This is a genomic window from Sphingomonas sp. R-74633 (genome assembly GCF_013416555.1).
Lineage (GTDB): Bacteria > Pseudomonadota > Alphaproteobacteria > Sphingomonadales > Sphingomonadaceae > Sphingomonas.
The window spans coordinates 166,385-218,921 of the sequence record NZ_JACCFG010000003.1 but is presented as its reverse complement, the minus strand read 5'-3'; the positions used below and the strand labels follow the sequence as shown (position 1 = coordinate 218,921).

General features: G+C 67.1%; 61 protein-coding genes and 1 pseudogene (2 of these 62 cut by a window edge). 25 read left to right on the top strand and 37 right to left on the bottom strand.

Going from position 1 to position 52,537, the window contains the following annotated elements; genetic code table 11:
• The 4 genes in view from smc to HZY97_RS11160 are tightly spaced (at most 23 nt apart) and all read right to left on the bottom strand, a layout consistent with a single transcriptional unit that may run on beyond the window.
• Window positions 1-491, bottom strand: partial view of a chromosome segregation protein SMC gene (smc, locus tag HZY97_RS11175; protein ID WP_180143570.1) — the 5' portion only. The gene continues 2,917 nt to the left of window position 1, outside the view; the window shows 491 of its 3,408 coding nt (coding positions 1-491); it begins with the start codon at window positions 489-491; the stop codon falls past the left edge of the window.
• Window positions 492-514: 23 nt separating this feature from the next.
• Window positions 515-1,267, bottom strand: coding sequence for a thioredoxin domain-containing protein (locus HZY97_RS11170; RefSeq protein ID WP_180143568.1), 753 nt, complete (start codon window positions 1,265-1,267; stop codon window positions 515-517).
• Between the two features lie 17 nt (window positions 1,268-1,284).
• Window positions 1,285-1,998 (bottom strand): thioredoxin domain-containing protein, encoded by a 714-nt coding sequence (locus tag HZY97_RS11165; protein ID WP_180143566.1) that lies wholly within the window; start codon window positions 1,996-1,998, stop codon window positions 1,285-1,287.
• Window positions 1,998-2,531, bottom strand: coding sequence for a DUF721 domain-containing protein (locus tag HZY97_RS11160; RefSeq protein WP_180143564.1), 534 nt, complete (start codon window positions 2,529-2,531; stop codon window positions 1,998-2,000). Before HZY97_RS11160 ends, HZY97_RS11165 begins: the two co-directional genes overlap by 1 nt.
• Before the next feature lie 27 nt (window positions 2,532-2,558).
• On the opposite strand from HZY97_RS11160, the gene HZY97_RS11155 reads away from it, so the two are divergent.
• Genes HZY97_RS11155 through nudC form a run of 3 tightly spaced genes read left to right on the top strand, consistent with a single transcriptional unit; the run spans window position 2,559 to window position 5,751 of the window.
• On the top strand, window positions 2,559-3,614 hold the full coding sequence (locus HZY97_RS11155) for an A/G-specific adenine glycosylase (RefSeq protein ID WP_180143562.1): 1,056 nt from the start codon (window positions 2,559-2,561) through the stop codon (window positions 3,612-3,614).
• Window positions 3,602-4,885 (top strand): serine hydrolase, encoded by a 1,284-nt coding sequence (locus tag HZY97_RS11150; RefSeq protein ID WP_180143561.1) that lies wholly within the window; start codon window positions 3,602-3,604, stop codon window positions 4,883-4,885. Before HZY97_RS11155 ends, HZY97_RS11150 begins: the two co-directional genes overlap by 13 nt.
• On the top strand, window positions 4,882-5,751 hold the full coding sequence (gene nudC, locus HZY97_RS11145) for an NAD(+) diphosphatase (protein ID WP_180143559.1): 870 nt from the start codon (window positions 4,882-4,884) through the stop codon (window positions 5,749-5,751). The genes HZY97_RS11150 and nudC overlap by 4 nt, the downstream gene beginning before the upstream one ends.
• Here nudC and HZY97_RS11140 read toward each other — a convergent pair.
• From HZY97_RS11140 to HZY97_RS11130, 3 genes are all read right to left on the bottom strand, one after another.
• Window positions 5,748-6,254 carry a hypothetical protein gene (locus tag HZY97_RS11140; protein WP_180143557.1) on the bottom strand — a complete coding sequence of 169 codons (507 nt, stop codon included), beginning with the start codon at window positions 6,252-6,254 and terminating at the stop codon, window positions 5,748-5,750. The two genes, nudC and HZY97_RS11140, sit on opposite strands and share 4 nt — an antisense overlap.
• A 14-nt stretch (window positions 6,255-6,268) precedes the next feature.
• Window positions 6,269-6,511 carry a helix-turn-helix transcriptional regulator gene (locus tag HZY97_RS11135; protein WP_180143555.1) on the bottom strand — a complete coding sequence of 81 codons (243 nt, stop codon included), beginning with the start codon at window positions 6,509-6,511 and terminating at the stop codon, window positions 6,269-6,271.
• A 119-nt stretch (window positions 6,512-6,630) separates the two neighbouring features.
• Window positions 6,631-7,518 (bottom strand): prephenate dehydratase, encoded by an 888-nt coding sequence (locus HZY97_RS11130; RefSeq protein ID WP_180143553.1) that lies wholly within the window; start codon window positions 7,516-7,518, stop codon window positions 6,631-6,633.
• Window positions 7,519-7,620: 102 nt separating this feature from the next.
• Here HZY97_RS11130 and HZY97_RS11125 point away from each other — a divergent pair, with 102 nt between their 5' ends.
• The 4 genes from HZY97_RS11125 to HZY97_RS11110 all read left to right on the top strand — a co-directional run bounded on the left by HZY97_RS11125 (window position 7,621) and on the right by HZY97_RS11110 (window position 10,911).
• Window positions 7,621-8,292 carry a cytochrome c family protein gene (locus HZY97_RS11125; protein WP_180143551.1) on the top strand — a complete coding sequence of 224 codons (672 nt, stop codon included), beginning with the start codon at window positions 7,621-7,623 and terminating at the stop codon, window positions 8,290-8,292.
• Between the two features lie 91 nt (window positions 8,293-8,383).
• A complete protein-coding gene (locus tag HZY97_RS11120; RefSeq protein WP_180143549.1) occupies window positions 8,384-9,328 on the top strand; it encodes an Lrp/AsnC family transcriptional regulator in 945 nt (314 codons plus the stop codon).
• 68 nt (window positions 9,329-9,396) lie between these two features.
• Complete coding sequence (locus tag HZY97_RS11115) at window positions 9,397-10,509, top strand: HD-GYP domain-containing protein (RefSeq protein WP_180143548.1); 1,113 nt, start codon at window positions 9,397-9,399, stop codon at window positions 10,507-10,509.
• Between the two features lie 12 nt (window positions 10,510-10,521).
• Window positions 10,522-10,911: a DUF4440 domain-containing protein gene (locus HZY97_RS11110; RefSeq protein ID WP_180143546.1), complete on the top strand. Its 390-nt coding sequence runs from the start codon at window positions 10,522-10,524 to the stop codon at window positions 10,909-10,911.
• A 16-nt stretch (window positions 10,912-10,927) separates the two neighbouring features.
• Here HZY97_RS11110 and HZY97_RS11105 read toward each other — a convergent pair whose 3' ends face one another.
• Entirely contained in the window at window positions 10,928-11,836 is a 909-nt protein-coding gene (locus HZY97_RS11105) for an LOG family protein (protein ID WP_180143544.1), read from the bottom strand.
• 36 nt (window positions 11,837-11,872) lie between these two features.
• Window positions 11,873-12,556, bottom strand: coding sequence for an extensin family protein (locus tag HZY97_RS11100; RefSeq protein ID WP_257215010.1), 684 nt, complete (start codon window positions 12,554-12,556; stop codon window positions 11,873-11,875).
• Window positions 12,557-12,707: 151 nt separating this feature from the next.
• On the opposite strand from HZY97_RS11100, the gene HZY97_RS11095 reads away from it, so the two are divergent.
• The 4 genes from HZY97_RS11095 (at window position 12,708) to HZY97_RS11080 (ending at window position 17,186) form a co-directional block, all read left to right on the top strand.
• Entirely contained in the window at window positions 12,708-13,868 is a 1,161-nt protein-coding gene (locus HZY97_RS11095; protein WP_180143540.1) for a phosphoserine transaminase, read from the top strand.
• A 147-nt stretch (window positions 13,869-14,015) separates the two neighbouring features.
• A complete protein-coding gene (serA, locus tag HZY97_RS11090; RefSeq protein WP_180143538.1) occupies window positions 14,016-15,593 on the top strand; it encodes a phosphoglycerate dehydrogenase in 1,578 nt (525 codons plus the stop codon).
• A 73-nt stretch (window positions 15,594-15,666) separates the two neighbouring features.
• The gene (locus tag HZY97_RS11085) at window positions 15,667-16,089 is read left to right on the top strand and encodes an endonuclease domain-containing protein (RefSeq protein WP_257215009.1); all 423 of its coding nucleotides are present in this window, start codon (window positions 15,667-15,669) and stop codon (window positions 16,087-16,089) included.
• Window positions 16,086-17,186, top strand: coding sequence for an ATP phosphoribosyltransferase regulatory subunit (locus HZY97_RS11080; protein ID WP_180143536.1), 1,101 nt, complete (start codon window positions 16,086-16,088; stop codon window positions 17,184-17,186). The genes HZY97_RS11085 and HZY97_RS11080 overlap by 4 nt, the downstream gene beginning before the upstream one ends.
• Window positions 17,187-17,421: 235 nt before the next feature.
• On the opposite strand, the gene HZY97_RS11075 is transcribed toward HZY97_RS11080, so the two are convergent.
• Genes HZY97_RS11075 through HZY97_RS11065 form a run of 3 tightly spaced genes read right to left on the bottom strand, consistent with a single transcriptional unit; the run spans window position 17,422 to window position 22,385 of the window.
• Window positions 17,422-18,855 carry a mannitol dehydrogenase family protein gene (locus tag HZY97_RS11075; protein WP_180143534.1) on the bottom strand — a complete coding sequence of 478 codons (1,434 nt, stop codon included), beginning with the start codon at window positions 18,853-18,855 and terminating at the stop codon, window positions 17,422-17,424.
• A gap of 32 nt (window positions 18,856-18,887) precedes the next feature.
• A complete protein-coding gene (locus HZY97_RS11070) occupies window positions 18,888-19,916 on the bottom strand; it encodes an aspartyl protease family protein (protein ID WP_257215008.1) in 1,029 nt (342 codons plus the stop codon).
• Window positions 19,917-19,967: 51 nt separating this feature from the next.
• Entirely contained in the window at window positions 19,968-22,385 is a 2,418-nt protein-coding gene (locus HZY97_RS11065; RefSeq protein WP_180144506.1) for a ligase-associated DNA damage response DEXH box helicase, read from the bottom strand.
• Between the two features lie 18 nt (window positions 22,386-22,403).
• On the opposite strand from HZY97_RS11065, the gene HZY97_RS11060 reads away from it, so the two are divergent.
• On the top strand, window positions 22,404-23,402 hold the full coding sequence (locus tag HZY97_RS11060; RefSeq protein WP_180144504.1) for a ligase-associated DNA damage response exonuclease: 999 nt from the start codon (window positions 22,404-22,406) through the stop codon (window positions 23,400-23,402).
• Window positions 23,403-23,462: 60 nt separating this feature from the next.
• Window positions 23,463-23,906, top strand: coding sequence for a hypothetical protein (locus tag HZY97_RS11055; protein WP_180143533.1), 444 nt, complete (start codon window positions 23,463-23,465; stop codon window positions 23,904-23,906).
• Window positions 23,907-23,959: 53 nt separating this feature from the next.
• On the opposite strand, the gene HZY97_RS11050 is transcribed toward HZY97_RS11055, so the two are convergent.
• From HZY97_RS11050 to HZY97_RS11015, 8 genes are all read right to left on the bottom strand, one after another.
• Window positions 23,960-24,346, bottom strand: coding sequence for a hypothetical protein (locus HZY97_RS11050; protein WP_180143531.1), 387 nt, complete (start codon window positions 24,344-24,346; stop codon window positions 23,960-23,962).
• Window positions 24,347-24,395: 49 nt separating this feature from the next.
• The gene (locus HZY97_RS11045) at window positions 24,396-24,641 is read right to left on the bottom strand and encodes a hypothetical protein (RefSeq protein ID WP_180143529.1); all 246 of its coding nucleotides are present in this window, start codon (window positions 24,639-24,641) and stop codon (window positions 24,396-24,398) included.
• 12 nt (window positions 24,642-24,653) lie between these two features.
• Entirely contained in the window at window positions 24,654-26,189 is a 1,536-nt protein-coding gene (gene rpoN, locus HZY97_RS11040; RefSeq protein ID WP_180143527.1) for an RNA polymerase factor sigma-54, read from the bottom strand.
• 6 nt (window positions 26,190-26,195) lie between these two features.
• On the bottom strand, window positions 26,196-26,972 hold the full coding sequence (lptB, locus tag HZY97_RS11035; protein WP_180143526.1) for an LPS export ABC transporter ATP-binding protein: 777 nt from the start codon (window positions 26,970-26,972) through the stop codon (window positions 26,196-26,198).
• Window positions 26,973-27,097: 125 nt separating this feature from the next.
• Window positions 27,098-27,688, bottom strand: a complete 591-nt coding sequence (locus HZY97_RS11030) for an LptA/OstA family protein (protein WP_180143523.1) — start codon at window positions 27,686-27,688, stop codon at window positions 27,098-27,100.
• A gap of 5 nt (window positions 27,689-27,693) precedes the next feature.
• On the bottom strand, window positions 27,694-28,338 hold the full coding sequence (gene lptC / locus HZY97_RS11025; protein WP_180143521.1) for an LPS export ABC transporter periplasmic protein LptC: 645 nt from the start codon (window positions 28,336-28,338) through the stop codon (window positions 27,694-27,696).
• Entirely contained in the window at window positions 28,338-28,958 is a 621-nt protein-coding gene (locus tag HZY97_RS11020; protein WP_180143519.1) for a ribonuclease D, read from the bottom strand. The genes lptC and HZY97_RS11020 overlap by 1 nt, the downstream gene beginning before the upstream one ends.
• Window positions 28,959-28,989: 31 nt before the next feature.
• Window positions 28,990-29,808, bottom strand: coding sequence for a TerC family protein (locus HZY97_RS11015; protein WP_180143517.1), 819 nt, complete (start codon window positions 29,806-29,808; stop codon window positions 28,990-28,992).
• 211 nt (window positions 29,809-30,019) lie between these two features.
• Between HZY97_RS11015 and HZY97_RS21080 the strand changes: the two genes are divergently transcribed.
• Both HZY97_RS21080 and HZY97_RS11005 read left to right on the top strand, forming a co-directional pair.
• Window positions 30,020-30,856 (top strand): cold-shock protein, encoded by an 837-nt coding sequence (locus HZY97_RS21080; protein ID WP_180143515.1) that lies wholly within the window; start codon window positions 30,020-30,022, stop codon window positions 30,854-30,856.
• Between the two features lie 65 nt (window positions 30,857-30,921).
• Window positions 30,922-31,299, top strand: a complete 378-nt coding sequence (locus HZY97_RS11005) for a hypothetical protein (protein WP_180143513.1) — start codon at window positions 30,922-30,924, stop codon at window positions 31,297-31,299.
• Here the strand turns inward: HZY97_RS11005 and HZY97_RS11000 are convergent.
• Complete coding sequence (locus HZY97_RS11000; RefSeq protein ID WP_180143511.1) at window positions 31,296-31,769, bottom strand: Lrp/AsnC family transcriptional regulator; 474 nt, start codon at window positions 31,767-31,769, stop codon at window positions 31,296-31,298. The two genes, HZY97_RS11005 and HZY97_RS11000, sit on opposite strands and share 4 nt — an antisense overlap.
• Window positions 31,770-31,878: 109 nt before the next feature.
• On the opposite strand from HZY97_RS11000, the gene HZY97_RS10995 reads away from it, so the two are divergent.
• Window positions 31,879-33,210 (top strand): S41 family peptidase, encoded by a 1,332-nt coding sequence (locus tag HZY97_RS10995; RefSeq protein WP_180143509.1) that lies wholly within the window; start codon window positions 31,879-31,881, stop codon window positions 33,208-33,210.
• Here the strand turns inward: HZY97_RS10995 and HZY97_RS10990 are convergent.
• The 4 genes from HZY97_RS10990 to HZY97_RS10975 are packed head-to-tail and all read right to left on the bottom strand — an operon-like array spanning window position 33,207 to window position 37,462.
• The gene (locus HZY97_RS10990; protein ID WP_373684338.1) at window positions 33,207-34,040 is read right to left on the bottom strand and encodes an EamA family transporter; all 834 of its coding nucleotides are present in this window, start codon (window positions 34,038-34,040) and stop codon (window positions 33,207-33,209) included. The two genes, HZY97_RS10995 and HZY97_RS10990, sit on opposite strands and share 4 nt — an antisense overlap.
• Complete coding sequence (locus tag HZY97_RS10985) at window positions 34,037-34,477, bottom strand: hypothetical protein (RefSeq protein ID WP_180143508.1); 441 nt, start codon at window positions 34,475-34,477, stop codon at window positions 34,037-34,039. Before HZY97_RS10985 ends, HZY97_RS10990 begins: the two co-directional genes overlap by 4 nt.
• A 54-nt stretch (window positions 34,478-34,531) precedes the next feature.
• The gene (locus tag HZY97_RS10980) at window positions 34,532-35,827 is read right to left on the bottom strand and encodes an amidohydrolase family protein (RefSeq protein WP_180143506.1); all 1,296 of its coding nucleotides are present in this window, start codon (window positions 35,825-35,827) and stop codon (window positions 34,532-34,534) included.
• Window positions 35,828-35,884: 57 nt separating this feature from the next.
• Window positions 35,885-37,462 (bottom strand): cisplatin damage response ATP-dependent DNA ligase, encoded by a 1,578-nt coding sequence (locus HZY97_RS10975; protein WP_180144497.1) that lies wholly within the window; start codon window positions 37,460-37,462, stop codon window positions 35,885-35,887.
• A gap of 51 nt (window positions 37,463-37,513) precedes the next feature.
• Between HZY97_RS10975 and HZY97_RS10970 the strand changes: the two genes are divergently transcribed.
• Both HZY97_RS10970 and HZY97_RS10965 read left to right on the top strand, forming a co-directional pair.
• Entirely contained in the window at window positions 37,514-38,359 is an 846-nt protein-coding gene (locus tag HZY97_RS10970) for a metallophosphoesterase (RefSeq protein WP_180143504.1), read from the top strand.
• A gap of 35 nt (window positions 38,360-38,394) precedes the next feature.
• Complete coding sequence (locus HZY97_RS10965) at window positions 38,395-38,730, top strand: hypothetical protein (protein WP_180143502.1); 336 nt, start codon at window positions 38,395-38,397, stop codon at window positions 38,728-38,730.
• A gap of 60 nt (window positions 38,731-38,790) precedes the next feature.
• Here the strand turns inward: HZY97_RS10965 and HZY97_RS10960 are convergent, their stop codons facing one another.
• Window positions 38,791-39,288, bottom strand: a complete 498-nt coding sequence (locus HZY97_RS10960; protein ID WP_180143500.1) for a Dps family protein — start codon at window positions 39,286-39,288, stop codon at window positions 38,791-38,793.
• Between the two features lie 94 nt (window positions 39,289-39,382).
• On the bottom strand, window positions 39,383-39,946 hold the full coding sequence (locus HZY97_RS10955) for a TMEM165/GDT1 family protein (RefSeq protein WP_180143498.1): 564 nt from the start codon (window positions 39,944-39,946) through the stop codon (window positions 39,383-39,385).
• Window positions 39,947-40,122: 176 nt separating this feature from the next.
• Here HZY97_RS10955 and rpmG point away from each other — a divergent pair, with 176 nt between their 5' ends.
• Complete coding sequence (gene rpmG, locus HZY97_RS10950) at window positions 40,123-40,290, top strand: 50S ribosomal protein L33 (protein ID WP_025560997.1); 168 nt, start codon at window positions 40,123-40,125, stop codon at window positions 40,288-40,290.
• 150 nt (window positions 40,291-40,440) lie between these two features.
• On the opposite strand, the pseudogene HZY97_RS10945 reads toward rpmG, so the two are convergent.
• Window positions 40,441-40,800, bottom strand: a pseudogene (locus tag HZY97_RS10945) (response regulator); the annotation flags it as partial.
• A 37-nt stretch (window positions 40,801-40,837) separates the two neighbouring features.
• Here HZY97_RS10945 and HZY97_RS10940 point away from each other — a divergent pair.
• From HZY97_RS10940 to HZY97_RS10925, 4 genes are all read left to right on the top strand, one after another.
• The gene (locus HZY97_RS10940; RefSeq protein WP_180143494.1) at window positions 40,838-41,104 is read left to right on the top strand and encodes a DUF3572 domain-containing protein; all 267 of its coding nucleotides are present in this window, start codon (window positions 40,838-40,840) and stop codon (window positions 41,102-41,104) included.
• The gene (locus HZY97_RS10935; RefSeq protein ID WP_180143492.1) at window positions 41,101-41,736 is read left to right on the top strand and encodes an HAD family hydrolase; all 636 of its coding nucleotides are present in this window, start codon (window positions 41,101-41,103) and stop codon (window positions 41,734-41,736) included. The genes HZY97_RS10940 and HZY97_RS10935 overlap by 4 nt, the downstream gene beginning before the upstream one ends.
• Before the next feature lie 8 nt (window positions 41,737-41,744).
• Entirely contained in the window at window positions 41,745-42,209 is a 465-nt protein-coding gene (locus HZY97_RS10930; RefSeq protein WP_180143490.1) for a RidA family protein, read from the top strand.
• 253 nt (window positions 42,210-42,462) lie between these two features.
• Window positions 42,463-43,248, top strand: coding sequence for a TorF family putative porin (locus HZY97_RS10925; RefSeq protein WP_180143488.1), 786 nt, complete (start codon window positions 42,463-42,465; stop codon window positions 43,246-43,248).
• A 103-nt stretch (window positions 43,249-43,351) separates the two neighbouring features.
• Here HZY97_RS10925 and HZY97_RS10920 read toward each other — a convergent pair whose 3' ends face one another.
• From HZY97_RS10920 to HZY97_RS10910, 3 genes are read right to left on the bottom strand one after another with little or no spacing between them, the layout of a single operon-like run.
• A complete protein-coding gene (locus tag HZY97_RS10920; RefSeq protein ID WP_180143486.1) occupies window positions 43,352-43,765 on the bottom strand; it encodes a DUF3035 domain-containing protein in 414 nt (137 codons plus the stop codon).
• Window positions 43,758-44,327 carry a signal peptidase II gene (gene lspA, locus HZY97_RS10915; protein ID WP_180143484.1) on the bottom strand — a complete coding sequence of 190 codons (570 nt, stop codon included), beginning with the start codon at window positions 44,325-44,327 and terminating at the stop codon, window positions 43,758-43,760. The genes HZY97_RS10920 and lspA overlap by 8 nt, the downstream gene beginning before the upstream one ends.
• Window positions 44,324-47,227, bottom strand: a complete 2,904-nt coding sequence (locus tag HZY97_RS10910) for an isoleucine--tRNA ligase (RefSeq protein ID WP_180143482.1) — start codon at window positions 47,225-47,227, stop codon at window positions 44,324-44,326. Before HZY97_RS10910 ends, lspA begins: the two co-directional genes overlap by 4 nt.
• Before the next feature lie 109 nt (window positions 47,228-47,336).
• Between HZY97_RS10910 and HZY97_RS10905 the strand changes: the two genes are divergently transcribed.
• On the top strand, window positions 47,337-47,549 hold the full coding sequence (locus HZY97_RS10905) for a hypothetical protein (protein ID WP_180143480.1): 213 nt from the start codon (window positions 47,337-47,339) through the stop codon (window positions 47,547-47,549).
• Here HZY97_RS10905 and HZY97_RS10900 read toward each other — a convergent pair.
• The 5 genes from HZY97_RS10900 to HZY97_RS10880 are packed head-to-tail and all read right to left on the bottom strand — an operon-like array spanning window position 47,546 to window position 51,801.
• On the bottom strand, window positions 47,546-48,466 hold the full coding sequence (locus tag HZY97_RS10900; protein WP_180143478.1) for a bifunctional riboflavin kinase/FAD synthetase: 921 nt from the start codon (window positions 48,464-48,466) through the stop codon (window positions 47,546-47,548). The genes HZY97_RS10905 and HZY97_RS10900 overlap by 4 nt on opposite strands.
• Window positions 48,467-48,486: 20 nt before the next feature.
• Window positions 48,487-49,659, bottom strand: coding sequence for a dipeptidase (locus tag HZY97_RS10895; protein WP_180143476.1), 1,173 nt, complete (start codon window positions 49,657-49,659; stop codon window positions 48,487-48,489).
• Window positions 49,656-50,132: a dihydrofolate reductase gene (locus tag HZY97_RS10890; protein ID WP_180143474.1), complete on the bottom strand. Its 477-nt coding sequence runs from the start codon at window positions 50,130-50,132 to the stop codon at window positions 49,656-49,658. The genes HZY97_RS10895 and HZY97_RS10890 overlap by 4 nt, the downstream gene beginning before the upstream one ends.
• Window positions 50,129-51,010, bottom strand: a complete 882-nt coding sequence (locus HZY97_RS10885; RefSeq protein ID WP_180143472.1) for a hypothetical protein — start codon at window positions 51,008-51,010, stop codon at window positions 50,129-50,131. The genes HZY97_RS10890 and HZY97_RS10885 overlap by 4 nt, the downstream gene beginning before the upstream one ends.
• Window positions 51,007-51,801 carry a thymidylate synthase gene (locus HZY97_RS10880; RefSeq protein WP_180143471.1) on the bottom strand — a complete coding sequence of 265 codons (795 nt, stop codon included), beginning with the start codon at window positions 51,799-51,801 and terminating at the stop codon, window positions 51,007-51,009. Before HZY97_RS10880 ends, HZY97_RS10885 begins: the two co-directional genes overlap by 4 nt.
• Window positions 51,802-51,932: 131 nt before the next feature.
• On the opposite strand from HZY97_RS10880, the gene HZY97_RS10875 reads away from it, so the two are divergent.
• Window positions 51,933-52,328, top strand: coding sequence for a JAB domain-containing protein (locus tag HZY97_RS10875; protein WP_180143470.1), 396 nt, complete (start codon window positions 51,933-51,935; stop codon window positions 52,326-52,328).
• Here the strand turns inward: HZY97_RS10875 and HZY97_RS10870 are convergent.
• A protein-coding gene (locus tag HZY97_RS10870; protein ID WP_180143469.1) for a class I SAM-dependent methyltransferase crosses the window boundary here: on the bottom strand, window positions 52,314-52,537 show its 3' portion. It continues 544 nt past the right edge of the window; 224 of the gene's 768 nt are visible here — the last part of the coding sequence; the start codon falls outside the window, past its right edge; it ends in the stop codon at window positions 52,314-52,316. The two genes, HZY97_RS10875 and HZY97_RS10870, sit on opposite strands and share 15 nt — an antisense overlap.

The window sequence follows — 52,537 nt, the reverse complement described above, 5'->3', positions numbered from 1 at the left end:
CCGGCGATGCCTGCGGCTTCCTCGAGCATCGCGCGGCGCTCGCCTGGCTTGGCCTGGATGATCGCGCCGATCCGCCCCTGGCTGACGAGAGCCGGCGAGTGCGCGCCCGTCGCCGAATCGGCGAAGAGCAAGGCGACGTCCTTGGCGCGCACGTCGCGCCCGTTGATCCGATAGGCCGAGCCCGCGCCGCGCTCGATGCGGCGGACGACTTCCATCTCGTCATCCTCGCCGACCTGGTCGGCCTGAATCGAGACTTCGGCGAAGTCGCGCGCCGGCCGCGTCGCGGTGCCGGCGAAGATCACGTCTTCCATGCCCGCGCCGCGCATCGACTTGGCGCTGGTCTCGCCCATCACCCAGCGCAGCGCTTCAAGCAGGTTCGATTTGCCGCAGCCATTGGGGCCGACGATGCCCGTCAGCCCCGGCTCGATGCGCAGATCAGCCGGATCGACGAAGCTCTTGAAGCCCGTCAGTCGCAGCCGCTTGATCTGCACGGCGGGTTCCTAGCTCCGCCCGATCAGCGCGCGCCGGCCTGCTTGAGCAGCGGCTCGAGCTGCTCCCAGCTGCCGGCTTCCACCTTCTTGCCGTTGATGAAGAAGCTCGGGGTCGAGTTCACGCCATAGACGGTCGCGCCATCGGCGTTGACCTTGGCGATCTCGTCGATCTTGGTCTTGTCGGCCAGGCACTGGCGCGACTTGGCTTCGGGCACGCCCATCTGCTTCATGAAATCGATCATGCCGAGCTGCTCGGCAAAGGCGACCGCGGCCTGGGGCGGCGGCAGCTGCTGGAGCTGCTGGATCAGCGGCTGGTTGGTCTTGTAGAGCTGCTCGGTGCGGGTCAGGAACGCGTCCTGGTTCTCGTAGAACTTGTCGAGCACCGGGAAGAAGTTCTCGTCGGGCACGCACTGGTTGAGCAAAGCCGCCGCGAGATCGGGCGCGCCGTGGATCAGGAAGTCGCGGAATTCCCAGCTGACCTTGCCGGTCGAGATATATTTGGCGCGCAGCGGCTCGGGCGCGGTGCGGCCGAACATCCCGCAATAGGGGCAGTTGCGCGAGCCATATTCGACCAGCTTGATCGGCGCGGCCGGGTTGCCCTGGAGATAGCCGCCATCCTTGGTCTTGGCGATCGTGTCGACCCAGGCCTTGCCGGCCGGCGCGGTGACCGAAGCGACCGGCGTGGCGGACGTGACCGCGCTGTTGCCGTCACTGCCGCCGCCGCACGCCGCGAGCGCAAGGAGCGGGGCCAGGGCCAGAGCGAACAATTTACGCATGCGATATCTTCTCCAGACTAATCCGAGGCGCCGTTTGCCCAGAGCTCGGGCAGCAGCCGTTCCCAGCTATTGGCACTTACCTTGCGGGCATTGACGATGAAAGTGGGCGTGCCCTCGACCCCATAGACCTTCGCGCCATCGGCATAGGTCTTCGAGATGCGGGCGATCAGCTTGGGATCGGCCAGGCACTTGCGCGCCGCGGCTTCGGGCAGCCCCTGCGTCTTCATGAACGCGATCAGGCCAAGCCCCTCGGCGAAGCGCGTCGCCATCTGCGGCACCGGCAGCTTCTGCCAGGCCTTGAGCTGCTCAGGCTGCGCCTTGACCAGCGCCTCGAGCTTGTCCTCGAACTGGCGCTGATGCGCGTAGAGCGCATCGAGCACCGGGAAGAAGCGGTTGGTGGGCACGCACTGGTTGACCAGCGCCATCGCCAGATCGGGCGGGCCGTGGACCAGGAAGTCGCGATATTCGTAGCTGACCTTGCCGGTGGCGATGTAATCCTTGCGCAGCGGATCGACGCCCTCGGCGGCGAAGCGCCCGCAGGTCGGGCAGCCGCGCGAGCCATATTCGACCAGCTTGACCGGCGCATCGGGATTGCCCTGGCGATAGCCGCCCTGCGGAGTCACCGTGACGGTGGCCTCCCAATTCTGCGCGGGCCTGGCGGCCTGTTGCGCCGAGGCGCCGCCGATCAGGGCCAGCGCCGCGGCGCCGGCGATTGCAAACAAAATACGCATCAGTCGATCCGGCCGATCTTGGGTTTCTCGTCGCTCGCCAGCACGCCGGCGGCCAGCGCTTCGAGCACGGCCTTCAATTCGGGGTCGACGATCCCGCGCAGGCTCTCGCCCATCGCTTCGGACAGCGGCTTGAGGCTGGGCGGCGCCGCTGCCTTGGCCGGCGCCTTGATCTGGCCGTGGCGAATGGCGAGCTTGGCGACCGCGGCATAGCCGAAGAAGCGGTTCACCCGCTCGACGATCTCGGGAGCGATATGCTGCATCGTCGGGGCGTGCGCGCCGCTGACGATCAGGTGCAGCACGCCCTGCTCGCGCTTGCCCTGGGGGAAGCGGATCGATTCGGGCGCCGAGACACGGGCATAGCGTTCGCCGACGATTTCGGTCCAGCGGCTGACGATCGAATGCTGGACGAAGCCGAACTTGCGGAAGCTTGCGCGGCCGACATCGGGCAGCAGCTCGGAGACCGAGCGGGCACGCAGCGCGCGCTGCGGCTCGGGCTTGGGCTGGCGGATCGTGGTACGCGGAGGCTTCGTCATTTCGACCAACCCATGCCATAGGGTCCTGTGCCCGACAACGCCCCTCGCGCAATCGCCGCTGCGCTGCTCCCCTGGTATGACCGCAACGCCCGCGACTTGCCGTGGCGCGCGCGGCCCGGCGCCAATGCGCCCGATCCCTATCGCGTCTGGCTCTCCGAAGTGATGCTCCAGCAGACCCAGGTCGCCAGCGTCATTCCCTATTTCGACAAGTTCACGTCGCGCTGGCCTACGGTCGAGGCGCTCGCCGCTTCCGGGGATGCCGACCTGATGGCCGCCTGGGCCGGGCTCGGCTATTATGCCCGCGCCCGCAACCTGCTCGCCTGTGCCCGCGAAGTCGCGCGGCGCGGCGACTTTCCGGACACCGAAGCGGGCTTGCGTGAACTTCCCGGGGTCGGCGGCTATACCGCGGCGGCGATCGCTTCGATCGCGTTCGGGCGGCGCGCCGTGGTGGTCGATGCCAATGTCGAGCGTGTCGTCTCGCGGCTGTTCGCGGTGGAAGAAACGCTGCCCGGCGCAAAGGCGAAAATCTACGCGCTCACCGACACGATCACCCCCGATACGCGCTCGGGCGATTTCGCCCAGGCAATGATGGACCTCGGCAGCGGGATCTGCACCGCGCGCGCGCCAAAGTGTCTGCTGTGTCCGCTTCGCGAAGATTGCGACGGCTATGCGACCGGCGCGCCCGAGCGTTTCCCGATCAAGGCGGCCAAGGCGCCCAAGCCGCAGCGCCACGGCACGATGTTCTGGCTCGAGCGCGACGGGCAGGTGCTGCTTGTTCGCCGCCCGGACAAGGGCCTGCTCGGCGGGATGCGCGCGCTGCCGACCGGCCCCTGGACCGATTCGTCGCCCGGGCTGGCGGATGCGCCGGTGCCGGCAGGCTGGCAGATGCTCGACGAGAGCGTCACTCACGGCTTCACCCATTTCAACCTCGATGTCAGACTTGCGGCTGCAACGATCCCGTCGCATGCAGGCGCCGCCGTCGCGGGCGAATGGTGGCCGATCGCCGAGATTGAATCGGCCGGATTGCCCACGGTCTTCGCCAAGGCGGCAAGGACATTCAGGAGAGTGCTATGCGCGGTCTGATCGGTTTCGGCTTTGGCCTGGCAGTGCTGGCGTCGCCCGCCTTCGCGCAGACCGCCCCTCAGCCCCCCGCCGCGCCCAATGTCGCCGCCGAGACCGCGCTGGCCAAGCGCTATGTCGCCGAGGGCAAGGTGCCCGGCATCGTCATCCTCGCCGGCCGTCCCGACGGCGCCGTCACCGTGGTCAGCGAAGGCCGCGTCGCCGACGAGCCGACCGCGCACCAGGCCGATGTCGACAGCCTGTGGCGCGTCTATTCGATGACCAAGCCGATCACCGGCATCGCCGCAATGATCCTGATCGAGGAAGGCAAGCTCAGCCTCGACCAGCCGATCAGCGACTTCATCCCGGCGTTCAAGAATATGAAGGTGCTGGTCGATCCCGCGAAGGACCTGACCACCCGCCCGGCGACCAGGCCGATCACGGTGCGCAACCTGCTCACCCACACCGCCGGCCTCGGCTACAACATCATCACCAAGGGGCCGTTGCTCGACGAGTATAACAAGCTCGGCATCAACCCGGCGCAGGTGAACGAGCAGCTCGAAGTCCAGATGGCCGCGGCGCGCCCGGACAGTCTCGAGGAGTTCGCCAACCGCACCGCGACGCTGCCGCTGATCGCCGAGCCGGGCGCCAAGTGGAGCTATTCGATCGGTCTCGATATTCTCGGCCGGGTGATCGAAGTCGCCGGCGGCATGCCGTTCGACCAGTTCGTCAACACGCGGATCTTCGCACCGCTCAAGATGACCGAGAGCTACTGGACCGTGCCGGCGGACAAGGCCGGCAATTTCGCCACCGTCTATGCCCCGATCGGCGACAAGCGCGTGGCCGCCGATCCGGCAGCGAGCTCGATCTATCTGAAGAAGCCCGAATTCCCCTATGGCGGCGCGGGCCTCGTCATGTCGGCGCGCGACTATGACCGCTTCCTCCACATGCTGCTCAACGGCGGCGAGCTCGACGGTGCGCGCATCCTCAAGCCCGCGACCGTCGCGACCGCGATGTCGAACCTGCTGCCCGCCGGCGCCGACACCTCGATCCTCAACGAAACCGCCAAGGATACCGGCGCGCAGATGGGCTTTGGCGCGGGCGGTTCGGTCTATCTCAACGACATGCCGAGCGGCCCGGGCAAGGGCACCTATGGCTGGGGCGGGGCGGCCGGCACGATCGCCTGGGTCGATCCGGTCCACAAGGTCCGCGGCGTCGCGATGATCAACCTTTTCGGCGACACTCCGCTCAAGCGCGAAGTCTCGAAGGCGATCTACGCCGATCTCGCTAAATGAGTCTGCCCGGCTTTACCGGCAACACGCTCGACCGCGCCGACCGCGTCCGCCACGAGCCCGAACTGCTCGAAGCGGCGCTGGCGCATGAAGGCGCGCGGCTGCTCGTGCTCGACGGGCTCGATCCGGTGCTCGACGAAGACGGCCGGCTGACCTGGACCGACCTGGCCGACGCCCGCGGCGAGCTGCTCTTCCTCGGCTATGACCAAGGCGTGCCCCGCTTCGCTTCGGCCATCCCGGACGACAAAGCGGTGCCGATGGGCCGTTCGCCGGCGATGTTCGCGCTGCTCGACCGTTTCGCCGCGCCCGATGCCGCCAATTATGCCGCCGCGCGCAGCCTCGTATTCTGGCATGGCCGCCACCGTTTCTGCGCCAATTGCGGATCGCCGACGCGCATCACCCATGCCGGCTGGGGGCGCCACTGCCCCAATTGCGGCGCCGAGCATTTCCCCCGCGTCGAGCCCGTGGTGATCATGCTCGCCGAGCGCGGCGACAAGGTGCTGCTCGGCCGCCAGCCGAGCTGGCCGCCGGGCCGCTATTCGGCGCTGGCCGGTTTCCTCGAAGTCGGCGAGGCGATCGAGGAGGCAGTGCGCCGCGAGACGTTCGAAGAGTCCGGAATCCGCTTGGGCAAGGTCCGCTATGTCGCCAGCCAGCCCTGGCCCTTCCCGTCGTCGCTGATGGTCGCCTGTATCGGCGAGGCGCTCAACGACGACATCGCGATCGACGCGCACGAACTCGAGGACGCCCGCTGGTTCACCCGCGACGAAGTGCGCCAGTCGCTCGCACGCGATCCGGACGCTCCGTTCGGCGGGCCGCCGCCCTACGCCATCGCCTTCACCCTGCTCACCGCCTGGGCGGAAGGGGCCTAGTCGTCCTCCACCGGCCGCGTCGCCCAGCTTGCCTGCAGCGTCGGCACGGCGAGGTAGAGGACGAACAGCATATAGTCGAAATAGGCGATCTGAGTGATCAGCGCCTCGCGGCTCCAATTGTCGATCAGCGCCAGCCCGAGCAGCAGCCAGATACCGCCAAAGGCCGCAAACGTCACCGTGGCGAAGCCGTAGAGGAAGGCGCGCTGGCGTAGCTGGCGGTCATATTCGTCGGCCAGCTTGCCGCCGCCCCAAGGCTTGATCGGCCCGAAGATCGGCAGGAACACCGCAATCGCGAATCCCACCGAGATCGCGGCATAGCCGAGATACGCCCTGTCCGGCCGCGCCAGGCCCCAGGCCCAGCCGCCGATCGCGATCGCCAGCGCGACGATCGGTACCCAGCGCAAGTGCCGGCGCCGTATCTCGTGGCGGGCGAGCGCGGGCATGCCGGTATGCTCGGCTGCGGCATCGAGCCGGGCGAAGAGACGCTGATTGAAACGGGACATGCAAATCTCCGCGTTCACTCGGCCGCGCGGCGCAACGCGCTCGCGACCGATTCGAAGGGGCTGAAGGAAAAGAGCAGCTCGACCGAGACGCCGAACACCGCGGCGATCTTCATGCCCAGCTCCAGGCTGGGGCTGTAGTCGCCGCGCTCGAGATAGCCGATCGTCTGGGGGTTCACCGCCACCGCTTCGGCCAGTTCGCGCCGGCTCATGCCGCGTTCGGCACGAAACAGGGCAATACGGTTGTGGATTTGCGGCATTAAAACGACTCAGATGACGATATGTTGTCTATACACAATAGATCGTCGCATGAGTCAAGCGCATGGTTTCGCGCGCCGAAACCGCGTTCCGGCGTCAACTTCGCTCCTGTCGGTGTTCGCTACGCGCGTTCGCGCGCCTGGGGGTAGGTGCCGAGCACGCGCATCCACTTGGTGTGGAATTTCAGTTCCTCGAGCGCCCGGGCAACCGGTGCCTCGCTGGGGCTGCCGACGATGTCGGCATAGAATTCGGTCGCCGCAAAGCTGCCCCCGCGCTGGTAGCTCTCCAGCTTGGTCATGTTGACCCCGTTGGTCGCAAAGCCGCCCAGCGCCTTGTAGAGCGCGGCGGGTACGTTCTTCACTTCGAAGATCAGCGTGGTCATCGCCGGGCCTTCGTCTGCCACCTGCGCCTCGCGCGCCAGGATCACGAAGCGAGTCATGTTATGCTCGGCATCGGCGATGTCCTCGCCCAGCATCTTGAGGCCATAGAGCGCGGCCGCACCCGGCGGCGCCAGCGCGGCGACGGCAGCGTCACCCTGCTCGGCGACCACTGCGGCGGCACCCGCCGTGTCGGGATAGGCGAGCGGCGAGATGCCCTGCGCCTTCAGCCAGTGGCGGCACTGGCCCAGCGCCTGCGGATGGCTCATCGCCTGGCGCACGCCCTCGATCGGGCCCAGGCCCATCAGCCCGTAGCGGATCGGCAGGAAATGCTCGCCGATGATCGACAGCCCCGATTCGGGCAGCAGGAAATGGATGTCGGCGACGCGGCCGTGCAGCGAATTCTCGATCGGGATCATCGCGCAGCCGGCGCGGCCTTCCTTCACCGCGTCGATCGCGTCCTCGAACGAAAAACAGGGGAGCGGCAGGCCGTCGGGAAAGGCTTCGAGCACCGCGATATGCGAGTTGGCGCCGGGCGCGCCCTGAAAGGCGACCGCGCGAACGGGGGTGTTGGCGGCGGCTTCTGTCATCTCGGCAACGAGCTTGCGCGCCGGGCTTGCGAAATTTTCCATGGCGCGCGGGGGCTAGCCGCCAGGACTTCAGGCCGCAAGCCCCGCTTGCTTTCGTTGCGTTGCCCGCTTTAAAGGAACGCAACTATTCCGCAGGGGCACTTCATGGACAATCGGTTCAATACGATCGCGGGCTGGGCACTTGCGGGCGGCATTGCCGCGCTCGGGCTCTCGATCGTGAGCAGCACGTATTTTCGCGCAGAGCGCCCCGAGCACATGGGTTATGTGATTGAGGGTGTGGAAGAATCGGGCGATGGCGCGGCCGAGGTCGTGGCCCCGATCGCCACCCGCCTCGCCAGCGCGGACGTCGCCAAGGGCGAATCCTCGTTCAAGAAGTGCGCCTCGTGCCACTCGGTCGCCTCGGGCGGCCCCAACGGCGTCGGCCCCAATCTCTACGCCACCCTCGGTGAGCCGATCGGCCAGGGCAAGGGCGGCTTCGCCTTCTCCGACGCGCTGAAGGGCGTCGGCGGCAATTGGGACTTCGACAAGATGGACGCGTGGCTGACCAACCCGCGCAAGTTCGCCTCGGGCACCAAGATGACCTTCGCCGGCCTGCCCGATGCGCAGGAGCGCGCGAACGTGATCGCCTATCTCAACAGCCAGGGCTCGAACCTGCCGCTGCCGGCCGCACCGGCCGCGGCTGCCGCGCCTGCCGAGGGCAATGCGACCGACGACAAGGCTGCCGGCGGCAACCTCTCGAACCAGGCGACGCCGGCCGCGGGCACGCCCTCGACCGACCCCGCCGCCAAGGCGCAGGCGGAGAAGAAGGGCGTCTAAGGACGGTCCCGCCGTGAAGGAATGCAAAGCGCCGCGGGTGATTCCGCGGCGCTTTTGCATCCTCCGGTTCGCAAGGATGCGCTGAACCGCCATGCCCACCTCGCAATCCCGCAAGCTGTCGACGCGGCTCGTCGCGCGCCAGGTGTCGGAACTGCTGCTGGGCCGTAGCCGGCGCGGGCTGGCGCTGGTGCCGCAGGAGCGGCTCGCCGGCTTCGTCTTCGAAGTCGTGCTGGGCGGCAGCATTGCCCATCATCCCTATCGCGATCCCGTCTCCGGGCGCTGGATCGGCGTCGAGGATGCCGAGACGCTCGGGCGGCCGGTCAACGCCACCGCCATCGCCCATTCGATGCGCCTGCCGCACACTACGGTGCGCCGGCGTGCGGCAGAGCTGGTCGAGGCCGGGCTGCTGGTGCGCGGCCCCGCGGGCTTTAGCGTGGCGCCCAGCTTCTTCGAGACCGGCGTCCTCGCGCGCCTTGCGGCTGACGATGCGAAGGATGTCCTGCGCACGCTCGGGATGCTCGCCGATGCCGGCTATGCGCCCGCCACCCGCGCGATCGACGCCGGCACGGCATCGCTGCCGCCCGGGGTGATCGAGCGGCTGATCCTCGCCTTCAGCCTGCGCGCGCTCGAGACGCTCACCGAGCTTTATGGCGACGTCACCGCCGGCACGATCATGGCGGCGATCACCGCTGCCAATATCCGCCGCGTCACGCACGATCCGCAGCTCGCCAAACTCTATTCGAGCGAGGACATGCCGCCACCCGATGCGCTGCGCGTGCCGATCTCGCTGCGCGCGCTTTCCCGCGCGATCGACCTGCCGTTCGAGACGATCCGCCGCCGCGTCCATGCGCTGATCGAACAGGGCATGATCGTGCGGAAAGGCAATGGCGTGATGGTGCCGGTCGCGGTGCTGCTCAGCGACCGGCATATCGACAATAATCGCCGCATTGCGCTGCATTTCGAGCAGATGCTGCAGGCCTTCGCCAATTTGAGCAGCGCCAGGCCTGTGATCGACCCAATTTGGCAGCTTGGGTGATTGATCTTATGTTACAAAATTGCGTAAGAAGTCCCTGAAAAGTAAGGCTGTAACCGACGGGGGGCTACATGGAGCCTTCGCAACCAACGGGGCGAAGCGCTGATCAGGACGGACTGAACGCTGGCGAATGGCGCGACTTTGGCGCCGCCGAGCCGCAGGCCGAAGCTTCGCGCCCCAGCGCGGCTCCCGCACGCCGGCTCTCCGCCACCAAGCTCTACACCAATGCCAAGCCCGCAAGCCTCGCGGTCGAGCGCGACCGTGCCCGCGAGATCGTCGGCCTCGCCAAGGATACCGTTACCGAGACCTTCTCGGAGATCCGCTTCGGCCGGAAGCTCCAGGCGGCCAATCTCGCGCCGGTCGTTTCGGCGATCGCCGCCTCGGTGGCGCGCAGCCCCACGGCGCTGCCCAGCGTCACCCGCTTCAAGCTGCACGACGAATATACCTATCTCCATTCGGTGGCGGTCTGCGGGCTGATGCTCGCGCTCGGCAACGAGCTGCGGCTGCCGCCCGAACTTACCCAGGAGATCGGCCTGGCCGGCCTGCTCCACGATATCGGCAAGGCGCGCATCGATGCCGAGCTGCTCAACAAGCCCGGCCCGCTCGACCTCGACGAATATGCCAGGGTCCAGGCGCACACGCTGCGCGGCTATGAGCTGCTGCGCGATTCGGGGATCGAGTCCGAGATCGCGCTCGACGTCTGCCTGCATCATCACGAGCGGATCGACGGCAAGGGCTATCCGTCGGGCATCTCGCAGGAGACGCTGAGCATCCACGCCCGTATGGCCGCGGTGTGCGACGTGTTCGACGCAGTCACCTCGAACCGGTCGTACAAGCGCAGCTGGTCGCCCGGCGCCGCGCTCGACTGGATGATGAGCACGACCGGCCATTTCGATCCGCGCGTGCTGCGTGCCTTTCGCGCGTTGCTCGGCGTGTTTCCGGTCGGCTCGCTGGTGCTGCTCGAAAGCCAGCGCCTCGCGGTCGTCGTCGACGAGCCCGCTGATGCGCCGACCACGCCCGATGTCGCGGTATTCCTCAGCGCCGATACGCGGCGCGAACTCGAGCCGATGCGCGTCAGCACGCGCACCGACGCGATCGTCGGGCTCGAAGTGGCGGCGAAATGGGGGCTGGTCGATTTCGAGCCGCGCCGTGAAGCGCTGCTGGACGCATTCGGCTCGGCCTAGCTAGTTGGGGACATGCTCCCCACTCCCGAACTCGCCATTCGCCTGCGCCGTGCCGCGTTCAACCGCGCGCTGGCCGACGCCGATCTCGCCGCCATCGGCCCGATCCTTGCATCCGATGTCGTGCTGGTTGCGGGCACCGATTCGGCGCTGATCACCGGCCGCAAGGCGCAGCTGCTTGCGTGGAAGCGCGAATTCGCCGCGGCCGATCGCAGCATCTACGCCCGCACGCCGGAGACGATCGTCGCCTACCCGGTCGAACCGATCGCGTTCGAGCATGGCGCCTGGCAGGGCGTGTCGGCCGCGAGCGGGGCGGTGCAGGCGTCGGGCAGCTACACCGCCAAATGGCGCCTGCTCGCCGGCGAATGGGTGATCGAGGCGGAGCTCTACCTCACCCTCGCCTGAGGCGCATTCGGGCCAATCACTCGGGCTTGTCGATCCCGGGACGCGGGCGTGCGATCACCGTATGGTCGCGGTCCTTCCAGAAGTCCTGGACGATCTGCCAGCCTTCTTCCGCGGTCTCGCAGAAGTGGAACAGGTCGAGGTCCTTGGGCGAGACCACGCCTTCCTCGACCAGCGCCTCGAAATTGACGACGCGGTTCCAGAAGTCGCGGCCATAGAAGATCACCGGGATCGGCTCGATCTTGCCGGTCTGGATCAGCGTGAGCAGCTCGAAGCTCTCGTCGAACGTGCCGAAGCCGCCCGGGAACACCGCCACGGCGCGCGCATGGAGCAGGAAGTGCATCTTCCTGAGCGCGAAATAGTGGAACTGCATCGACAGGCCGGGGGTCACATAGGGGTTCGGCGCCTGCTCGTGCGGGAGCAGGATGTTGAGGCCGATCGTGTCGGCGCCCACGTCGCGCGCGCCGCGGTTCGCCGCTTCCATGATCGACGGGCCGCCGCCCGAGGTCACCACGAAGTGCCGGTTCCCCGCCTCGTCGAGCGGGAAGTTCGAGGCGAGCTGCGCGAGCTCGCGGGCGACGTCGTAATATTTCGATTTCTCGACCAGCCGCTCGGCGATGATCTTTTGCTGCGGCGTCTCGGCCAGTTCGAGCAGCGCGCCGGCCTTTTCGGGCTCGGGGATGCGCGCCGAGCCATAGATGACGAAGGTCGACTTGATATGCGCTTCGTCGAGCAGCAGCTGCGGCTTGAGCAACTCCAGCTGGAAGCGGATCGGCCTGAGGTCGTCGCGCAGCAGGAAGTCCATGTCCTGGAAGGCGAGCCGGTAGGCGGGGTGTTCGGTCTGCGGCGTGCCGCTGTGCGTGTTGGCGTTTTCGACTTCCTGCTGGGCAGGGCGGAAAACGCGGCTCGGAACTTTCGTATCGCTCATTTAGACCGGCTTAGGCCGATCTTCGGCGCCCTGCAATCAGCGGCAAAACGGGCCACGCCCCATGTCGAGGTGGAGGTGGTTATAGTGCGCCGCGTTATAGTCCGGGCTCAGCACCGTGGCGAAGCGCTTGCAGGCCGATCCGTGGATCGTGTCGAGGAACGCGCGGACTTGCTGGTCGCCCGTCCGCCAGTCGCGCTCGATCGTCACGCGCCGCCCGTCGGCCAGGATGAAGCCCGACACATCGACCGCGTTTGCGAGGCCGTGCTCCGACATCCGGTTGGTCGTTTGCGGCCCGCCGCCGATGATCCCGCGGCACGAATAGGTGCCATAGGTCTCGACCTTGACCAGATCGCTGCCGAGGATCTGCCGCGCTGCCGGGGCGACGGCGAAGCGCACCCAGGCGATGAAATTGCGCGCCAGCCCGCACTTCATCGACTTGAGTCCGGTCACCGGCACCCCGATGTCGATCAGCTGCACCGCGCCGGTGACGACGCAGCCCCCGCCGAAATCGCGGTCGGGCAACGGCGAATAGCGCACCTGCTCGCGCGACAAATCCGAGAAGCATTGCTGCACCTCGCGCGGCGTCGGGCCGTTCAAGGTGATCGGCCCCGAGGCGCGCGGGCGAATCGGCGCCGGGGCAGGGCGATCGTCGCCGCCGAACATGCAGCCGGCGAGGAAGAGGAGGGGCAGGAACAGGCCAAAAACGCGCATGGCGGCCATCATAGCATCCTCTCGGTGCCACATGGTTAACGTCATAAAACTGCGCGCAGCCGCGATTCTGCGCAATTGACTTTCACGCGCTCGCCGCTAGGGCCGTCGACGGGCCACGCGGTCCCAACGCCGCGCGCGCTCTCTGTAAGGAGAGACTACATTGACTGATTCGACCGTTACCGACGCCATTCTTGCGCCCGTCGCAAAGCCCGCCACCAAGCCGGCGCGTCCCTATTTCTCCTCTGGTCCCTGCGCCAAGCCTCCGGGCTGGTCGCCCGAGAAGCTCGCCACCGAGTCGCTCGGCCGCTCGCACCGCTCGAAGATCGGCAAGACCCGCCTTCAATATTGCATCGACCTGATGCGCGAGGCGCTGCGCCTCCCCGACACCCACCGCATCGGCATCGTGCCGGGCTCGGACACCGGCGCCTTCGAAATGGCGATGTGGACGATGCTCGGTGCCCGCGGCGTCACCACGCTCGCCTGGGAAAGCTTCGGCGAGGGCTGGGTCACCGACGCGGTCAAGCAGCTCCGCCTCGAGCCCAACGTCGTCCGCGCCGATTACGGCCAGCTCCCAGATCTCGACGTGCTCGACTGGTCGACCGACGTGCTGTTCACCTGGAACGGCACCACGAGCGGCGTTCGGGTTCCGGACGGCGAATGGATCCCCGCCGACCGCGAGGGCCTGACCTTCGCCGACGCCACCAGCGCGGTGTTCGCCTACGACCTGCCCTGGGACAAGATCGACGTCGCCACCTTCTCCTGGCAGAAGGTGCTGGGCGGCGAGGGCGCGCACGGCGTGCTGATCCTCGGCCCGCGCGCGGTCGAGCGCCTCACCGAATATACCCCCGCATGGCCGCTGCCCAAGGTGTTCCGCCTCGTCTCCAAGGGCGCGCTGACCGAAGGCGTGTTCAAGGGCGAGACGATCAACACCCCTTCGATGCTCGCTGTCGAGGACGCGATCTTCGCGCTCGAATGGGCCAAGGGCCTGGGCGGGCTCGACGGGCTGATCGCCCGCTCGAACGCCAATGCCGCCGCGCTCGACAAGATCGTCGCCGCGCGGCCGTGGCTCGGCCACCTCGCCGAGCTGCACGGCATCCGCTCGAAGACCAGCGTGTGCCTCACCGTCGAGGGTGCCGACGAAGCCTTCATCAAGAAGTTCGCCGGCCTGCTCGAGAAGGAAGGCGCGGCCTATGACGTCGCCGGCTATCGCGACGCCCCGCCGGGCCTGCGCATCTGGTGCGGCGCCACCGTCGACACCGCCGATATCGAGGCGCTCGCCCCCTGGCTCGACTGGGCCTACGCCGAAGCCAAAGCCGGCTGATCTCTAAAAGCCCTCTCCCCACCGGGGAGAGGGTTGGGAGAGGGGCAGGACGCGTGCGTCACCTCGCTCCATCACCGTTTCAAGACACATTTCCCCTCTCCCCAGCCCTCTCCCGGAGGGGAGAGGGAGCGAAGCAGGAGCAAATCCATGCCCAAGGTACTGATTTCCGACAAAATGGACCCCAAGGCCGCCGAGATCTTCCGCGCACGCGGCGTCGAGGTCGACGAGATCACCGGCAAGACCCCCGAGGAACTCAAGGCGATCATCGGCCAGTATGACGGCCTCGCCATCCGCAGCTCGACCAAGGCGACCAAGGAAATCCTCGACGCCGCGACCAACCTCAAGGTCATCGGCCGCGCCGGCATCGGCGTCGACAATGTCGACATCCCCGCCGCCTCGGCCGCCGGCATCGTCGTGATGAACACGCCGTTCGGCAACTCGATCACCACCGCCGAGCACGCCATCGCGCTGATGTTCGCGCTCGCCCGCCAGCTGCCCGAGGCCGATGCCTCGACCCAGGCCGGCAAGTGGGAGAAGAACCGCTTCATGGGCGTCGAGCTCACCGGCAAGACGCTCGGCCTGATCGGCGCCGGCAATATCGGCTCGATCGTCGCCGATCGCGCGCTCGGCCTGCGCATGAAGGTCGTCGCCTTCGATCCGTTCCTCACGCCCGAGCGCGCGATCGAGATGGGCGTCGAGAAGGTCAATCTCGACGACCTGCTGCTGCGCGCCGATTTCATCACGCTGCACACGCCGCTGACCGACCAGACCCGCAACATCCTCTCGGCCGAGAACCTCGCCAAGACCAAGCGCGGCGTGCGCATCATCAACTGCGCGCGTGGTGGCCTGATCGACGAGGCAGCGCTTCGCGAAGGCCTCGAATCGGGCCATATCGCCGGTGCCGCGCTCGACGTGTTCGCGGTGGAGCCCGCCAAGGAGCACCCGCTGTTCGGCACGCCGAACTTCGTCTCGACTCCGCATCTCGGCGCCTCGACCACCGAAGCCCAGGTCAATGTCGCGATCCAGGTCGCCGAGCAGATGGCCGATTTCCTCGTCTCGGGCGGCGTCACCAACGCGCTCAACATGCCGAGCCTGTCGGCTGAGGAAGCTCCGCGCCTCAAGCCGTACATGGCGCTCGCCGAGAAGCTCGGCAGCCTTGTCGGCCAGCTCGCCCACGGCGCGCTGACCAACATCGCGATCGAGAGCGAAGGCGCCGCCGCCGAATTGAACCAGAAGCCGATCACCGGCGCGGTGCTCGCCGGCCTGATGCGCGTCCATTCGGACACGGTGAACATGGTCAATGCGCCGTTCCTCGCCAAGGAGCGCGGGCTCGACGTGCGCGAAGTCCGCCACGACCGCGAAGGCGATTACCACACGCTCGTCCGCGTCACTGTCGGCACCGAACAGGGCGCCCGCTCGGTCGCCGGCACGCTGTTCGGCAACCAGGCGCCGCGCCTGGTCGAGCTGTTCGGCATCAAGGTCGAGGCCGATCTTGCCGGTCCGATGCTCTACATCGTCAACGAGGACGCGCCGGGCTTTATCGGCCGTCTTGGTACCACGCTGGGTGAGGCGGGCGTCAACATCGGCACCTTCCACCTCGGCCGCCGCGAAGCCGGTGGCGAAGCGGTGCTGCTGCTCTCGCTCGACGACAAGGTCAGCGAAGACCTGCTCGCCAAGCTCCGCGCACTCCCGGGCGTGAAGACGGCAATGGCGCTGACGTTCTGACTCTTATAGCCCTCTCCCCATCGGGGCGCATCGGGTGAACAGCGCCCCGCGCTGTTCAGGCCATGCCGGGGGCATGGCCGACCCGATGCGGGTTGGGAGAGGGGCAGTGCCGCAGACCGACAAGGAGTTGCTCGCGCGAGCGAAAGCAATGCGTGCCAATCCCACATCTACCGAAGCTGCCATGTGGCGCATCCTTCGTGCCAAGCAGTTCGAAGGCGTGAAATTCGCTCGTCAGGTGGTAATTGCGCCGTATATCGCCGACTTCGCCGCCCGGTCTCGCGGACTGATCGTGGAGATCGACGGCGATACGCATGCGTCGCGCGACGCCAAGGATGCGCGGCGTACGGCGTGGCTGGAAGGGCAGGGATATCAGGTGATCCGGTTCACGAACTACGAAGTGGGGAGCAATCTGGACGGGGTGGCGCATGCCATTGGCGCGGCGCTTGCCGCACTGCCCCTCTCCCAACCCTCTCCCCAAAGGGGAGAGGGCTTTTGAGCGGACTGTTACCCGAAGGCTTCCACGATCGCCTCCCTCCCGCGGCCGATGCCGCGACGCGCCTCGAGTCTCGCGTGCTCGGCGTCGCGCGCGCTTATGGCTATGAGCAGGTCGATCCGCCGCTTGCCGAGTTCGCCGACGAACTGAGCGCGCGACTGAAGGCCGCCGGCGGGCTGCGCGATGCGGTGCGCTTCGTCGATCCGGTGTCGCAGCGCACGCTGGCGATCCGCCCCGACCTCACCGCGCAGGTCGGCCGCATCGCCGCCACCCGCATGGGCCACCATCCACGACCGGTGCGGCTCTCTTATGCCGGCCCGGTGATGAAGCTCTCGGCTTCCGAGCTCGATCCGCTGCGCGCCACCCGCCAGATCGGTGCCGAGCTGATCGGCCTCGACACGGTCGCCGCCGCCACCGAAGTCGTGCGCGTCGCGATCGAGGCGCTGCAGGCCGGCGGCGTCGAGGGCATCGCGCTCGATTTCACCTTGCCCGACCTGGTCGATTGCCTGGCGGGCGACAGCCTGACGGCGGCCCAGTTCGAAACGCTGCGCGACCGTCTTGACGCCAAGGATGCCGCCGGCGTCGCCGCGATCGACCCGCGCTATCTGCCGCTGATCGAGGCTGCCGGGCCATTCGATACCGCGATCGAGCGCCTGCGCGCGATCGATGCCGGCAAGGCGCTCGCCACCCGGCTCGACGGCCTTGCCGCGATCGCCGCGAGCATCGAGGGCCAGGCCGCGCTCACGCTCGATCCCACCGAGCGTCACGGCTTCGAATATCAGAGCTGGCTCGGCTTCTCGCTGTTCGCAAAGGGCATTCGCGGCGAGATCGGCCGGGGCGGTACGTACACGATCCTCCACGGCAATGGTCGCGAGGAGACCGCGGTCGGCTTCTCGCTCTATGCCGATCCGATCCTCGACGCGGGCATTGGCGCGGGCGAGCGGCAGCGGCTGTTCCTGCCGCTCGGCACGCCCGCCGGCATGGCCGCGAAGCTGCGCGAAGAGGGCTGGGTCACCGTCGCGGCACTCGAAGCCGACGACACGCCCGAAGCCCAGCTCTGCACGCATGTGCTGCGCGACGGAGCCCCACAGGCGCTCTGATCCACGAGCAGTAGCAATGTAGGATTTCGCATGGTTGCCTGAAGCCGCCGGGCCAATAGCCGGCCGCTCTTTGACCTGTAGGAAAGATAGGACCGCTTGCGCGTAACGATGTTGCGCGGCCACCCGAACTTCACGCGCGATCGGTCCCCGCAGTGCGCGAGGTTGGTGAAATTTGGCGGGCATTCTGGCGCGGATTGCATAGCCTCGCCGAGTCGCCCGCTGCGCCGCTGTAGGATCAGCCCGCAAGCAGCTCCGCGCCGCGCCCCGCGAGGAACGCCGGCACCGCTGCCGTCACTGCATCGCGGAACCGCGCATCGGCCGCCAGCTGCTCGGGGAAGACCTGGCGCAGCGCCAGCACCGCTGCGGCCGGATCGGCAGCCGAAGCGGCACCCGCCAGCACTTCGGCCAGCGGATCGGTGATCGTCTCGCCCGCCTTTGCCTTGCGGTTGAGGAACGCGATCCATGCCGCCACCGGCACGGCGAGCCGCGTTACGTCATGCCCTGCCGCCAGCCGGTCGCGGACCGTGTCGAGCAGGCGATAGGGCAGCTTCTGCGAGCCGTCCCAGGCGATCTGGCTCAGCAGGTGGCGGATCGCCGGGTTGCCGAACCGGTCGAACACCGCATCGGCATAGCCCTGCACGTCGAGGCCTTCGACGGGCTTGAGCGAGCCCGCGATATCCTCGTGCATCAGCCGGCTGGCAAAGTCACCCAGCGCCGGGTCGCTCACGGCCTCGAACACCGTCTCATGGCCGAGCGCGAGACCGATATAGGCCAGGCTGGAATGTGCGCCGTTGAGGATGCGCAGCTTGGCCTGCTCATAGCCCTGCACGTCGTTGGTCAGTGTCACGCCGGCCGCGGCCAGGTCGGGCCCGTCGGCCAGCTCGAAGCGCTGGAGCACCCACTGGGTGAAGCGCTCGCGCTGGACCGCTGCCTGATCCGCGACGCCCAGCTCGGCGGCGATCTTGGCGAGGAAGGCCGCATCGCTCGCCGGGGTGATCGAATCGACCATCGAGTCGGGGAAGGCGACTTCGCCCGCGATCCAGTCGGCCAGCCCGGCGTCCCATTCGCGGGCCAGGGCCACGCAGGCCGCGCGGAGCTTGCCGCCATTGCCGGTCATGTTGTCGCAGCACAGCATCGCAAAGGGCGCTGCGCCCGCCGCGCGGCGATCGGCGAGGCCCGAGACGATCCAGCCGATCACGCTCGCCGGCTCCTCGGGGCGGGCGCGGTCATGGACGATATCGGGGTGGTTGAAGTCGAGGCTGCCATCGGCGCCCAGGCAATAGCCCTTCTCGGTCACCGTGCTGGTCGCGAGCTTGACCGCGGGATCGGCGAGCAAGGTGCGCAGCCGCGCGCCTTCGCCCGGGCCGATCGCATCGGAATGCGCGGCGATGATCCGGGTGCCCGGCTCGCGGTCGATCACCGCCAGCGTGTAGAGCCCGTCCTGCGCCTTCAGCGCGTCGACGGTGCCGGCGCTGCGCAGCGACACGGCGGCAATGCCCCAGCGCGGATCGCTATCGAGCACCCGGTCGAAATACGCCGCCTGATGCGCGCGGTGGAAGGCGCCGGGCCCGAAATGGACCACGCCCGTGCGGATCGCGGCAATATCATGCCCCGGCCGCGTGACGGCGGCGGGAAGCGAAGCGAGCGTTGCGCGCGAGAGGCTGGTCATGCGCGGCGGTCAACCCGCGCGCAGGGCCAAAGTCAATAGGTGCGGATCTGCCCGGGGGGCGTGACGCCGGGCAGCATCGAACCGGTGCCCGCCCATTTCGGCCGCGCCGCCTTGGGCATCAGGAAGCGCACCTGGCGGTTGGGGAAGTCGATCTCGACCCGGCGGAAGCTGCGCAGCGCGTCCATGCCGAGCAGCAGCGCCGGGCGCTTGACCAGGCCGAACCGCTCGAACGGCGTCACATCGGCAAAGGCGACCGGCATCGAGCCGAAGCGCACCTGCCCGACCAGGATGTTGGGCACCTGGGTATAATCGGCGGTGGTCTGGTCGCCGGTGACGCTGGTCAGCATGATCTTCTGCGATCGCGGCGCGTCGCGGCCTACCCGCTTGCGCAGTGCGCTGTTGCCCATCGTCACCTGGCTGCCGGTGTCGAGCACCACCTGGATGCGGGTATTGTCGTAATAGGCATCGGTGACGATCAGCTGGCCGAACACGCTCTTGGCGGTGACGACGATCTCGTCGCGGTCGCGCCTGCTGAAGCTGTTGCGCTTCACGCTGGGGCGCACCGCCATCGTGCCCTTCTCGAAGTCGATCGTCACCTGGTGGTTGCGCAGCGTGTCGATGCCGAGCAGGCCGAGCGCGCCGAGATCGCGGGCGCCGAGCGCCGGGGCGATGATCGTGTGCTCCTCGCCGATCGACTTGATGCTGAGCCCGGGCACCACCACCGTGTTGACCAGGTCGCGCCCGGTCATCGAAGTGATCATCACCGGCGAGGACGCGCCCAGCCGCAGCGATCCGGCCAGCTCGCGCGAGACGACGGTGCGCTCGGCGCCGGTATCGATGATGAAGTTATAGGGCCCGCTGGTGCCGACCGCGACGGGGACGGTCAGGCGCTGGTCGATCTCGCCAAGTGCCAGCAGCGTCGCCTCGACATCCTCGGGCGAGGGCATGGTCAGTGCCGGATCCTGCCCGGGCGGCGGCGTGGGCGCGCTCGGATTCTGGAGGTCATGGGCTCCGGCGGTTGCGGCCAGCGGGAGCAGGAGAAGCGCTGCGAGCCTGTTCATGAATATGAAGCTACACCTTCCGATGCTGCGCAGCAATTGTCCGAATTGTGTCTAATCGAGCCGCATCGCCTCCGCCGCAATGTCCTCGGCCTCCATCAGCAACGCGTCCTCGGTCATGCCTTGCGCGACATTCTCGCGGCCGATCATGATGAGGACGGGCACCGCCATCGGCGAGACGCGGGGCAGGTCGATGTGCAGCATCGTGTCGGCGGCGGTGTCGAGCAGATGGCCGAGGCGGCCGACATCGGTCATCCGGGCGCGGGCATCGGCCCAGGCAGCGCGGAGCAGGAGGTGGTCGGGCTCGTATTTGCGCAGCACATCGTAGATCAGGTCGGTCGAGAAAGTGACCTGGCGCCCGGTCTTCTTCTTGCCCGGGTGCTGTCGCTCGACCAGCCCGCCGATGATCGCCACTTCGCGGAAGGCGCGCTTGAGCAGCGCCGAGCCCTGCACCCACTCGACGAACTCATGCTCGAGGATGTCGGGCGAGAAGAGTGCGGCGGGATCCTCGATCTTCTCGAGGCCATAGACGGCGAGCGCATAGTCATTGGCGACGAAGCCGAGCGGCTTGAGCCCCAGCGCTTCCATCCGCCGTGTGATCAGCATGCCGAGCGACTGGTGCGCGTTCCAGCCTTCGAAGCTGTAGGCGACCATGTGATGCTTGCCTTCGTGCGGGAAGGTCTCGACGAGCAGCTGCCCCGGCGCCGGGATCGCCGAACGGCGTGCCTGGGCACCCAGCCATTCCTGCACGTCGGCGGGAAAGCGGGGCCATTGGCTGCGGTCGTACAGGAAGTGCCGCACCCGCTCGGCCAGCGTCGCGGTGATCGCCAGCCGCGCGCCCATGTACGAGACATAGCGCGCATGCTTGGTGGTGGCGCGGACGACCAGGTCGGTCAGCTCGACCCGCTCGACCTCCAGCGCCATGCCGGCGAAGACGAAGGCGTCGCCCGGCGAAAGCGTCGTGCCGAACGCTTCCTCGATCTTGCCCAGCCGGCGCCCGTTCTTGAAGCGCACCTCCATCATCGGTGCCTCGACGATGATGCCGGCATTGAGCCGATGCTGTGCAACAAAGGCCGGCGTGGTGACGCGCCACAGACCGTCCTTGCCCAGCGTCAGCCGCTTGAACTTGTCATAGGCGCGCAGCGCATAGCCGCCATCGGCGATGAAGCTCAGCACCCGGTCGAACACGTCGTCGGCGAGCGCCGAATAGGGCAATGCTGCGCGGATTTCCTGCAGCAATTCGTCGCGCTGGAACGGCGCGGCGCAGGCGCAGGCCATGACATGCTGGGCGAGCACGTCGAGGGCGCCGGGGCGGAACACGTCGGGGTCGAGCTCGCCTTGCTCGACGGCATCCAGTGCGGCGCGAGCCTCGAGATATTCGAAGCGGTTGCCGGGCACGAGCACCGCCTCGCTGGGTTCGTCGAGCCGGTGGTTGGCGCGGCCGATGCGCTGGAGCAGGCGCGACGAGCCTTTGGGCGCGCCCATCTGGATTACGCAATCGACATCGCCCCAGTCGACGCCGAGATCGAGGCTGGCGGTAGCGACGAGCGCACGCAGCTGGCCGTCGGCCATTGCCTGCTCGGCCTTCCGCCGCGCCTCGAGGCTGAGGCTGCCGTGGTGGACGCCGATCGGCAGCTTGAGCTCGTTGACCTTCCACAGCTGCTGGAAGACCAGCTCCGCAAGCCCGCGCGTGTTGCAGAAGACGATCGTCGTCTTGTGCATCTCGATCTCGGCCATCACCTGCGGGATGGCATAGACGCCCGAATGGCCGGCCCAGGGGACTTTGTCCTCGGGCAGCAGGATGGCGATGTTGGGCTCGGCACCTTTCTCGCCCTTCACCAAGGTCACCGTATCGATATCGCCATGCGGGGCGAGCCAAGCGCGGTAACCGTCCGGATCGGCCACCGTCGCCGACAGCGCGACGCGGCGCAGGTTGGGGGCGAGGCGCTGGAGCCGCGCCATCGCCAGCGCGAGCAGGTCGCCGCGCTTGCCGGTGGCGAAGGCGTGGACCTCGTCGATCACCACGGTCTTCAGCCCCTCGAACATCGTCAGGCTGTCTTCGTACGAGAGGAGCAGGCTGAGCGATTCGGGGGTAGTCAGCAGGATCTGCGGCGGGCGGGCACGCTGGCGGACCTTCTTCTCCCAGGGCGTGTCGCCGGTGCGCGTCTCGACGCGGATCGGGACGCCCATCTCGTCGATCGGGGTGAGCAAGTTGCGCTGCACATCGACCGCCAGTGCCTTGAGCGGCGAGATGTAGAGCGTGTGCAGGCGGTCTACGGGCTCCTCGATCAGCTCGGCCAGGGTGGGGAGGAATCCCGCCAGCGTCTTGCCCGCGCCCGTCGGCGCGACAAGCAGCGCATGTTCGCCCCGGCGCCCGGCCTCGAGCATCTCGAGCTGGTGGCGGCGCGGCGCCCAGCCGCGGCTCGCGAACCAGGTCGACAATATCGGGGGGAGCTGGGAACCGGCGGGCATCCCGCTCATATAGGCATGATGGCGAAGCTCGGCGACTGGATCGATCCTAGACCCACCGGCATCTATCTGCCCGCGGCCGATATCTGGATCGACCCGAGCCAGCCCGTCCGCCGTGCGCTGGTGACGCATGGCCATGCCGATCATGCCCGGGGCGGACATGAGGCAGTGTGGGCGACGCCGCAGACGCTGGCGATCATGGAGGCGCGTTACGGGCCGCAGAACGGCAATCCGGTAGACTATGGCGAGGCGATCACGATGCACGGCATCGACATCCGCTTCGTCCCTGCCGGCCATGTCCTAGGCTCCGCCCAGATCGTGCTCGAGCATCGCGGCGAGCGGATCGTTGTCTCAGGCGACTATAAGCGCCGCGAGGATCCGACCTGCGCGCCGTTCGAGCCGGTGCCATGCGACGTGTTCGTCACCGAGGCGACCTTTGGGCTACCGGTCTTCCGCCACCCGGAGACGCATGACGAGCTCGACAAGCTGCTCGCCGCGCTGCGCGCCAATCCCGATCGCTGCGTGCTGGTCGGCGCCTATGCGCTGGGCAAGGCGCAGCGGGTGATCGGCGAACTGCGCGTGATGGGGTTCGACGATCCCATCTACATCCACGGCGCGCTCCAGCGGCTCTGCGACCTCTATATCGAGCAGGGCGTCGACCTTGGCGAGCTGCGCCCGGCTACCGGCGTCGCCAAGGCCGAGTTGCAGGGGCGGATCATCCTCTGCCCGCCGGGCGCGCTCAACGATCGCTGGTCGCGGCGGCTGCCCGATCCGATCACCGCCATGGCCTCCGGCTGGATGCGCGTCCGCCAGCGCGCCCGGCAGCGCAATGTCGAGCTGCCGCTGATCCTTTCCGACCATGCCGACTGGGACGAGCTGACCCGCACGATCACCGAGCTCGAGCCGCGTGAAGTGTGGGTGACGCATGGCCGCGAGGACGCGCTGGTCCATTGGTGTCGCCTCCACCAGGTCAAGGCGCGCGCGCTCGATCTCGCCGGGTTCGAGGACGAGGACGACTGATTGCGCCAGGCCTCTGTTAGCGATACCATCGCCGGCAAAAGACAAGAGGGAGAGGCGATCATGAAGGCAGTGAAGCTGGCGGCGCTCGTCGCGGGACTGGTGGTCGGAGCAGGTGCCGCGCATGCGCAGACGGGGCCGGGCAATCCGGTGCTGGTCGGCTCGGTCGGCGCGCCGGAGCTCAAGGGGCCGGACGATTCCGCGGCGAACATCGACAAGGCAGTGCGCGAGGAGCGCGTCGAGGCGGCGGCCAAGGCCAAGACGGCGCGCGCCGTGCCGGCCAAGCCCGGCGACGTGACTGCGGGCAGCGAAGTGCGCGACTCGAAGGGTGTGGTGCTCGGCAAGGTCGAGTCGGTCGACATGTCGGCCGCCGTAGTCGTGGCCGAGGCAGGCAAGGTCGAAGTGCCGCTCGAGGCGTTCGGCAAGAACAACAAGGGGCTGCTGCTGGCGCTGACCAAGAAGGATTTCGACGCGATGGTCGCCGGAGCGAACAAGCCGGCGAACTAGCGTCCAACAGCACCCGGCGCGCCGACTCGGACTACATTGTAAGCAGGTGCCGCTCAGGCGGCGGCGCGGTCCGAGCCGGTGAGCAGCCAGGCCTCGGCGGCCCAAGGATCCTCGAAGGTGCGCGCATAGCGGCGGTCGAGCGCGCGGCCGAGCTGGGTGCGCGCCAGGGTGCGGCCGATGACGAAAGCCAGCCGGCGCGAACGATAGGCGGGATCGGCGAGCAGATCGCGGAACAGCTCGACGCTTTCCTGCGCCTGGATCTTGATCTCGCGCAGGTCATTGAGCGTCAGATGCTCGTTGGGCCCGCAGGTCAGCTTCGCGTGCGCCTCGGCACGCGCCGCCAGGAAAGCCGCGATGTCTTCGGGCGCGAAAAAACCGCTCATCCGGATGCGGACGAGATTCTGCGCCGGATCGACCTCGAAGGAAAAATTGGCGGACATCGAATCAGCACTAACTCGCAGCAAGCTACCAAATACTGAATCCGTAGCGTCAATTGGCTGCCAGATACCAGCCCTGATCGAAGCGCTTGAGCTGCACGCAATCACAGGTGTCGATCGCACTGCGGGTCATGATCGCGCCTTCCCAGCTGTTCGGCCAGACTTCCGGCTTGTTGGCGGTGTATTGAGGGACGGTGCAGGCGATGGCGCGCGTCGCATCGCCATCGGCGCGAAGCGCTGCGATCGTGGTGTCTGCGGGTTCGGTCCCGACCAGCCCCAATCCCACCAGCAAGAACATCGCTTCCCCCGTTTAGCCGACGCCCTCCAGCGCCTTTTGGCGGCGGCGCTGCACCGAGCTGCCGATGCCCAGGGCCTCGCGATACTTGGCCACCGTCCGCCGGGCGATGTCGAAGCCCTTGGCATTGAGCAGCTCGACCAACGTGTCGTCCGACAGGATCTTCTTGGGATCCTCGGCCTGGATCAGCGTGCGAATCGCATTTTTCACCGCTTCGGCCGAGACCGCATCGCCGCCCTCCGACGACTGGATCGCCGAGGTGAAGAAGTACTTCAGCTCGTAGAGCCCGCGCGCGCAGCTGAGATATTTGTTCGAAGTGACGCGGCTCACCGTCGATTCGTGCATCTCGATCGCCTCGGCGACCTGGCGCAGCGTCATCGGCTTCAGATGCGCGACGCCCTTCAGGAAAAAGGCTTCCTGCTGCTTCACGATCTCCGACGCGACCTTGATGATCGTGCGCTGGCGCTGGTCGAGCGCCTTTACCAGCCAGTTGGCGCTGGCCAGCATGTCCGAGAGCCAGGCCTTGCTCGCCTTGTCCTGCGGGCCCGATGAGACCTCCGCATAATAAGCGCGGTTGACGAGCAGCTTGGGAAGCGTGGCGGCGTTGATCTCCACCGCCCAGCCGGCGCCGCGGCGGGCGACGAAGATGTCGGGCGTCACGGCCAGCGTCGGCTCCCCGCCATAGCGGCAGCCGGGCTTGGGGTCGTAGTTCCTGAGCTCGCGGATCATGTCCGCCAGATCCTCGTCATCGACGTCGCAGATGCGCTTGAGACGCGGCAGGTCGCCGCGCGCGACCAGGTCGAGATTGTCGATAAGCCGCGCCATGCACGGATCGTAGCGATCGGCTTCCCTGGCCTGCAGCGCGAGGCATTCCGCCAGGTTGCGCGCGCCGACGCCGGTGGGATCGAAGCTGTGGATCGTCGTCAGCACGTCCTCAACCCGGGCAAGCGCCACGTTCAGCCGGTTGGCGACGTCGAGCAGCGGCACGGTCAGGTAGCCCGCCTCGTCGATCTGGTCGATCAGGTGGGCGGCGATGAACATATCGCGATTGGGCACGCTGGTGCCGGCCTGCGCCATCAGATGATCGGCGAGGCTGAGCGCGGCGCTGCCGAGATTGTCGAAGTCGGGCCCGTCGTCGGGCGCGCCGCCGCCGCCGGTGCCGTTGAGGCCCAGGCTGCCATCCATTCCGACGGCGCCCAGCGTGTCGCTGCCGCTGTCGTGGTGGAAGGTCTCGGCGGCGAAATCGACGTCGAGCGCGGCCTCGCCCGATGCTTCGCCGCCGCCGGCGAGCAGTTCGCTGGCGTCCGCCGGACCATCGCGCTCGACATAGTCGGCATCGGGTTCGGGAGCATCGGCGGGCTCGGAAGACCCGCGCTCGTCATCGCCGCCGGTGCCGTTATTCTCGAGCAGCGGATTCTTCTCCAGCTCCTCGGCGATGAAGGTCTCGATCTCGAGATTGGAGAGCGCCAGCAGCTTGATCGCCTGCTGGAGCTGCGGCGTCATCACCAGCGATTGCGACTGGCGCAGATCGAGGCGAGGCGCGAGACTCATGCGCGATTAAAGCTCGAAGCTTTCGCCCAGATAGAGTCGACGGACATTCTCGTCCTTGACGAGATCGCCCGGCGATCCGGCGAACAGCACGCGGCCGTCATAGATGATGTAGCCGCGATCGACGATGTCGAGCGTCTCGCGGACGTTGTGATCGGTGATCAGCACGCCGATGCCGCGCTTCTTGAGCTGGATGATCAGGTCGCGAATGTCGGAGATCGAGATCGGGTCGATGCCGGCAAAGGGCTCGTCGAGCAGGATGATCGTCGGATCGGCGGCCAGCGCGCGCGCGATCTCGGCGCGGCGGCGCTCACCGCCCGACAGCGCCATGGCGGGTGCGGCGCGCAGACGCGTGAGGCCGAATTCCTCGAGCAGCTCGTCGAGCCGGCGGGCGCGCGCATCCTTGTCCGGCTCGGACAGCTCGAGCACCGCCAGAATGTTCTTCTCGACCGTGAGGCCGCGGAAGATCGAGGTCTCCTGGGGCAAATAGCCGAGACCGAGGATCGCGCGGCGATACATCGGCAGGCGGGTAATGTCCTCGCCGTCGAGCATGATGCGGCCGCTGTCGGGCTTCACCAGCCCCATCACCGAATAGAAGCAGGTCGTCTTGCCCGCGCCGTTCGGGCCCAGCAGGCCGACGACTTCGCCGCGGCCGACCGAGACGGAGACGTCGGTGAGCACGGTGCGCTTGTCGTACGACTTGGCGATCGAGACGACCGCGAGCCCCTTGTCGGGCAGCGGTGCGGGGTCTGCGACGGGCGTTTCGAGGGTGTTGACGTCAGCCATACTCGGTCCCTGCATGGACGGTTCGCGTTACCGCCAGGTTATCCCCGCGGCTGTTTGGCAGGATTCCTGCATGAACTCGGCCGGGAAGGGAAGAGCCCGCGCGGTGTCCCGTTGAAAAAGGGCGATTACTGCTTGGGTGCGGGGGTGGCGGACGGCGCCGGAGTCGCGGTCGTGGCGCGCTGGGGCACGTTGAAGCGGCCCGTCACGCGGCCGCCGCGGCTCTGCATGCCCGATGCGCCCGGCGTGGCCGAGCCGCCGACACCCGAACCGTCGATCGTCGCGCGGCCGGTGTCGAGATTGATGATCAGGCGGCCGCCCGAGACGACATTGCCGGCCTGTTTGAGCGTGACGCCGCCGACCATCGTGATGATGTGCTTGTTGACGTCATAGACCGCATATTGCCCGGTCGCGCTCTGGTCCGGGCGCGTGACGGTGACGCCGCCCGACGCGTCGATGCGCGTCACTTCGGGCGAACCGTTGGCGATCTGGCCCTGATAGGCCAGCGTGACGCGCGCCGCGAGCAGCGTCATCTCCGCCTGCTTGATGTTGACGCTGCCCGAAAGAAGGACGCGGTTCGCCTTGTCCTGCAGCTCGATATGCGAGGCGCCGAAATCGATCGGCGCGTTGCTGTCGTGGCGCTGCTGCGCAGCCGCAGGCGCCGCGGCGAGAAGCGCCAGCGTGAAGCCGATCGGAAGCAAGGCAGTCGCACGGATCATATGGTCTAGCGCCTATTCGCGCGCTTGGGGGTAATCCGCAAGCGTGCATTGCCATCTAGGGAGATGGTGCGGTTTTCCAAGTCGGCAGTCAGCTTGTTGGCGCTGAACACGCCGGTCGGCGTCTTGCCGGTTACTGCGCCGCCGCTTTCCATCTTGCGGGTCTTGAGGTCGACGAGCGCGTTCTGGGTGTCGAGCGTATAGCCGTCGGTCGTCTGGAACTTCACCGGGCCGTCGGTCGACACCTGCTGCTTGTCCATGTCGTAATGGCCCTTGTCCGCCTTCAGCATCGCTGGGCCTTCGGGCAGGGTGAGTTCGGCGGCGAGCTGGTTGAGCTGGACGATCGGCTCGGCCGAGCTCTTCTGGATCGCCGAGCCGGCATTGAGGCGGAAGGGGCGGCCCTTCTCGTCGGCACCGCGATAGACGGCCGATTCGAGACGAAGCCGCTCGGTGGCCATCGCGACCTTGTTCTTGTCGAGCACGAAGCTGACGTCGCCCTTGGTCAGCAACGGCGCGAGGACGAGGAAAGCCGAGAGCACGCCGATGCCGATCGGCAGGAACAGGAGCGAGAGCCGCACGACTCGATCATGCGCGCTGCCGGGATGCGCCCAGCCGCGTTTTTGTGACCGGAGACGGGCGGCGACCTCTGACATCAGATATGCGCGAAGATGTCGGTTTCGGGCCAGCCGGCGAGGTCGAGCTCGGCGCGCGCCGGGAGGAATTCGAAACACGCCTGGGCGAGGTCGGTGCGGCCTTCGCGCTCGAGGCGCTTGTCGAGTTCTACCTTCATTGCGTGCAGGTAACGCACGTCGGACGCTGCGTATTCACGCTGCGGGTCGGAAAGTTCGGGACCGCCCCAATCGGACGACTGCTGCTGCTTCGAAATCTCCACGCCGACCAGCTCGCGGACCAGGTCCTTGAGGCCGTGGCGATCGGTATAGGTGCGCACCAGGCGTGAGGCGATCTTGGTGCAATAGACCGGGCCGGCAGTGACGCCGAGATAGAAGCGGATCGCCGCCAGGTCGAAGCGGGCGAAGTGATAGAGCTTCAGACGCTCGGGATCGGCGAGCAGCATGCGCAGGTTCGGCGCGTCATAGCTCGAGCGCGGGCCGAAGCGGACGAGATGCTCGTCGCCCGAACCATCGGAGAGCTGGACGACGCACAGCCGGTCGCGCGGCGTGATCAGACCCATCGTCTCGGTATCGACGGCGATCGAGGCGCCCGGTGCGAACAGGCCCTCGGGGATGTCTTCTTCGTGAAAATGCACAGTCATGCTGGCCGCCTAGACTCCTTCGGCGCCGGGCTCAATGGTCCGACGGCCTCTGTCTTGCCGCGGCCTTGCGCGCCCGCGCATTCCGCGACCAGATGTTGAGCCCCTCCACCGCGGCGGAAAAGCCCATCGCGGTATAGATATAGCCCTTGGGGATATGCGCGCCGAACGCCTCGCCGATCAGCACCATGCCGATCATCAGGAGGAAGCCCAAGGCAAGCATCACCACGCTGGGATTGCGGTTGATGAAATTGGCCAGCGGATCGGCGGCGAGCATCATCACGCCGACCGCGACGATCACCGCGACATACATGATCTGCACATAGTCGGTCATGCCGACCGCAGTCAGGATCGAATCGACCGAGAAGACGATGTCGAGCAGCAGGATCTGGACGATCGCCGCTGTGAAGCTGAGCGAGACGGTCTTCTTCGTTTTGTCGAGCAGATCGTCGGAATCATCGTGATCGTCATCGTCGGTCGAATGGTGGATCTCGGTAGTCGCCTTCCACATCAGGAACAGGCCGCCGGCGAGCAGGATCAGGTCCTTCCACGAGAAATCGGTCTCGAAGGCGCGTTCGCCATGCGAATCGAGCGGGCCGTAGATGCCGAGTGAAAACACTGTGTTCTTCAGGCTGATGATCCAGCTGATGCCGGTCAGCAGCGCGAGGCGCATCACCAGCGCGAGCGAGATGCCGACTCGGCGGGCGCGGGTGCGGGTTTCCTCGGGCAGTTTGTTCGAGAGAATCGAGATGAAGATCAGATTGTCGATCCCGAGCACCACCTCCATCACGATGAGCGTGACGAGTGCGGCCCAGGCGGCCGGACTGGCGAGCAATTCGGGGATCGCGTCCATGGATGCTACCTGTGCCGTGCCCTGAATCGTGGCGCAAGCGCCGCAGTTAACGCGCGTTCGCCCTATTCAAGTCGAATTTTGTTCGCCCGCTGTACGATTTTGGGCTATGCCCGATTCCATGGCGCAAGTTTTTGCGTTGGAAGACCTGCGTTTTCGCTCGGCGCTTGGCTTTTGATTGTGATTGTGGGCGAACCGGGAAGACGAACAGGGCATGAGTTTCGATAGAGGGCGCCGTGGGGATCGCGGCGGACGTGGCCGCGACAAGCGTGATGGCTTCGGCGGCGATGAGTTTAACAGCGGCGGCGGCGGCGGTTTTGGTGATCGTGGCGGCTTCGGCGGCGGCGGTGGCTTTGGTGACCGTGGCGGCTTCGGCGGCGGCGGTGGCGGCGGCTACGGCGGCGGCGGCGGTGGCGGTGGCTATCGCGGCGGCGGTGGTGGCGGCTTCGGCGGCGGTGGCAGCGGTGGTGGCGGCGGCTTCGGCGGCGGCAACCGCATGCCCCCGCAGGTCATCGGCGAAGGCACCGGCGTCGTAAAGTTCTTCAACGCGCAGAAGGGCTTCGGCTTCGTCGTCCGTGATGACGGCGGCGAAGACGTGTTCGTGCATATCTCGGCAGTCGAGCAGGCAGGCCTGACCGGCCTGGCCGAGGGCCAGCCGCTCGGCTTCACCCTCGTCGATCGCGGCGGCCGTATCTCGGCCACCGAGATCAAGATCGACGGCGAGCCGATGCCGGTCGAAGAGCGCGCTCCCCGCGAAGATCGTGGTGACCGCGGCGGCGATCGTGGCGGCTTTGGCGGCGAGCGTGGCGGCGGTGGTCCGCAGCGCCAGCTGACCGGCGAGAAGGCGACCGGAACGGTCAAGTTCTTCAACGCGATGAAGGGCTTCGGCTTCATTCAGCGCGACGACGGCCAGCCGGATGCGTTCGTGCACATCTCGGCCGTGGAGCGTGCAGGCATGCCGACGCTCAACGAAGGTGACCGTCTCGAGTTCGAACTCGAAGTCGATCGTCGTGGCAAGTACGCCGCGGTGAACCTGACTCCGGGCAGCTGAGGCTAGCCTTCAGGCAAGCAATAAGGGGCCGGGCGGAAACGTCCGGCCCTTTTTGTTTTTGGGGGATGCGCATGATCGGCGGGCAGTTACGCGAAGGAATGCTGGTCAATCTGGCGGCGCTTTGGCTGCTGGCCGGTTGCAGCCCCGGTCACACCCGGGACCCCGCAACGCTGCAGGCGATCCGTGCCGAGGCGCAGGCGCTGATGGCGAATCCGCAGGTCGACGCGTCGTCGCGTGTCCCCGAATCGCGCTGGCCGCCTGCGATTGCGGCGCTCCGGCCCGAATGGGTGCGGATCGACGAGGATGGCGTCGAGATCCCGGTCAGAATCTATTTCGACGACAGCTGGGGCTATTTCATTCCGCGCGATCCCCGCAAGCCGCTCAAGCCCAGGTCCGGCTATTCAGCGCTGGGCGAGGGCATTTACTGGTATCACTTCTCCTAGCCCTCCAGCAGCTCATGCAGCGGCAAGGCCGGAGTGAACTTCCTCCGCCGCTTGACGAAGCTGGTCTCGTAGCGCCGCACCACCGGATCGCCGCCGAGCAGCGAATCGACCAGCGCGTTGAACGACTCCATGTCGCGCGCCGAGACGAGCAGCACGATGTCGAAGCTGCCGGTGATCTCGAGCACCATCTGGACGTGCGGGCTGGCGATCAGCCGGCGCTGGAAGCCCTGGACCGCGTCGAGCGAGTGCCGGTCGAACTGGACATGGACCAGCGCCGAGAGGAACGGGCCGACCTCTTCCGATACCACCGCGACATCGGCGGCGACCGTGCCGTCGGCGCGCATCCGGCGGATGCGGCGCGCGATCGCACTGGGCGAGAGCGGCAGCCGCTCGGCCAGCATGTCGGCGGTCATCAGTGCGTCCTGCTGGAGAAGGCCGAGAATGCGCAGGTCGATGTCGTCATGGGTCATGGCGGCGACAATGCCAGATTTTGGCAAGGAAGCGGATGAAATTGCGCGCCATGCGCTCGCATTCCCCCGCATGCAGTGTTAGTTGACTAACACAGTCCGGGAGGGACCCATGAAGATCGCACTTGCCGCCGCCCTGATTACCGCCGGGCTCGCACCCGCCGCCTTCGCGCAGCAGGGCACGGCTCCCGGCCCGCGCCAGGGGCCCGGCGCCGGCCCGACAGGCGTGGCGCCGGCAAGCAAGGCGGAGATCGTCGCGGCGATCCGCAAGGCGATCGCGGAGAATTATGTAGTCGCGGCCAAGCGCGCGCCGCTCGATGCCGCCCTGGCCAAGGGACTCAAGTCCGGGCGCTACGACGTGCCCGACCAGGGCGAGCTGACCCGCCGGGTGAACGAGGATCTCTATGCCGTCGCGGCGGACAAGCATCTCCAGCTGATCTTCGATCCGCCGACCTCCGCCGAACTGGCGGCACGCGGTCCCCAGGCCGACGATGTCGAGGATTCGCCTTTCCTCAAGGCAATGATGCGTGCCCACAACCATGGCATCACCGAGATGAAGCTGCTGCCCGGCAATATTCGCTACATCCGCTATGACGGGTTTGGCTGGTCGGGCGCCGAGAGCGGCAAGGCGATCGATGCCGCCATGACGTTCCTGCGCGACGGCGATGCCGCGATCCTTGACCTGCGCACCAATGGCGGCGGCAGCCCCGATGCGGTGAAGCGGATCACCAGCTATTTCACTGCGCCGAACACGCTGCTGGTGACCTTCCACTTGCGCAAGGATGCGCCGACGACTTCGGTGAGCGAGGCGGTGCCGGGCGGGCAGATCGCCGCGCCGCTCTATGTGCTGACCAGCGGCCGCGCGGCATCGGCGGCGGAGGAGTTCACCAGCCATGTCGCGCGGCTGGGCTTTGGCACGCTGGTGGGCGAGACCACGGCGGGCGCGGCCTATCGCAACGAGCATTATCCGGTGCCGGGCGGCTATGTGATGAGCGTGTCGATCGGCTATCCCGAGCTGCCGGGCGGCGGCAATTGGGAAGGCAAGGGCGTCGCGCCGAAGATCGCGGTGCCCGCCGACAAGGCGCTCGACCGCGCATTGCAGGACGCGGCGCTCAAGCTTGCCGAAAAGGCCGAGGGGCCGGGGAAGACCGAACTCGAATGGACCGCCGCGCTCTATGCCGCGCGCGTGACGCCGGTGACGCCGCCGCGTCCGCTCGAGGCTTATGTCGGCCGCTATGGCCCGCGCACGGTCCGGATCGAGAATGGCGTGCTCATCTGGCAGCGCGATGGCGGCCCGAAATCGGCGATGGTGCCGCTGGGCCCCGATCTGTTCGCGCTCGAGCCCGATCCGCGCAGCCGGGTGCGCTTCAGCGGCGAGGGCGCGGTGACCGGCGCGGTGATCGAGCGGGCGGACGGATCGAGCACGCCGTCGCCCAAGAGCTAGGCACTCAGGATCAGTACTGCGCCGGCGAGGATCCCGGTGACGCCCAGCACCCGGCCGGGCGTCACCTTCTCGCCCAGGAAGAGGGTGGCGATCACCAGCGCAGTGACCATGCCGGTCTCGCGCAAGGCCGCGAGCGGAGCGGTGGGCCCGATCGCCAGTGCCGATAATGCCAGGCCATAGGTCAGGATCGAAAGCGCGCCCGCCACCGCACCCGGGCGCCATTGCTTCGCCGCCGAGGCGAAGATCGCGCCTTTTGAAAGCAGCGCGAACATCGTCACCGTGCTCGCGCCCATCAGCACGAACATCCAGACGATATAACTGGTCGGTGTCGGCGCGGCGCGCACGCCGTGCGCGTCGATCACGGTATAGCCGGCAATGGTGACCCCGGTGAGCAGCGCCCAGCCGAGTCCGGCGCGCCCGATATGCCGGCCCATCACCATGACGAACATCGCCGCGCCGATCAGCGCGATGCCGATCAGTTCGCGCGGCGAGGCAGGCTCGCCGAACAGGCCGAGCGAGAGCGCGGCAGTGACCAAAGGCGCGGTGCCGCGCAGGATCGGGTAGGCGGCGGAATAGTCGCTCGCCTCGAAAGTGCGGACCAGCGCGTAGAGATAGAGGCAATGGACGAGCGCAGTGGCGGCGATCCACGGCCAGGCGCCGGCGGGCAGCGGCACCAGCAAAATGGCGGGGAGCAGGATCAGCGCGCTCGATCCGTCGATGATCGCGCGGCCGGCCATCTTGTCCTTGCCGCCCTTGAGGATCGCGTTGACCACCGCGTGGATCGAGCCCGAGGCGATCATCATCGCCGGGGCGAGGAGAGCGGCGTTCACAGCTGCGTCTGGCGGCGGCCCAGCCAAAGCGCGAGTGCGACTCGCGAGACGATCGCGGAGAACAGCACCAGCGGCACGACGATCCACAAGGTGAGCACCTGCATCTCGGCCCATTGCCCGCCGATCAGGTTGCGCGTGCTGGTCAGCGCGGCCCAGCCGAGCAGGAGCGCGGCAGTGACCAGCCCGGCGAGCAGCCCGGCGCCGAGCCAGCGCCGCCAGGGCAGCGCCGGATCGCGCAGGAGCAGCAACGCGATCGGTACGCCGACCACCACGGCGTAGCAGACTCCGAACAGCGACAACGTGCCCCAGATGCGCAGGAAACTGTCGCCCGCGTTCGATCCCGCAGCGAAGATGCCGGGCAGCAGCGACGCGATCACCGGCCCCGCGAGCACGCAGGCGATGAGCGGTAGCGGCGCAATGCGTTCGTCCTGCCCCATGGCGCGAGTCTGGCGCAGCTTAGGGGCGCGTGCAACGCCTCACTGCACCAGGCCTCACTGCAACGGGATCGCTTTGCCGCGCACCATCACATAGGCGATGTGGAGCACCGCGGCGGGATCGGTCAGCGGATCGCCATCGACGGCGATCAGGTCCGCCGACTTGCCGGGATCGAGCGTGCCGGTTTCCGCGGACAGGCCGAGCAGGTCGGCGCCGCCTTTTGTGGCGGCGATCAGCGCGTCGCGCGGTGTCATCCCGCCCTTGGAGACCATCAGCCCGATCTCCTCGCCGTTGCGGCCGTGCGGATAGACCGCGGCATCGGTGCCGAGCGCGATCTTCACCCCGGCCTTGTAGGCGCGGTTGAGTGCCTTGCCCCATTGGTCGAGCGTCTGGCGCGCCTTGATCTCGCTATTCTCGCTGAAGACGCCCTTGCCGAGATACATTTGCAGGCCGCTGAACGCCATCAGCGTCGCCGAGAAATAGGTGCCTTTCGCCTTCATCAGCTGGACGTCGGTGTCGTCGGCGAAGGTGCCGTGCTCGATCGAATCGACGCCGGCGCGCACTGCCGCCTCGATGCCGCGCGCACCGTGGGCATGGGCGGCGCATTTGAGGTGCATCTGGTGCGCGGTGTCGCAGATCGCCTTCATCTCCTCGTCGGTGAAATGCTGCTCAAGGCCCATCGCGCCGGGATCGAGCACGCCGCCGGTAGCGTGGAACTTGATCACCTCCATGCCCATCGCCGCGAGCTTGCGCACCGCCTTGGCGCATTCGGCGGCGCCGGTGCACACCCAGAATTGTTCGCCGGTCCTGTCGATCGCCTCACGCAGATCGGGGGCGAGGCCGGTGGTCGCGTCGCCATGCCCGCCGATGATCGACAGCGCCGGGCCGGCGACGAGGATCCGCGGACCGGGGAAGCCGCCCTCTGCGATCGCGTCGCGCATCGCCAGGCTCGCATAGGGCGCGCCGCCAAGGTCGCGCACCGTAGTGAAGCCGGCGCGGGCTGTGATCAGCGCGTTCTTCAGGCCCACCGTGGCAGCATAGGGTTCGGAATATTTGGTGGTCAGGCCCTGATACCAGGGCTCGCCGGCATTGCCGGTCAGGTGGACATGCACGTCGATCAGCCCGGGCAGCACGGTTTTGGTGCGCAAGTCGATGACGGTAGCGCCGGCGGGTGCGGTGGCGCCGTCGTCGATGCGGACGATCCGGCCCTTCTCGACGATCAGCGTGGCGGCGCCGCGCGCCGGCTTGGCGGCATCGACGATCACATGACCCGCCTGGATCGCATAGGTCTGCGCTTGCGCTGTTCCCGAAGCGGTGAGCAGCGCGGCGGCCGCGAGCAATTTCCCGAACATGACATCCCCCCTTGTTGCGGGGAGCTTATGCCTGTCCGCCGGGATGTCGAGGGGCGCTCAGGTAGCGAGCTTGCGCAGGCTCTCGATCGTGTCCGCCTCGCTGGCGGGCTTGTCGCTCCGGATGCGGCTGATCCGGGGGAAGCGCATCGCGAGGCCGGACTTGTGGCGCTTCGACAGATGGATCGAATCGAAGGCGACTTCGAGGACCAGCGTCTTGTCGGTCTCGCGCACCGGGCCGAAGCGGTTGACCGTGTGGTTGCGGACATAGCGATCGAGCCATTTCAGCTCCTCGTCGGTGAAGCCGAAATAGGCTTTGCCGACCGGGAGCAGCTCGCCCTCCGGCGTCCAGGCGCCAAAGGTGTAATCCGAATAGAAGCTGCTGCGCTTGCCCGAGCCGCGCTGGGCATACATCAGCACGCAGTCGGCATTTAGCGGGTCGCGCTTCCATTTGTACCACAGCCCGGCGCGGCGGCCGGCGACATAGGGCGAATCGCGGCGCTTGAGCATCACGCCCTCGATCGAAGCGTCGCGCGCGCCGGCGCGGATTTCCTCGAGTGCGGCGAAGTCGGCAGCGCCGATCACTGCGGAGACGTCGAAATGGTTCGCATCGAGCTGCGGGGCAAAGGCTTCGAGGCGGGCGCGGCGTTCGCTCCAGGGCAGGGCGCGCAGATCCTCCTCGCCGTCGAACAGGATGTCGTAAAGGCGGACAAAGGCAGGATATTCGGCGAGCGTCTTCGCGCTGACGACCTTGCGGCCGAGGCGCTGCTGGAGCGCGTTGAAGCTCGCCGCCTCGCCGCCCTGGAACTCGCCCTTCACCAGCAGCTCGCCGTCGAGCACGCCGGGGGTGCGGAAGGCGGCGGCGACTTCGGGGAAGCTGTGGGTGATGTCGTCGCCCGCCCGACTATAGAGCCGCGTCTCGCCCGCGACATGGACGAGCTGGACGCGGATGCCGTCCCATTTCCACTCGGCGGCATAGTCGGCGAGGTCGACGCTCTCTGCCTCGAGCGGGTGGGCGAGCATGAAGGGGCGGAAGACGGGGACGTTACGCGCAGTCGGCTGCTCGCCGCGGCCCTCGGCCCAGTCGAACAGCGGGGCATAGGGCGGGACGAGCCCGTGCCACACTTCCTCGACCGCATCGACATCGAGCCCGAAGGCCTGGGCCAGCGCGGTCTTGGCGAGCCGGGCGGAGATACCGACGCGCAGCGCACCGGTGGCGAGCTTGAGCAGGGCATAGCGCTCATCGGCCTCGAGTCGGTCGAGCATCGCGGCGAGCGCGGCCTGGGCATCGGATTTGGAGATGCTGCCGAGCGTCGCGACGACTTCGGAGACGGTGAGCGGCGCGGTCTCGCGGGGCGGCACCAGGGGTTCGGGCCAGAGCAAGGCGATCGTCTCAGCCGAATCGCCGACAAAGTCGCGGCTCATCGCATAGAGCACCGGATCGACCCGCGCCTCGATCATCGCGCGGAGCAAAGCGGGTTTCACCGCAGGCAGATCGAGCGTGCCGGTAAGCGCGGCCATCGCCCAGCCGCGGTCGGGGTCCGGAGTCGCGCGCAGATAGTCGCCGATCAGCCGCAGCTTGGCGTTGCGCGAACGCGTGTAGATCAGATTGTCGAGCAGATCGGCAAAGGCGCGCATGATGGCGTAACGCATAGCGCAGCCGATGCGCTCCCGTTACGATGTTCGGCGATGCGCACGATCCTCGCCACGCTGGGCGGCCTTGCCCTGCTGCTTGCCCTGTTCCTCGGCTGGTGCTTCCGCGAGGCTACCGGCGATCCGATCGTCCGCCGCGCCGATGTGGCGATGCCGGGGCTGGAGCGGCCGATCCGAATCGCGCTGATCAGTGACATCCATATCGGCACTGCCGCGATGGGACCGAAGCGGCTGGCCCGGATCGTCGCGCAGATCAATGCGCTCAAGCCTGATCTGGTGGTGATCGCCGGCGACTTCATTTTCGGCCATGACCCGCAGGGGGCGGCCAGGCTGGGTCCGGCGATGATCGCGCCGCTCAAGGCACTGCGCGCGCCACTTGGCGTAGCTGCGGTGCTCGGCAATCACGATTACTGGACCGGCGCGCAGGCAACCCGAGGCGAGCTCGCCCGCGCGGGCATAACGTTGCTCGAGAACAGCGCCGTATTACGCGGGCCGATCGCGCTGGGCGGGATCGCCGACGATTTCACAGGCCATGCCAATGTCGAGGCGACGCTCAGGGCCGCGCGCTCGCTCGGCAAGCCGATCGTGCTGCTCACCCATTCGCCCGATGTCGCGCCGGCGCTGCCGGCCGATGCGCCACTGTTGCTCGCCGGGCATACGCATTGCGGGCAGGTGCTGTTCTTCGGGCGCAACATTGCGCCCGAGGTGAGCCGATACGGCGCGCGCTATCGTTGCGGGCTGGTGCGCGAGGGCGGGCGGACGGTGGTGGTCACTGGCGGGCTCGGCACCAGCGGGGTGCCGTTCCGGCTCGGCGCGCCGCCGGATCTGTGGCTGCTGACACTCGTGCCAGCAGCAATGGCGCCGACACGAAAAGCGGGTTAGGCTCGGCGCTCCACCACCGGAGGGGACTCCACGTAATGAAGCTTATTCTCACCGCCGCCGTTCTCGCTTGCGCGCCCGCGGCTGCCTTCGCCCAGACCGCGCCGGCACCTGCGCCGACCACGGCTCCGGCCCCGGCTGCGACTCCGGCCGTCGCGGCCAAGTTCAGCGCCGACACCCCGATCGAGGCGCTGTTCGCCAATGAAGCCGCCAAGGCGGTCCTCGTCGCCGACGGCCTGGGCGATGTCGACAAGCACCCCAGCTATGACCAGTTCAAGGCGATGAGCTTCCGCGCGGTCGCTCCCTATTCGGACGGCAAGATCACCGACGAGATCCTCGCCAAGCTCGACGCGGATCTGGCCAAGATCAAGTAACGAAAAGGGGCCGGACTCTCGCGAGTTCGGCCCCTTCTCATTTCCTCGAGCGCGCGGCTGTCAGCCCTTGCGCGAAGCCTCGAACAGGAACCAGGCGCGCTCCTCGGCCTGGTCGGTCCATTCGTCGACGATCCCGCTGGTCGCATTGTCGCCGGCATCCTCGGCAGCCTGCTTCACCGTGCGGAAGCTCTCGACCAGCTTGAGATTGTCCTCGCGCAGCTCGGCGAGCATGTCGCCCGGCGACACATAATCCGCGTCATTGTCCTTCAGCGTCTGGCGGCGCGCGATGTCGCCGATCGAGCGCAGCGTGATGTTGCCGGTCTTGCGCACGCGCTCGGCGATCGCATCGGTGATCCCGTAGATCTGCGCGGCCTGATCATCGAGCAGCAGGTGATAATCGCGGAAATGCGGGCCCGAGACGTGCCAGTGGAAATTCTTCGTCTTGAAATAGAGCGCGAAGCAATCCGCCAGCGCGCTGTTCAGCGCGTCCGCAACACTCTTGGTATCGTTGCGATTGAGGTCGGTGGGGGTGCGGAGCGCCGCATTGGTATCGGTCATGTTCGTCCTCCCGGAATCGGTTCGCAGGGTCAACGATCGGGATATAGGGAGGCTCCATGCGATGCACTTGCAATTTCCCGATCTGAGTGATCGATCAGGTCAAGCGCAGCGCCCCCAGGCCGATCCAGATGCCGGCGCCCATGAAGGCGATGCCGCTGAGGATGCGCAGCCAGTGAAAGGGCGCATCGCGCCAGATCCGCTCGCCGAGCACCGCGGCGACAAAGGCGACTCCGAAGGCGCCGATCGAGGCACCCGCCGCGGCGAACCAGGGCTGGCCGCTCGTCGACAGCGCAAGCGTGAAGAAGGGCGTGCTCTCGCCGAAGGAGAGAATCAGCACGCCCAGGAATGTCGTGAAGATCGAACCGAGCTTCCACCCGTCCAGCCGGTCCTTGACCTTGTTCGACCCGATCGATCCGAGCGCGCCGAAGATCAGCGCCATGGCGAGCAGCAGCGCGCGGGCATTGGGCGTCATCATCGGGCCGATCAGTGACCCGCCGACGCCCGTCGCGAAATTGGTCGCGGCATGGGCGAGGCCCGCGGCGATCGCCACCGTGAGCGGCCGCCCATAGCGATCGGCGAGGATCGCCGTCAGCGTGGCCGGCTTGTCGCAAAGCTGGGTTAGGACGGCCAGAAGGAAGGCCGGGACCAGAGCTTCCATGGCGCTTCCCTTTCGCCGCTATCCTGCCCGGACAGGGTTAAACCCGCGTGAAGCATGCCGGGTGCGCGCGCCAGCCTTGACTTTCGGGAGAGAATCGCACAGTTGCCCGCGTCTGGCAGCGGCGCGCTACTCGCGTGCCGCTCTTTTCATTTTGAACGATTCAAGGGTTTCGGGTCATGGCTAAGCCGACCACTGTCAAGATCAAGCTCGTCAGCACGGCGGACACGGGTTTCTTCTACGTCACGAAGAAGAATCCGCGCACCCAGACCGAGAAGTTCTCGTTCCGCAAGTACGACCCGGTCGTGCGCAAGCATGTCGAGTTCAAGGAAGCGAAGATCAAGTAAGCCAGGCTTAGGCCTGTCTCCCCCTGGCCGCGCGCCGGGGATTGATCAGAACAAGAGCCCCGGGCCCTTAGGCTGCGGGGCTTCTTCTGTGCCCGCTTCCGGCGGCGCCTGAGGCTCCGGCGCAGGAGCGGGAGCCGGTGATTCGGCCGGCATCAGCGCGCGCACCTCTTCCATGAAGCGCACCAGGCTGATCGGCTTGGAGACATAGGCGTTCGCGCCCGCCGCGCGGATCCGCTCCTCGTCGCCGCTGCCGGCATAGGCGGTCACTGCCATGATCGGGATCGTGCGCAGCTTCGAATCGAGCTTCATGTGCTGAATGATCTCGAGGCCCGTGATGTGCGGCATCTGGATGTCCATCACCACCAGCTGCGGATCGAACTCGCGCGCCCGCGCCACGGCTTCGCGCCCGTCGCGCACCGGCTCGGCTTCGAACTGGTGCGCGCGCAGCAGGTCGCAGAACAGCTTCAGATTGAGTTCGTTGTCCTCGACAACGAGCACCCTTTTTGCCACGCGCTAACCCCCGGATCCAATAAGGCTGATGTAGGGTATGGCGAGCGCGGAAACAAATGCGGAAGCGCTGGCGCTGCAGGCACTTGTGTGGACGCTGGGCGACGAATCACGGGCCCGGCGGCTGCTTGAGCTGACCGGCCTCGACCCTTCCGACCTGCGCGCGCGCGCCGGGGACGCGGTGGTGCTTGCCGCCACGCTTTCCTTCCTCGAATCGTACGAGCCCGATCTTGTCGCCTGCGCCGAGGCGCTCGACATCAGCCCCGAACAACTGGTCGCCGCCCGGGCGATCCTGGAGCCCCGATGAAACCCCTGCTGATCACCGATTGCGATGAAGTCCTGCTCCACATGGTCCGCCATTTCGGCGTGTGGCTGGGCGAGGCGCATGACATCGAGTTCACTCCCGACGGCGCCGATTTCACCAATTCGATGCGCCGCCGCGCCGATTCGTCGGTGATCGAGCGTGAGGAGATGTGGGGACTGCTCGACGGCTTCTTCCCTGCCGAGATGGACCGTCAGACCCTCGTGCCGCACGCCCGCGAGGCGCTGGCCGCGCTCGCCGCGCGCGCCGACATCGTCGTGCTCACCAATCTCCAGGATCATTGCCGCGATCACCGCATCGCGCAGCTGGCGAATCACGGCATCCAGCACCGGGTGGAGTGCAACCAGGGCGGCAAGGGCTCGCCCGTCGTCCGGCTGGTCGAGGAATTCCGGCCGAGCGTCACCGTGTTCGTCGACGATCTCGCGCATCACCACGAATCGGTGGCGAAGCATGCGCCCGGAGTGTTCCGCCTCCAGATGATCGCCGAGCCGAGCCTGGCGCCCAATGTCGCCAAGGCGCCGGACGCGCATGCCCGAATCGATGACTGGCTGGAGGCGCGCAGCTGGATCGAGGCGCGCTTCGACGCAGGCTTGACCGCCGACGCGGTGAGTGGTTGAGCGGGGCCATGACCACGCATGTCGATCGCAAGCTCGAAGAGCTTGGCCTCACCCTTCCCGAAGCCGCAGCGCCCGTCGCTGCCTATGTGCCCGTAGTGGAGGCGAATGGCCTGCTCCACATCTCGGGCCAGCTCCCCTTCAAGGACGGCGCGCTGATGACCGGCCGGCTCGGCGAAGACCGTGACCTGGCGTTCGGCGCCGAAGCCGCGCAGCGCTGCGCGCTGATGCTGGTCGCGCAGATCCAGAAATATCTGGGCGGCGACATTTCGCGCGTCGAGCGGATCGTGAAGCTCGGGGTGTTCGTGAACTCGTCCGCCGACTTCACCGATCAGCCCAAGGTCGCCAATGGCGCCTCCGAGCTGATGCAGGCGCTGTTCGGCGATGCCGGCAAGCATGCCCGCAGCGCCGTGGGTGTGCCGGTATTGCCGCTGGGCGCGGCAGTCGAGATCGACGCGATCGTCCAGATCCGCTGATTTAAGCCTTTTGGGTTTCTGCTGCCGGTCCGTTCCCACCTAGGGAGCGGGCCGGTGCTGCTTTTGGCGCCTGTGGCCTGCCAGCAACAGTTCGTCACGATCCCGTGACGGAACAGCAATTAATGTTGTGCGGTGCAGCGTCGTACGGCAAGGAAGTTGTGCAACCGCAAGCAGCGCAGGCCCCTGGTGGCAATCGACGCAGTACCGGTCGCAGCAGGCGGGAACCCTTTTAGATAAACGGGAAGGGTATTCCATGCGCTACACGATCATCAGCCTGGCCGCGCTTGCGGTTGCGGCGGCAGCCACCCCCGCGATGGCCCAGGATCAGACCGATCCGGCACCCGCGATCACCGTCAGCGGCAGCGTCGGCGTCGTCAGCGATTACAAGTTCCGCGGCATCTCGCAGACCGACGGCAATTTCGCCGTGCAGGGCGGCATCACCGTCAGCCACGAGTCCGGCTTCTACATCGGCACCTGGGGTAGCTCGATCGATGACTATGTCACCGTTCACGGCACTGCCCATCAGGAGCTCGACCTGATCGCCGGCTACAAGCACAGCTTCGACGGCGTCACCGTCGATGTCGGCGCGGTCTATTATGTCTATCCGGGCACGCGCCTGAGCGGCGACACCAGCGCCTCGGACTTCATCGAGCCCTATCTGTCGGTCGCCTACACGGTCGGCCCGGTCACGGGTAAGGTCACCGGCAATTACGCACCGAAGCAGAAGGCGCTGGCGATCGACCAGGGCCTGACCGGCGCGTTCAAGAACGAAGATAATTTCTACCTGGCCGGCGATCTCTCGGCTTCGATCCCGGGCACGCCGATCGGCCTTACCGGTCACCTTGGCCACACTTGGGGTCCGAGCTGGCTGTCGGGCCCGACCAGCGAATATACCGACTGGTCGGTGGGCGCGACGGCGACCTGGAAGGCGCTGACCTTCGGCGTCTCCTATGTCGACACCGACACAGATTTCATCACGCCGACCGGCAAGAACGCCGCCAAGGGCGCCGTGCTCGGTTCGGTGAGCGTCGCCTTCTAAAAGTTGGGGGGAAGGGGAGCGCCGCGCGCTCCCCGCCATACGGAAACGCCGGCCTGCAGGGGGATGCAGGCCGGCGTTTCTTATTTGGGTTGGAGCAGGCCGCTTACTTGGGCGTGCTGGCCTTGGCATCCTTGCCGTCGCCTTCCGGCGCCGCGACGATGTCCCGCGTGGTGCTGCCCTTGTCGATCACATTGGTCGTCGGGCTGCCCGCGGTCGAGCGCGCGCTCTGGTCGGCGCCGGTGCTGCCCGACGAATCGAGAATGGCCTGCTCGCCGGGGCTGCGCGCGGCCGAGCCGCCGAACATCGCGTCGAGCGCCTGGTTGGCGGGGTTGCCTTCCTGCGGGCGCGGGGCGCCCGGCTGCGGCGGGACCAGCGAGAAGTCGGGCGGGATCACCAGCGGCGCCTGGCGCGCGACGGCGAACTCGTCCGGACGGGCGCGGTCATAGCCCTTCTTGGAACAGGCGGAGAGCGAGGCCGCGACGGCAATGCCAGCCACGATGGTAACGATCTTACGCATTGACTTCATTCTCCACAGCGGCCGGGCTGTCGCCTGCGGCCTTATCGCGCACTAGGAGCGCGCGGATCAACAGGATCAGCACGCCGATGGTAATCGCCGCATCGGCGACGTTGAAGACCAAAAACGGGCGCCACGTCCCGAAATGAAGGTCGGCGAAATCGACGACGAAACCGAGGCGCGCCCGGTCGAGGATGTTGCCCAGCGCGCCGCCCAGCACCATGCCGAGCGCGCAGACATCGGGCAGCTTCTTCTCGCGGAACATCCACCAGATGACACCAGCGGCAATGGCGCCGGTAAGCAGCACGAGCATCCAGCGGGTCGCATCGCTGTTCGCCGCGAACAGCCCGAGCGACACGCCGATATTGGCGACGAAGCGCAGGTCGAAGATCGGCAGCACTTCCTGGACATGGTTGAGCCCGTCGAGGCCGAGCTTCTGCTCGATCAGCGTCTGGACGAACTTGAGGTCGACTCCGAGCCCGCGCACGACCAGCAGCTTCGTCACCTGATCGATGACAAAGACCAAGGCCGCCACGGCAAAGCCGATTCCACGAGTCACGTTCATTCCACCACCCCGGCACAGCGGTCGCACAAGGCGCCGTCCTGCGCAACTTCCGGAAGATGGCGCCAGCACCGGCCGCATTTGTGGCGCTGGGTGGGCGTTACCGTGACCGTTTCACCGGGGCGGACCGCCGAGACGATGAACAGCTCGGTGAGATCCGCTTCCGACGCGGGCAGGCTGGGCACGGTGACTTCGGCCTCGAGGCTCGAGCGGACCTGCTTTTCGCGGCGATAGGGCTCGATCGCCTCGGTCACCTGCTGGCGCAGCGCACGGATCGCGGTCCAATCGGACTGGACGGTCGCGCCCTCGGGCAGCACCGGCCATTCGAGCATGTGGACCGACTCGTCTTCGCTCGGGAAGCGGGCCTGCCACACTTCCTCGGCGGTGAAGGCGAGGATCGGTGCGGCATAGCGAACCAGCGCGTGGAACAGCACATCGAGTACCGTGCGATAGGCACGGCGCTTCGCCGCGGTCGGCGCCTCGCAATAGAGGCAGTCCTTGCGGATATCGAAGAAGAAGGCCGACAGGTCCTCGTTCATGAAATCCGTCAGCGCGCGGCTGTAGCGGTTGAACTCGAACGCATCCGCGGCGCTGCGCAGCTCGGTATCGAGCTCGGCCAGCTTCGCCAGGATGTAGCGCTCGAGCTCGGGCATTTCGGCCACGGCGATCCGCTCGCCCTCCTCGAACCCGTCGAGCGCGCCGAGCAGATAGCGGAAAGTGTTGCGGACCTTGCGATAGGCGTCGCCGGTGCCGGCCAGCACTTCCTTGCCGATGCGGACGTCATCAAAATAGTCGGTCTGCGCGACCCACAGCCGCAGGATATCGGCGCCGCCCTGGTCGATCTCCTTGAGGGGATCGATGACATTGCCTTCCGACTTGGACATCTTCTTGCCCTTGCCGTCGAGCGCGAAGCCGTGGGTCAGCACCGCGTCATAGGGCGCGCGGCCGCGCGTGCCCGAGGACTCCAGCAGCGACGACTGGAACCAGCCGCGATGCTGGTCCGAACCCTCGACATAGAGGTCGGCACGCGTGCCGACGCCGTAGCGCGCCTCGATCACGAAGCTGTGCGTCGAGCCCGAATCGAACCAGACGTCGAGGATGTCGGTGATCACCTCATAATGCGCCAGATCATACTTTTCGCCGAGCAGTGCCTGATGGTCCGCCTGGAACCACGCATCGGCGCCGCCGGTGGTGAAAGCCTCGAGGATGCGCGCGTTCACGTCGGGATCGCGGAGATATTCGCCGGTCTGGCGGTGGACATAGAGCGCGATCGGCACGCCCCAGGCGCGCTGGCGGCTGATCACCCAGTCGGGGCGGCCCTCGACCATCGCGCGGATGCGGTTCTGCGCCTTTTCGGGCACCCAGCGGGTGTTCTCGATCGCATCGAGCGCGATGCCGCGCAGCGTCGCGCCGTTCGAGGCGGTGGCGTCACGCGATTCGGGATCCCAGCTCGCATCGCGCAGCGCGCCGGCCGGACGGTCCATCGGGATGAACCACTGCGGGGTGCAGCGGAAGATCACCTTGGCCTTGGAGCGCCAGCTGTGCGGATAGCTGTGCTTGAAGTCGTCCGAGGCGGCGAGCAGCGCGCCGGCTTCGCGCAGGTCGGTGCAGATCGGGCCGTCGCTTGCCACGAACTTCTTGTTGATCACCGAACCCTGGCCGCCGAGCCACAGCCAGTCGGCGCGGTACATGCCCGCGCCATCGACCGCGAACACCGGATCGATGCCATGCGCCTTGCAGAGCAGGAAGTCGTCCTCGCCGTGGTCAGGCGCCATATGGACAAGGCCGGTGCCGGCATCGGTGGTGACGAAGTCGCCGGGCAGGAACGGACGCGGCTTGGCGAAGAAGCCGCCGAGGTGGTGCATCGGATGCCGGGCGATCGTGCCCGCGAGATCCGCTCCCTTGATCGTAATGTCAGGATCGATTTCGAGATCGAAACCGACCTCGGGCGAGCCGACCGCACTCAGATCGATGCTCTTCAGAGAAGCCTTCAAGCGAGCCTTGAGCGCTTCAACAAGCGCGGCCGCTACCAGTATCGGCCTATCAAACCAGCCGTTGTATAGCGGGTGTGCGTGAATGATGCCCCAAGCGGCCTCGCCGCCAACCAGCACGGGACGTACGAGAACGTAGTCAATCTCCGGACCATAGGCGAGTGCCTGGTTTACCGGGATCGTCCACGGCGTGGTCGTCCAGATTACCGCATTGGCGCCTTCCAGCCCGGCAGTCGGGCTTTCGGTGATTTGAAACGCGACGTCGATCTGCGTCGAGACGATGTCTTCGTACTCAACCTCGGCCTCGGCCAGCGCGGTCTTTTCGACGGGCGACCACATCACCGGCTTGGCGCCGCGATAGAGCTGGCCGCTCTCGGCGAACTTGAGCAGCTCGCCGGCGATGATCGCCTCGCTCTCGAAGTTCATCGTCAGATACGGGTTGAACCAGTCGCCCATCACGCCGAGGCGCTCGAACTGGCCGCGCTGCACGCCCACCCATTTCTCGGCATAAGCGCGGCATTCGGCGCGGAAGGCGACGGGGTCGACTTCGTCCTTGTTGAGCTTCTTGGCGCGGTACGCCTCTTCGACCTTCCACTCGATCGGCAGGCCGTGGCAGTCCCAGCCCGGCACATAGGGCGCGTCCTTGCCCATCAGGCTCTGCGAGCGGACGATGATGTCCTTGAGGACCTTGTTCATTGCATGGCCCATGTGAATGTCGCCATTCGCATAGGGCGGGCCATCGTGCAGGAGGAAGCGCGGGCGGCCGGCACGCTGCGCGCGCAGCTTGTCGTACAGCCCGATCTTCGCCCAATGCGCGAGAATGGCCGGCTCCTTCTGGGCCAGTCCGGCCTTCATGGGGAACTCGGTCTTCGGCAGGAAGACGGTGTCGCGATAGTCTTTTTGGTCGGTCATGCGTGCGCGGGAATTAGAGGAAGCGTGCCGCCCATGCAAAGCCGATGTTTGAAAGGGCGATTCACCACCTATTTGCGGAACCCCCGCCGCGCTCGGGCGTCGAACAACTATGATCCATGTTAAGCGTTCCGCCCCACCGGAAGTGGACGAAATCGCCGAGCTGGCTGGCCAGTATCTCCTGCTGCCCGCAGCGGAAGGGCTGTCCCGCATCGACGCGCAGGTTACCCGCGCTACCGACGAATCGCGCTGGGACGATGTCAGCAAATGGCACCGGGTGAAGTTCCGGCTGATCCGGCTGCACCAGCAGCAGGTGATTCGCTAGCCGAGGATCGCCCGCGCCTTCGCGGCATCGAGGTCCATTTGCACCTTGAGCGCGTCCATCGATTCGAACTTCGCCTCGGGGCGCAGATAGTCGATCAGCTGGACTTCGATCGTCTGGCCGTAGAGGTCGCCCGAGAAATCGAAGAAGAACGGCTCGAGCAGCTCGACCGGCGGCTCGAAGGTCGGGCGGATGCCGAGGCTGGCGACGCCGCCGAGCACCCGGCCGTCCTGAAGGCGCCCGCGCACCGCATAGATGCCGTAGGCGGGGCGCAGATAGTTCGCCATGCTCAGGTTCGCAGTCGGAAAGCCCAAGGTGCGGCCGACCTGGTCGCCATGCTGGACCATGCCTTCGATCGCGAAGGGGCGGGTGAGCAGGCGGGCGGCCTCGGCCGGGCGGCCTTCGCGCAGATGTTCGCGGATCCGGCTCGATGAGACGGTCTCGCCGTCGAGCTGCACCGGCGCCACGGTCTCCGCGGAGAAGCCGAGTTCGGCGCCCAGCGCAGCGAGCATCGCCACGTCGCCCTCACGCCCCTTGCCGAAGGTGAAGTCGTCTCCGGTCACCACGCCGCCTGCGCCGATCCGCTCGACCAGCAATTCGCCGAATTGCCGGGCGCTGAGTGCAGCCAGTTCGGCGTTGAACGGGAAGACCAGCATCGCATCGACGCCCGCTTCGGCGAGCAGCCGCTGGCGCTGGTCCATGGTGGTCAGGCGGAACCAGGGGCTGTCGGGGCGGAAATAACGCTGCGGGTGCGGATCGAAGGTGCCGACCAGCGCCGGGCGCCCCTCGGCACGGGCACGCGCCACTGCATGGCCGACCACGGCCTGATGCCCGAGGTGAAATCCATCGAAATTGCCGAGCGCGACGATCGCGCCCCGATAGCGGGGAGGGACTGCCGAGCCGCCGTCGAGACGCTCCATGGCCGGGGCTATAGGAGCCCTCAGCGCCCCGGCACAATCCCCGCCCGGATCACGCGCAGCACATTGCCGCCCATCACCTTGCGAATGTCGTCCACCGAGAGCCCGGCATCGAGCAGCCCCTGGGTGATCGCGATCAGCTGCGACGAATCCCAGCCGGTGGTCACCGCGCCGTCGAAATCCGAGCCCAGGCCGACATGGTCGACGCCGACAATGTCGCGCACATGCAGGATCGCGCGAACGACATTGGCCGGCTCGGTGCCGCAGATCGCCGCGTCCCAATAGCCGATGCCGACCACGCCGCCGGTGCGCGCGACGCCGCGGACCTCGTCGTCGGTCAAGTTGCGGTTGACCTTGCAGGTCGCCTGCACGCCGCCATGGCTGGAGACGACCGGGCGCTTCGCCATCGCCAGGATCTCGGCGACGGTCTCATGGCTCGAATGGGCGATGTCGACGATCATGCCGAGCTGCTCCATCCGCGCCACCACCTGGCGGCCAAGCGGGGTGAGCCCGCCCTTTTTCATCCCGTGCATCGATCCGGCGACGTCATTGTCGAAGAAATGCGCCATGCCGGCCATGCGGAAGCCGGCGCCGTAGAGCTTGTCGAGATTGCCGAGATCGCCCTCCATGTCCTGCAGGCCCTCGATCGAGAGCATCCCGCCGACCAGCTTCTTGCCGGTCGCGCGATCGGCGAGCAGCAGGTCGAGATCGGCGGCGGTGCGGATCACCCGCAGCTTGCCGTTCGACCCCGCGGCGGCGCGATCGAGCTTGCGGGCATGGAAGAGCGAGCGCTCGAGCAGCGAGGTCCAGGTCTTGGGCGGCTGGAGCTGCGCGATCGTCAGCAGCGTGATGTTGTCGGTATCGGCGCCATTGGCGTCGTAATTCTGGTGCTTCGGCGTCTTGGTGACCGAGGAGAAGACCTGCAGCGTGTAATTGCCTTCGAGCAGGCGCGGCAGGTCGACCTGCCCGGTGTTCGAGCGCTCGAGCAGGCTGCGGCGCCACATCAGCGTGTCGGCGTGCATGTCGGCGATCTGCAGGCTGGCGTGGAGCTGCTTGGCCGCTTCGCTTGGGCGGGTCAGCTTGACCGGCACCACCTTGTTCATGCTGCCTTCGACGATTCCCGGCGCAAAGCCGAAGAAACCGACCGCGGCGAGCACGAGCACGGCCAGCAGGCCCCAGAGGATCTTCTTCTTCATGATGGCACCCGCTCCAGCGTCACGAAGCTATAGGCAGGGCGCCCCGCTTCTTGCGGATAGTCCTCGCGTGCAACTTCGCGCCATTCAACCCCGAAAGCGGGGACATGCGCGTCGCCTTCATACTCGCCATGGATTTCGGTGAGCTCGATCCGGTCGGGCGTGAACAGCGCGAACACTTGCGCCCCGCCGATCACCGCGACATCGCCGTCGCCCGCGAGTGCCAGCGCCTCGGCGGGCGAATGCGCGACTTCGGCACCCTCGGCATGCCAGCCGGTATCGCGGGTGAGCACGATGTGGCGGCGGCCGGGCAGGGGGCTGGGGAAGCTCTCGAAGGTCTTGCGGCCCATGATCATCGGCTTGCCCATGGTCTGCGCCTTGAAGTGCTTCAGGTCGGCGGGCAGGTGCCAGGGCAGCTTGCCGTCGACACCGATCACGCCATTGTCGGCGCGGGCGAGATGGAAGGAGATGGTCATAAAGGTGCGTCGCTTCCCTTGCCGAACATCGCCCGCCAGACCTCGGCATAGCGCGGATCGCGGATGCCGGCGCCGTGATAGGGGTTGGGGCTCTTCGCGCCGAAGCCCGGCGGCAGGTCGAGCGACAGTACATGGATCTGCGCGTCGGTGAGCCCGAGCGCGGCATAGGCCGGGCGGATCAGCGCGACGGTGTTCTCATGGGCGTTATACGCGGCCTGCCAGCGGGCGATCGGCGTGACGCCGGGGGCGGCGATCCACGGCGCGGGCTTCCTCTGGCGGCCGCTGGTTTCCCAGGGGCTCGAGAACAGCACGACGCGGCGGACGAGATGGCGCTTGGCGATCCAGGCGGCCATGCCTGCGCCCTGCGACTGGCCGGCGAGCAGGATCGAGTCCCAGCGCAGCGTGTCGCCGTCGAGGTGGCGGCTCCAGCCTTCCTGGGGATGCGCCTGATCGAGTGCGCGCAGCAGTGCGATCAGGCGCGGGACGATCGCCTCCGCGGTGGAATTGTGCACGACTTTCGACTTGCCGGTGCCGAACACGCGCATCTCGCGGAAATCGCTCGCGCAATCCGGATCGGGATTGGCAGTGCACGGCTCGGTCACCGAGACGTCATTGTCATAGCTGAGCGCGATCGCGCGGTAGCCGAGCCGCGCCACGAAGCGCATCAGCTGGAGGTTATAGGCCGGCTTGCCGTTGGTGCCGGGCAGGAACACCGCGAGCGGCGCGTCGGCGGGCAGGCCGGGCTCGACGATCGCGAGGTTGGGGTCGTCGAACGCCTTTACCGCCGGATCGAGGCGCGAGGGCACCACCGAATATTCGGTGAGCCGGTCGGATGCCGGTGCCAGCGCCAGCAGGGCAAGCGCGGCGAGCCGGATCATACCGCCACCGGCGCCTTGATGTGCGGCTGGGCCTCGTATCCGTGGATCACGAAATCCTCATATTCATAGGCGTCGATCGACCGCGCCTTGCGCAGGATCTCGAGGCGCGGGATCTGGCCGGGGGTGCGGCTCAGCTGCTCGCGGGCCTGGTCGAGATGGTTCGAATAGAGGTGGCAATCGCCGCCGGTCCACACAAAGTCGCCCACTTCGAGCCCTGCCTGCTGGGCGAGGAGATGGGTGAGCAGCGCGTAGCTGGCGATGTTGAACGGCACGCCCAGGAAGATGTCGGCCGAGCGCTGGTAGAGCTGGAGGCTCAGCCTGCCCTTCGCGACATGGCACTGGAACAGGCAGTGGCACGGCGCCAGCGCCATCGCGTGGAGCTCGCCGGGGTTCCAGGCGGAGACGATCATCCTGCGTGAAGACGGGTTGGTCTTTAGCGTCTCGATCAATTCCTTGATCTGGTCGATATGGCGGCCGTCCGCTGCCTCCCAGTCGCGCCACTGCTTGCCATAGACCGGGCCGAGCTCGCCATTCTCGTCGGCCCATTCGTCCCAGATGCTGACCTTGCGCTCCTGCAGCCACTTCACATTGGTGTCGCCGCGCAGGAACCAGAGCAGTTCGATCAGGATCGAGCGCAGATGCAGCTTCTTGGTGGTGAGCAGCGGGAAGCCCTCGCGCAGATCGAAGCGCATCTGGTGGCCGAACACGCTGCGGGTGCCCGTGCCGGTGCGGTCCATCTGCTCGGCGCCGTGGTTGAGCGCGCGGTCCATCAGGTCGAGATATTGCTGCATGCGCCCAGCCTAGTCCCGCGCCCCGGCGCCGCCAAGCTGTGGATGCTATGTCCATTGTGGACAAATGCCTCTCCACTCCGGACGCGGTCCCGCTTCGGCGAGGGTGGCCGGGATGGCAGGGCCGGGAGGCGATGGTTCCCCGCGTGCCTCACCCCTGGCGGCTGCACGATTCGCAGGCCGCGGGCGACCTGTTCGCGCCGCTTGCGCGCGAGAGCGTGGAGGTGCTCGCCTTCGTCTATCTGGGCGCCGGGCAGCAGGTGCTGGGGATGCGCCATGCCCGTTCGCTGCAGAGCGATCGGCTCGACCTGCCGATCCGCGCGATCGCGGCGGACGCGCTCGCCTTTGATGCCTGCGGCCTGGTGATGGCGCACAACCATCCGAGCGGCGATCCCACCCCCAGCCAGGCGGACCGCGAGGCGACGCGGCGGCTTGCCCGCGCGCTCGATCCGCTCGGCATCCGCCTGCTCGATCACCTGGTGGTCGCTGCGCGCGGCATCACCAGCTTTCGCAGCCTAGGGTTCCTTTGAGTCGCTCGGCACGGTCGCCGGCGCGGCGGTCTTGCCGCTCTTGCAGGCGCGGATCGCGCTCGGCTCGGGCCGCTCGGCGCCCGCCTGGAAGATCGCGATATAGCCGCCGGCCGACGGCATCGGCTTGATCGAGACGAGCCGGTAGCCGACCGCGGCGAACTCGCATTTGAGCAGCTCGGGCGGGGTGCCGTGGAGCTCGGTCGGCCGGT

Bases quoted from the DNA above. Each gene is read 5' to 3' on its own strand.
- lspA (WP_180143484.1), bottom strand. From the start codon at position 44,327: ATGAACGTGACTCGTGGAATCGGCTTTGCCGTGGCGGCCTTGGTCTTT.
- HZY97_RS11015 (WP_180143517.1), bottom strand. From the start codon at position 29,808: ATGGACGCGATCCCCGAATTGCTCGCCAGTCCGGCCGCCTGGGCCGCA.
- HZY97_RS11100 (WP_257215010.1), bottom strand. From the start codon at position 12,556: ATGGCCGCCATGCGCGTTTTTGGCCTGTTCCTGCCCCTCCTCTTCCTC.
- HZY97_RS10995 (WP_180143509.1), top strand. From the start codon at position 31,879: ATGAAGATCGCACTTGCCGCCGCCCTGATTACCGCCGGGCTCGCACCC.
- HZY97_RS11135 (WP_180143555.1), bottom strand. From the start codon at position 6,511: ATGCCGCAAATCCACAACCGTATTGCCCTGTTTCGTGCCGAACGCGGC.
- HZY97_RS10965 (WP_180143502.1), top strand. From the start codon at position 38,395: ATGAAGCTTATTCTCACCGCCGCCGTTCTCGCTTGCGCGCCCGCGGCT.
- HZY97_RS11110 (WP_180143546.1), top strand. From the start codon at position 10,522: ATGCTCCCCACTCCCGAACTCGCCATTCGCCTGCGCCGTGCCGCGTTC.
- HZY97_RS10925 (WP_180143488.1), top strand. From the start codon at position 42,463: ATGCGCTACACGATCATCAGCCTGGCCGCGCTTGCGGTTGCGGCGGCA.
- HZY97_RS10975 (WP_180144497.1), bottom strand. From the start codon at position 37,462: ATGCGCGCCTTTGCCGATCTGCTCGACAATCTGATCTACACGCGTTCG.
- HZY97_RS11125 (WP_180143551.1), top strand. From the start codon at position 7,621: ATGGACAATCGGTTCAATACGATCGCGGGCTGGGCACTTGCGGGCGGC.
- HZY97_RS10935 (WP_180143492.1), top strand. From the start codon at position 41,101: ATGAAACCCCTGCTGATCACCGATTGCGATGAAGTCCTGCTCCACATG.
- HZY97_RS11065 (WP_180144506.1), bottom strand. From the start codon at position 22,385: ATGCCCGCCGGTTCCCAGCTCCCCCCGATATTGTCGACCTGGTTCGCG.
- HZY97_RS11165 (WP_180143566.1), bottom strand. From the start codon at position 1,998: ATGCGTATTTTGTTTGCAATCGCCGGCGCCGCGGCGCTGGCCCTGATC.
- HZY97_RS10890 (WP_180143474.1), bottom strand. From the start codon at position 50,132: ATGACCATCTCCTTCCATCTCGCCCGCGCCGACAATGGCGTGATCGGT.
- HZY97_RS10960 (WP_180143500.1), bottom strand. From the start codon at position 39,288: ATGACCGATACCAATGCGGCGCTCCGCACCCCCACCGACCTCAATCGC.
- HZY97_RS10885 (WP_180143472.1), bottom strand. From the start codon at position 51,010: ATGATCCGGCTCGCCGCGCTTGCCCTGCTGGCGCTGGCACCGGCATCC.
- HZY97_RS10940 (WP_180143494.1), top strand. From the start codon at position 40,838: ATGGCGAGCGCGGAAACAAATGCGGAAGCGCTGGCGCTGCAGGCACTT.
- rpoN (WP_180143527.1), bottom strand. From the start codon at position 26,189: ATGAGTCTCGCGCCTCGCCTCGATCTGCGCCAGTCGCAATCGCTGGTG.
- HZY97_RS11115 (WP_180143548.1), top strand. From the start codon at position 9,397: ATGGAGCCTTCGCAACCAACGGGGCGAAGCGCTGATCAGGACGGACTG.
- HZY97_RS11005 (WP_180143513.1), top strand. From the start codon at position 30,922: ATGCGCATGATCGGCGGGCAGTTACGCGAAGGAATGCTGGTCAATCTG.
- HZY97_RS10905 (WP_180143480.1), top strand. From the start codon at position 47,337: ATGATCCATGTTAAGCGTTCCGCCCCACCGGAAGTGGACGAAATCGCC.
- HZY97_RS10920 (WP_180143486.1), bottom strand. From the start codon at position 43,765: ATGCGTAAGATCGTTACCATCGTGGCTGGCATTGCCGTCGCGGCCTCG.
- HZY97_RS11050 (WP_180143531.1), bottom strand. From the start codon at position 24,346: ATGTCCGCCAATTTTTCCTTCGAGGTCGATCCGGCGCAGAATCTCGTC.
- lptB (WP_180143526.1), bottom strand. From the start codon at position 26,972: ATGGCTGACGTCAACACCCTCGAAACGCCCGTCGCAGACCCCGCACCG.
- HZY97_RS10875 (WP_180143470.1), top strand. From the start codon at position 51,933: ATGGTTCCCCGCGTGCCTCACCCCTGGCGGCTGCACGATTCGCAGGCC.
- HZY97_RS11030 (WP_180143523.1), bottom strand. From the start codon at position 27,688: ATGATCCGTGCGACTGCCTTGCTTCCGATCGGCTTCACGCTGGCGCTT.
- HZY97_RS11170 (WP_180143568.1), bottom strand. From the start codon at position 1,267: ATGCGTAAATTGTTCGCTCTGGCCCTGGCCCCGCTCCTTGCGCTCGCG.
- HZY97_RS10895 (WP_180143476.1), bottom strand. From the start codon at position 49,659: ATGAAGAAGAAGATCCTCTGGGGCCTGCTGGCCGTGCTCGTGCTCGCC.
- HZY97_RS11060 (WP_180144504.1), top strand. From the start codon at position 22,404: ATGGCGAAGCTCGGCGACTGGATCGATCCTAGACCCACCGGCATCTAT.
- nudC (WP_180143559.1), top strand. From the start codon at position 4,882: ATGAGTCTGCCCGGCTTTACCGGCAACACGCTCGACCGCGCCGACCGC.
- HZY97_RS10930 (WP_180143490.1), top strand. From the start codon at position 41,745: ATGACCACGCATGTCGATCGCAAGCTCGAAGAGCTTGGCCTCACCCTT.
- rpmG (WP_025560997.1), top strand. From the start codon at position 40,123: ATGGCTAAGCCGACCACTGTCAAGATCAAGCTCGTCAGCACGGCGGAC.
- HZY97_RS11020 (WP_180143519.1), bottom strand. From the start codon at position 28,958: ATGACTGTGCATTTTCACGAAGAAGACATCCCCGAGGGCCTGTTCGCA.
- HZY97_RS21080 (WP_180143515.1), top strand. From the start codon at position 30,020: ATGAGTTTCGATAGAGGGCGCCGTGGGGATCGCGGCGGACGTGGCCGC.
- HZY97_RS11160 (WP_180143564.1), bottom strand. From the start codon at position 2,531: ATGACGAAGCCTCCGCGTACCACGATCCGCCAGCCCAAGCCCGAGCCG.
- HZY97_RS11150 (WP_180143561.1), top strand. From the start codon at position 3,602: ATGCGCGGTCTGATCGGTTTCGGCTTTGGCCTGGCAGTGCTGGCGTCG.
- HZY97_RS11105 (WP_180143544.1), bottom strand. From the start codon at position 11,836: ATGAGCGATACGAAAGTTCCGAGCCGCGTTTTCCGCCCTGCCCAGCAG.
- HZY97_RS10985 (WP_180143508.1), bottom strand. From the start codon at position 34,477: ATGGGGCAGGACGAACGCATTGCGCCGCTACCGCTCATCGCCTGCGTG.
- HZY97_RS11055 (WP_180143533.1), top strand. From the start codon at position 23,463: ATGAAGGCAGTGAAGCTGGCGGCGCTCGTCGCGGGACTGGTGGTCGGA.
- HZY97_RS10900 (WP_180143478.1), bottom strand. From the start codon at position 48,466: ATGGAGCGTCTCGACGGCGGCTCGGCAGTCCCTCCCCGCTATCGGGGC.
- HZY97_RS11000 (WP_180143511.1), bottom strand. From the start codon at position 31,769: ATGACCCATGACGACATCGACCTGCGCATTCTCGGCCTTCTCCAGCAG.
- HZY97_RS11140 (WP_180143557.1), bottom strand. From the start codon at position 6,254: ATGTCCCGTTTCAATCAGCGTCTCTTCGCCCGGCTCGATGCCGCAGCC.
- HZY97_RS10955 (WP_180143498.1), bottom strand. From the start codon at position 39,946: ATGGAAGCTCTGGTCCCGGCCTTCCTTCTGGCCGTCCTAACCCAGCTT.
- HZY97_RS11070 (WP_257215008.1), bottom strand. From the start codon at position 19,916: ATGAACAGGCTCGCAGCGCTTCTCCTGCTCCCGCTGGCCGCAACCGCC.
- HZY97_RS10880 (WP_180143471.1), bottom strand. From the start codon at position 51,801: ATGCAGCAATATCTCGACCTGATGGACCGCGCGCTCAACCACGGCGCC.
- HZY97_RS11045 (WP_180143529.1), bottom strand. From the start codon at position 24,641: ATGTTCTTGCTGGTGGGATTGGGGCTGGTCGGGACCGAACCCGCAGAC.
- HZY97_RS11120 (WP_180143549.1), top strand. From the start codon at position 8,384: ATGCCCACCTCGCAATCCCGCAAGCTGTCGACGCGGCTCGTCGCGCGC.
- HZY97_RS11130 (WP_180143553.1), bottom strand. From the start codon at position 7,518: ATGGAAAATTTCGCAAGCCCGGCGCGCAAGCTCGTTGCCGAGATGACA.
- HZY97_RS11075 (WP_180143534.1), bottom strand. From the start codon at position 18,855: ATGACCAGCCTCTCGCGCGCAACGCTCGCTTCGCTTCCCGCCGCCGTC.
- lptC (WP_180143521.1), bottom strand. From the start codon at position 28,338: ATGTCAGAGGTCGCCGCCCGTCTCCGGTCACAAAAACGCGGCTGGGCG.
- serA (WP_180143538.1), top strand. From the start codon at position 14,016: ATGCCCAAGGTACTGATTTCCGACAAAATGGACCCCAAGGCCGCCGAG.
- HZY97_RS10980 (WP_180143506.1), bottom strand. From the start codon at position 35,827: ATGTTCGGGAAATTGCTCGCGGCCGCCGCGCTGCTCACCGCTTCGGGA.
- HZY97_RS11085 (WP_257215009.1), top strand. From the start codon at position 15,667: ATGGCCGACCCGATGCGGGTTGGGAGAGGGGCAGTGCCGCAGACCGAC.
- HZY97_RS10970 (WP_180143504.1), top strand. From the start codon at position 37,514: ATGCGCACGATCCTCGCCACGCTGGGCGGCCTTGCCCTGCTGCTTGCC.
- HZY97_RS10910 (WP_180143482.1), bottom strand. From the start codon at position 47,227: ATGACCGACCAAAAAGACTATCGCGACACCGTCTTCCTGCCGAAGACC.